The 52,698-nt window shown below is 70.1% G+C and carries 66 protein-coding genes, 2 tRNA genes and 2 pseudogenes (2 of these 70 only partly in view); 21 read left to right on the forward strand and 49 right to left on the reverse strand.

What is annotated here, in order from left to right:
• The 6 genes from rsmG to rpmH all read right to left on the reverse strand — a co-directional run.
• Positions 1 to 241: the 5' end (the start) of a 16S rRNA (guanine(527)-N(7))-methyltransferase RsmG gene (gene rsmG / locus ABTZ58_RS03470; protein WP_094054798.1), read on the reverse strand. It extends 476 nt beyond the left edge of the window; the window shows 241 of its 717 coding nt (coding positions 1-241); the start codon lies at positions 239 to 241; its stop codon lies off the left edge, out of view.
• Between the two features lie 124 nt (positions 242 to 365).
• Positions 366 to 878 carry a Jag family protein gene (locus ABTZ58_RS03475; protein ID WP_351349928.1) on the reverse strand — a complete coding sequence of 171 codons (513 nt, stop codon included), beginning with the start codon at positions 876 to 878 and terminating at the stop codon, positions 366 to 368.
• Between the two features lie 15 nt (positions 879 to 893).
• The gene (gene yidC, locus ABTZ58_RS03480; protein ID WP_351349930.1) at positions 894 to 2,180 is read right to left on the reverse strand and encodes a membrane protein insertase YidC; all 1,287 of its coding nucleotides are present in this window, start codon (positions 2,178 to 2,180) and stop codon (positions 894 to 896) included.
• Positions 2,181 to 2,183: 3 nt separating this feature from the next.
• On the reverse strand, positions 2,184 to 2,558 hold the full coding sequence (gene yidD, locus ABTZ58_RS03485) for a membrane protein insertion efficiency factor YidD (RefSeq protein WP_351349932.1): 375 nt from the start codon (positions 2,556 to 2,558) through the stop codon (positions 2,184 to 2,186).
• Positions 2,555 to 2,926 carry a ribonuclease P protein component gene (gene rnpA / locus ABTZ58_RS03490; protein ID WP_351349934.1) on the reverse strand — a complete coding sequence of 124 codons (372 nt, stop codon included), beginning with the start codon at positions 2,924 to 2,926 and terminating at the stop codon, positions 2,555 to 2,557. Before rnpA ends, yidD begins: the two co-directional genes overlap by 4 nt.
• A 21-nt stretch (positions 2,927 to 2,947) precedes the next feature.
• Positions 2,948 to 3,085 carry a 50S ribosomal protein L34 gene (rpmH, locus tag ABTZ58_RS03495; protein ID WP_003956500.1) on the reverse strand — a complete coding sequence of 46 codons (138 nt, stop codon included), beginning with the start codon at positions 3,083 to 3,085 and terminating at the stop codon, positions 2,948 to 2,950.
• Positions 3,086 to 3,459: 374 nt separating this feature from the next.
• On the opposite strand from rpmH, the gene dnaA reads away from it, so the two are divergent.
• The 9 genes from dnaA to ABTZ58_RS03540 all read left to right on the forward strand — a co-directional run bounded on the left by dnaA (position 3,460) and on the right by ABTZ58_RS03540 (position 16,383).
• Positions 3,460 to 5,535: a chromosomal replication initiator protein DnaA gene (gene dnaA / locus ABTZ58_RS03500; protein WP_351349936.1), complete on the forward strand. Its 2,076-nt coding sequence runs from the start codon at positions 3,460 to 3,462 to the stop codon at positions 5,533 to 5,535.
• Between the two features lie 880 nt (positions 5,536 to 6,415).
• Positions 6,416 to 7,546, forward strand: a complete 1,131-nt coding sequence (dnaN, locus tag ABTZ58_RS03505) for a DNA polymerase III subunit beta (RefSeq protein WP_351349938.1) — start codon at positions 6,416 to 6,418, stop codon at positions 7,544 to 7,546.
• 164 nt (positions 7,547 to 7,710) lie between these two features.
• A complete protein-coding gene (gnd, locus tag ABTZ58_RS03510) occupies positions 7,711 to 8,586 on the forward strand; it encodes a phosphogluconate dehydrogenase (NAD(+)-dependent, decarboxylating) (RefSeq protein WP_351349940.1) in 876 nt (291 codons plus the stop codon).
• Between the two features lie 45 nt (positions 8,587 to 8,631).
• Positions 8,632 to 9,753: a DNA replication/repair protein RecF gene (gene recF / locus ABTZ58_RS03515; RefSeq protein WP_351349942.1), complete on the forward strand. Its 1,122-nt coding sequence runs from the start codon at positions 8,632 to 8,634 to the stop codon at positions 9,751 to 9,753.
• Entirely contained in the window at positions 9,750 to 10,280 is a 531-nt protein-coding gene (locus ABTZ58_RS03520) for a DciA family protein (RefSeq protein WP_351349944.1), read from the forward strand. The genes recF and ABTZ58_RS03520 overlap by 4 nt, the downstream gene beginning before the upstream one ends.
• Before the next feature lie 379 nt (positions 10,281 to 10,659).
• Positions 10,660 to 12,732 (forward strand): DNA topoisomerase (ATP-hydrolyzing) subunit B, encoded by a 2,073-nt coding sequence (gene gyrB / locus ABTZ58_RS03525; protein WP_351349946.1) that lies wholly within the window; start codon positions 10,660 to 10,662, stop codon positions 12,730 to 12,732.
• Between the two features lie 42 nt (positions 12,733 to 12,774).
• The gene (gyrA, locus tag ABTZ58_RS03530) at positions 12,775 to 15,369 is read left to right on the forward strand and encodes a DNA gyrase subunit A (RefSeq protein WP_351349948.1); all 2,595 of its coding nucleotides are present in this window, start codon (positions 12,775 to 12,777) and stop codon (positions 15,367 to 15,369) included.
• An 18-nt stretch (positions 15,370 to 15,387) separates the two neighbouring features.
• Positions 15,388 to 16,206 (forward strand): DUF3566 domain-containing protein, encoded by an 819-nt coding sequence (locus ABTZ58_RS03535; RefSeq protein WP_351349950.1) that lies wholly within the window; start codon positions 15,388 to 15,390, stop codon positions 16,204 to 16,206.
• 100 nt (positions 16,207 to 16,306) lie between these two features.
• A tRNA-Ile gene (locus ABTZ58_RS03540) sits at positions 16,307 to 16,383 on the forward strand.
• Positions 16,384 to 16,439: 56 nt separating this feature from the next.
• Here the strand turns inward: ABTZ58_RS03540 and ABTZ58_RS03545 are convergent.
• Positions 16,440 to 16,652: pseudogene (locus ABTZ58_RS03545) on the reverse strand (site-specific integrase); the annotation flags it as partial.
• Between ABTZ58_RS03545 and ABTZ58_RS03550 the strand changes: the two are divergent.
• A pseudogene (locus ABTZ58_RS03550) lies at positions 16,614 to 16,936 on the forward strand (hypothetical protein); the annotation flags it as partial. The pseudogenes ABTZ58_RS03545 and ABTZ58_RS03550 overlap by 39 nt on opposite strands.
• A gap of 194 nt (positions 16,937 to 17,130) precedes the next feature.
• Positions 17,131 to 17,883: a hypothetical protein gene (locus ABTZ58_RS03555; protein WP_351349952.1), complete on the forward strand. Its 753-nt coding sequence runs from the start codon at positions 17,131 to 17,133 to the stop codon at positions 17,881 to 17,883.
• A 421-nt stretch (positions 17,884 to 18,304) separates the two neighbouring features.
• Here ABTZ58_RS03555 and ABTZ58_RS03560 read toward each other — a convergent pair whose 3' ends face one another.
• Positions 18,305 to 18,670 (reverse strand): DUF6344 domain-containing protein, encoded by a 366-nt coding sequence (locus ABTZ58_RS03560; protein WP_351349954.1) that lies wholly within the window; start codon positions 18,668 to 18,670, stop codon positions 18,305 to 18,307.
• 337 nt (positions 18,671 to 19,007) lie between these two features.
• On the opposite strand from ABTZ58_RS03560, the gene ABTZ58_RS03565 reads away from it, so the two are divergent.
• Both ABTZ58_RS03565 and ABTZ58_RS03570 read left to right on the forward strand, forming a co-directional pair.
• Positions 19,008 to 19,136: a DLW-39 family protein gene (locus ABTZ58_RS03565; RefSeq protein WP_003999697.1), complete on the forward strand. Its 129-nt coding sequence runs from the start codon at positions 19,008 to 19,010 to the stop codon at positions 19,134 to 19,136.
• A 143-nt stretch (positions 19,137 to 19,279) separates the two neighbouring features.
• Entirely contained in the window at positions 19,280 to 20,632 is a 1,353-nt protein-coding gene (locus ABTZ58_RS03570; RefSeq protein ID WP_351349956.1) for a hypothetical protein, read from the forward strand.
• 19 nt (positions 20,633 to 20,651) lie between these two features.
• On the opposite strand, the gene ABTZ58_RS03575 is transcribed toward ABTZ58_RS03570, so the two are convergent.
• Complete coding sequence (locus tag ABTZ58_RS03575) at positions 20,652 to 22,205, reverse strand: protein kinase domain-containing protein (RefSeq protein ID WP_351349958.1); 1,554 nt, start codon at positions 22,203 to 22,205, stop codon at positions 20,652 to 20,654.
• Between the two features lie 215 nt (positions 22,206 to 22,420).
• Positions 22,421 to 22,969, reverse strand: coding sequence for a helix-turn-helix domain-containing protein (locus ABTZ58_RS03580; protein WP_067018270.1), 549 nt, complete (start codon positions 22,967 to 22,969; stop codon positions 22,421 to 22,423).
• Between the two features lie 180 nt (positions 22,970 to 23,149).
• Between ABTZ58_RS03580 and ABTZ58_RS03585 the strand changes: the two genes are divergently transcribed.
• Both ABTZ58_RS03585 and ABTZ58_RS03590 read left to right on the forward strand, forming a co-directional pair.
• Positions 23,150 to 23,222, forward strand: a tRNA-Ala gene (locus ABTZ58_RS03585).
• 517 nt (positions 23,223 to 23,739) lie between these two features.
• Positions 23,740 to 23,976: a helix-turn-helix domain-containing protein gene (locus tag ABTZ58_RS03590; RefSeq protein WP_351349961.1), complete on the forward strand. Its 237-nt coding sequence runs from the start codon at positions 23,740 to 23,742 to the stop codon at positions 23,974 to 23,976.
• A gap of 253 nt (positions 23,977 to 24,229) precedes the next feature.
• Here the strand turns inward: ABTZ58_RS03590 and ABTZ58_RS03595 are convergent, their stop codons facing one another.
• Positions 24,230 to 24,766 carry a hypothetical protein gene (locus ABTZ58_RS03595; protein WP_351349963.1) on the reverse strand — a complete coding sequence of 179 codons (537 nt, stop codon included), beginning with the start codon at positions 24,764 to 24,766 and terminating at the stop codon, positions 24,230 to 24,232.
• Between the two features lie 225 nt (positions 24,767 to 24,991).
• Between ABTZ58_RS03595 and ABTZ58_RS03600 the strand changes: the two genes are divergently transcribed.
• Both ABTZ58_RS03600 and ABTZ58_RS03605 read left to right on the forward strand, forming a co-directional pair.
• A complete protein-coding gene (locus ABTZ58_RS03600; RefSeq protein WP_351349965.1) occupies positions 24,992 to 25,237 on the forward strand; it encodes a GntR family transcriptional regulator in 246 nt (81 codons plus the stop codon).
• Between the two features lie 84 nt (positions 25,238 to 25,321).
• Positions 25,322 to 25,960: a hypothetical protein gene (locus ABTZ58_RS03605; RefSeq protein ID WP_351349967.1), complete on the forward strand. Its 639-nt coding sequence runs from the start codon at positions 25,322 to 25,324 to the stop codon at positions 25,958 to 25,960.
• 106 nt (positions 25,961 to 26,066) lie between these two features.
• Here ABTZ58_RS03605 and ABTZ58_RS03610 read toward each other — a convergent pair whose 3' ends face one another.
• The 17 genes from ABTZ58_RS03610 to ABTZ58_RS03690 form a co-directional block, all read right to left on the reverse strand.
• A complete protein-coding gene (locus tag ABTZ58_RS03610) occupies positions 26,067 to 26,441 on the reverse strand; it encodes a hypothetical protein (protein WP_351349969.1) in 375 nt (124 codons plus the stop codon).
• Between the two features lie 427 nt (positions 26,442 to 26,868).
• The gene (locus ABTZ58_RS03615) at positions 26,869 to 27,225 is read right to left on the reverse strand and encodes a hypothetical protein (protein WP_351349971.1); all 357 of its coding nucleotides are present in this window, start codon (positions 27,223 to 27,225) and stop codon (positions 26,869 to 26,871) included.
• Positions 27,226 to 27,228: 3 nt separating this feature from the next.
• On the reverse strand, positions 27,229 to 28,203 hold the full coding sequence (locus ABTZ58_RS03620) for a peptidoglycan recognition protein family protein (RefSeq protein WP_351349973.1): 975 nt from the start codon (positions 28,201 to 28,203) through the stop codon (positions 27,229 to 27,231).
• 65 nt (positions 28,204 to 28,268) lie between these two features.
• Positions 28,269 to 28,514 (reverse strand): hypothetical protein, encoded by a 246-nt coding sequence (locus ABTZ58_RS03625; protein ID WP_351349975.1) that lies wholly within the window; start codon positions 28,512 to 28,514, stop codon positions 28,269 to 28,271.
• A 10-nt stretch (positions 28,515 to 28,524) separates the two neighbouring features.
• A complete protein-coding gene (locus ABTZ58_RS03630) occupies positions 28,525 to 28,926 on the reverse strand; it encodes a hypothetical protein (protein WP_351349977.1) in 402 nt (133 codons plus the stop codon).
• A gap of 10 nt (positions 28,927 to 28,936) precedes the next feature.
• A complete protein-coding gene (locus tag ABTZ58_RS03635; RefSeq protein ID WP_351349979.1) occupies positions 28,937 to 32,323 on the reverse strand; it encodes a hypothetical protein in 3,387 nt (1,128 codons plus the stop codon).
• 15 nt (positions 32,324 to 32,338) lie between these two features.
• Complete coding sequence (locus ABTZ58_RS03640) at positions 32,339 to 34,519, reverse strand: phage tail family protein (RefSeq protein WP_351349981.1); 2,181 nt, start codon at positions 34,517 to 34,519, stop codon at positions 32,339 to 32,341.
• 170 nt (positions 34,520 to 34,689) lie between these two features.
• Positions 34,690 to 35,178 (reverse strand): hypothetical protein, encoded by a 489-nt coding sequence (locus ABTZ58_RS03645; protein ID WP_351349983.1) that lies wholly within the window; start codon positions 35,176 to 35,178, stop codon positions 34,690 to 34,692.
• A complete protein-coding gene (locus ABTZ58_RS03650; protein ID WP_351349985.1) occupies positions 35,175 to 35,597 on the reverse strand; it encodes a phage tail tube protein in 423 nt (140 codons plus the stop codon). The genes ABTZ58_RS03645 and ABTZ58_RS03650 overlap by 4 nt, the downstream gene beginning before the upstream one ends.
• Positions 35,598 to 35,665: 68 nt before the next feature.
• Entirely contained in the window at positions 35,666 to 36,088 is a 423-nt protein-coding gene (locus tag ABTZ58_RS03655; RefSeq protein WP_351349986.1) for a minor capsid protein, read from the reverse strand.
• Entirely contained in the window at positions 36,081 to 36,431 is a 351-nt protein-coding gene (locus tag ABTZ58_RS03660) for a minor capsid protein (protein ID WP_351349988.1), read from the reverse strand. Before ABTZ58_RS03660 ends, ABTZ58_RS03655 begins: the two co-directional genes overlap by 8 nt.
• Before the next feature lie 10 nt (positions 36,432 to 36,441).
• Positions 36,442 to 36,759 (reverse strand): hypothetical protein, encoded by a 318-nt coding sequence (locus tag ABTZ58_RS03665; protein ID WP_351349990.1) that lies wholly within the window; start codon positions 36,757 to 36,759, stop codon positions 36,442 to 36,444.
• Positions 36,756 to 37,160, reverse strand: coding sequence for a head-tail connector protein (locus ABTZ58_RS03670; RefSeq protein ID WP_351349992.1), 405 nt, complete (start codon positions 37,158 to 37,160; stop codon positions 36,756 to 36,758). Before ABTZ58_RS03670 ends, ABTZ58_RS03665 begins: the two co-directional genes overlap by 4 nt.
• 3 nt (positions 37,161 to 37,163) lie before the next feature.
• On the reverse strand, positions 37,164 to 37,367 hold the full coding sequence (locus tag ABTZ58_RS03675) for a hypothetical protein (RefSeq protein WP_351349994.1): 204 nt from the start codon (positions 37,365 to 37,367) through the stop codon (positions 37,164 to 37,166).
• Positions 37,367 to 37,894 carry a hypothetical protein gene (locus tag ABTZ58_RS03680; protein WP_351349996.1) on the reverse strand — a complete coding sequence of 176 codons (528 nt, stop codon included), beginning with the start codon at positions 37,892 to 37,894 and terminating at the stop codon, positions 37,367 to 37,369. The genes ABTZ58_RS03675 and ABTZ58_RS03680 overlap by 1 nt, the downstream gene beginning before the upstream one ends.
• A gap of 14 nt (positions 37,895 to 37,908) precedes the next feature.
• Positions 37,909 to 38,913 carry a major capsid protein gene (locus ABTZ58_RS03685; RefSeq protein WP_351349998.1) on the reverse strand — a complete coding sequence of 335 codons (1,005 nt, stop codon included), beginning with the start codon at positions 38,911 to 38,913 and terminating at the stop codon, positions 37,909 to 37,911.
• A 16-nt stretch (positions 38,914 to 38,929) separates the two neighbouring features.
• Positions 38,930 to 39,721 carry a hypothetical protein gene (locus tag ABTZ58_RS03690; RefSeq protein ID WP_351350000.1) on the reverse strand — a complete coding sequence of 264 codons (792 nt, stop codon included), beginning with the start codon at positions 39,719 to 39,721 and terminating at the stop codon, positions 38,930 to 38,932.
• A 104-nt stretch (positions 39,722 to 39,825) separates the two neighbouring features.
• Between ABTZ58_RS03690 and ABTZ58_RS03695 the strand changes: the two genes are divergently transcribed.
• The gene (locus ABTZ58_RS03695) at positions 39,826 to 40,137 is read left to right on the forward strand and encodes a hypothetical protein (RefSeq protein WP_351350002.1); all 312 of its coding nucleotides are present in this window, start codon (positions 39,826 to 39,828) and stop codon (positions 40,135 to 40,137) included.
• Here the strand turns inward: ABTZ58_RS03695 and ABTZ58_RS03700 are convergent.
• From ABTZ58_RS03700 to ABTZ58_RS03770, 15 genes are all read right to left on the reverse strand, one after another.
• Positions 40,134 to 41,276 carry a phage minor capsid protein gene (locus ABTZ58_RS03700; RefSeq protein ID WP_351350004.1) on the reverse strand — a complete coding sequence of 381 codons (1,143 nt, stop codon included), beginning with the start codon at positions 41,274 to 41,276 and terminating at the stop codon, positions 40,134 to 40,136. The two genes, ABTZ58_RS03695 and ABTZ58_RS03700, sit on opposite strands and share 4 nt — an antisense overlap.
• Complete coding sequence (locus tag ABTZ58_RS03705; protein ID WP_351350006.1) at positions 41,209 to 42,765, reverse strand: phage portal protein; 1,557 nt, start codon at positions 42,763 to 42,765, stop codon at positions 41,209 to 41,211. The genes ABTZ58_RS03700 and ABTZ58_RS03705 overlap by 68 nt, the downstream gene beginning before the upstream one ends.
• Positions 42,752 to 42,949 carry a hypothetical protein gene (locus ABTZ58_RS03710; RefSeq protein ID WP_351350008.1) on the reverse strand — a complete coding sequence of 66 codons (198 nt, stop codon included), beginning with the start codon at positions 42,947 to 42,949 and terminating at the stop codon, positions 42,752 to 42,754. Before ABTZ58_RS03710 ends, ABTZ58_RS03705 begins: the two co-directional genes overlap by 14 nt.
• Complete coding sequence (locus ABTZ58_RS03715; RefSeq protein ID WP_351350010.1) at positions 42,949 to 44,232, reverse strand: PBSX family phage terminase large subunit; 1,284 nt, start codon at positions 44,230 to 44,232, stop codon at positions 42,949 to 42,951. The genes ABTZ58_RS03710 and ABTZ58_RS03715 overlap by 1 nt, the downstream gene beginning before the upstream one ends.
• A complete protein-coding gene (locus ABTZ58_RS03720) occupies positions 44,222 to 44,752 on the reverse strand; it encodes a helix-turn-helix domain-containing protein (protein ID WP_351350012.1) in 531 nt (176 codons plus the stop codon). Before ABTZ58_RS03720 ends, ABTZ58_RS03715 begins: the two co-directional genes overlap by 11 nt.
• 18 nt (positions 44,753 to 44,770) lie before the next feature.
• Positions 44,771 to 44,947 carry a DUF7218 family protein gene (locus ABTZ58_RS03725; protein ID WP_351350014.1) on the reverse strand — a complete coding sequence of 59 codons (177 nt, stop codon included), beginning with the start codon at positions 44,945 to 44,947 and terminating at the stop codon, positions 44,771 to 44,773.
• An 82-nt stretch (positions 44,948 to 45,029) separates the two neighbouring features.
• Entirely contained in the window at positions 45,030 to 45,455 is a 426-nt protein-coding gene (locus tag ABTZ58_RS03730; protein ID WP_351350016.1) for a PASTA domain-containing protein, read from the reverse strand.
• 260 nt (positions 45,456 to 45,715) lie between these two features.
• A complete protein-coding gene (locus ABTZ58_RS03735; RefSeq protein WP_351350018.1) occupies positions 45,716 to 46,279 on the reverse strand; it encodes a GIY-YIG nuclease family protein in 564 nt (187 codons plus the stop codon).
• Between the two features lie 220 nt (positions 46,280 to 46,499).
• Positions 46,500 to 46,763 (reverse strand): hypothetical protein, encoded by a 264-nt coding sequence (locus ABTZ58_RS03740; protein WP_351350020.1) that lies wholly within the window; start codon positions 46,761 to 46,763, stop codon positions 46,500 to 46,502.
• Positions 46,764 to 46,771: 8 nt separating this feature from the next.
• The gene (locus ABTZ58_RS03745) at positions 46,772 to 46,909 is read right to left on the reverse strand and encodes a hypothetical protein (protein ID WP_351350022.1); all 138 of its coding nucleotides are present in this window, start codon (positions 46,907 to 46,909) and stop codon (positions 46,772 to 46,774) included.
• 79 nt (positions 46,910 to 46,988) lie between these two features.
• On the reverse strand, positions 46,989 to 47,366 hold the full coding sequence (locus tag ABTZ58_RS03750; protein ID WP_351350024.1) for a hypothetical protein: 378 nt from the start codon (positions 47,364 to 47,366) through the stop codon (positions 46,989 to 46,991).
• The gene (locus ABTZ58_RS03755; RefSeq protein ID WP_351350026.1) at positions 47,366 to 47,872 is read right to left on the reverse strand and encodes a hypothetical protein; all 507 of its coding nucleotides are present in this window, start codon (positions 47,870 to 47,872) and stop codon (positions 47,366 to 47,368) included. Before ABTZ58_RS03755 ends, ABTZ58_RS03750 begins: the two co-directional genes overlap by 1 nt.
• Positions 47,873 to 48,038: 166 nt before the next feature.
• Positions 48,039 to 48,842 carry a DUF2637 domain-containing protein gene (locus ABTZ58_RS03760; RefSeq protein ID WP_351350028.1) on the reverse strand — a complete coding sequence of 268 codons (804 nt, stop codon included), beginning with the start codon at positions 48,840 to 48,842 and terminating at the stop codon, positions 48,039 to 48,041.
• Positions 48,843 to 48,912: 70 nt separating this feature from the next.
• The gene (locus ABTZ58_RS03765) at positions 48,913 to 49,041 is read right to left on the reverse strand and encodes a hypothetical protein (RefSeq protein WP_351350030.1); all 129 of its coding nucleotides are present in this window, start codon (positions 49,039 to 49,041) and stop codon (positions 48,913 to 48,915) included.
• Positions 49,038 to 49,199: a hypothetical protein gene (locus ABTZ58_RS03770; RefSeq protein WP_351350032.1), complete on the reverse strand. Its 162-nt coding sequence runs from the start codon at positions 49,197 to 49,199 to the stop codon at positions 49,038 to 49,040. Before ABTZ58_RS03770 ends, ABTZ58_RS03765 begins: the two co-directional genes overlap by 4 nt.
• Positions 49,200 to 49,365: 166 nt before the next feature.
• Here ABTZ58_RS03770 and ABTZ58_RS03775 point away from each other — a divergent pair, with 166 nt between their 5' ends.
• The 3 genes from ABTZ58_RS03775 to ABTZ58_RS03785 all read left to right on the forward strand — a co-directional run bounded on the left by ABTZ58_RS03775 (position 49,366) and on the right by ABTZ58_RS03785 (position 50,351).
• Positions 49,366 to 49,671, forward strand: coding sequence for a helix-turn-helix domain-containing protein (locus ABTZ58_RS03775; protein WP_351350034.1), 306 nt, complete (start codon positions 49,366 to 49,368; stop codon positions 49,669 to 49,671).
• A gap of 259 nt (positions 49,672 to 49,930) precedes the next feature.
• Complete coding sequence (locus tag ABTZ58_RS03780; RefSeq protein WP_351350036.1) at positions 49,931 to 50,128, forward strand: hypothetical protein; 198 nt, start codon at positions 49,931 to 49,933, stop codon at positions 50,126 to 50,128.
• Between the two features lie 13 nt (positions 50,129 to 50,141).
• Positions 50,142 to 50,351, forward strand: a complete 210-nt coding sequence (locus ABTZ58_RS03785) for a hypothetical protein (protein WP_351350038.1) — start codon at positions 50,142 to 50,144, stop codon at positions 50,349 to 50,351.
• A gap of 56 nt (positions 50,352 to 50,407) precedes the next feature.
• Here the strand turns inward: ABTZ58_RS03785 and ABTZ58_RS03790 are convergent, their stop codons facing one another.
• The 6 genes from ABTZ58_RS03790 to ABTZ58_RS03815 all read right to left on the reverse strand — a co-directional run.
• A complete protein-coding gene (locus ABTZ58_RS03790) occupies positions 50,408 to 51,124 on the reverse strand; it encodes a hypothetical protein (protein WP_351350040.1) in 717 nt (238 codons plus the stop codon).
• Positions 51,125 to 51,220: 96 nt separating this feature from the next.
• Positions 51,221 to 51,493 carry a hypothetical protein gene (locus tag ABTZ58_RS03795; protein ID WP_351350042.1) on the reverse strand — a complete coding sequence of 91 codons (273 nt, stop codon included), beginning with the start codon at positions 51,491 to 51,493 and terminating at the stop codon, positions 51,221 to 51,223.
• Between the two features lie 2 nt (positions 51,494 to 51,495).
• Positions 51,496 to 52,104: a hypothetical protein gene (locus ABTZ58_RS03800; RefSeq protein ID WP_351350044.1), complete on the reverse strand. Its 609-nt coding sequence runs from the start codon at positions 52,102 to 52,104 to the stop codon at positions 51,496 to 51,498.
• On the reverse strand, positions 52,101 to 52,328 hold the full coding sequence (locus ABTZ58_RS03805) for a hypothetical protein (RefSeq protein ID WP_351350046.1): 228 nt from the start codon (positions 52,326 to 52,328) through the stop codon (positions 52,101 to 52,103). Before ABTZ58_RS03805 ends, ABTZ58_RS03800 begins: the two co-directional genes overlap by 4 nt.
• Positions 52,328 to 52,600 carry a hypothetical protein gene (locus ABTZ58_RS03810; protein ID WP_351350048.1) on the reverse strand — a complete coding sequence of 91 codons (273 nt, stop codon included), beginning with the start codon at positions 52,598 to 52,600 and terminating at the stop codon, positions 52,328 to 52,330. The genes ABTZ58_RS03805 and ABTZ58_RS03810 overlap by 1 nt, the downstream gene beginning before the upstream one ends.
• Before the next feature lie 94 nt (positions 52,601 to 52,694).
• Positions 52,695 to 52,698, reverse strand: the 3' end of a protein-coding gene (locus tag ABTZ58_RS03815; RefSeq protein ID WP_351350050.1) for a hypothetical protein. Its footprint extends 341 nt past the window's final position; the window shows 4 of its 345 coding nt (coding positions 342-345); the start codon falls outside the window, past its right edge — the gene reads right to left on this strand; it ends in the stop codon at positions 52,695 to 52,697.

Raw genomic sequence — 52,698 nt, forward strand, 5'->3', positions numbered from 1 at the left:
GCAGGCCGGCGCCCGAGCCGACGTCGCACACCGTCACGCCCTCGGGCACGACCTCCGAGAGCACGGCGCAGTTCAGCAGGTGCCGCTCCCACAGACGGGGCACTTCGCGTGGACCGATGAGACCGCGCTGCACGCCCGCCTCGGCGAGCAGCTCGGCGTAGCGCACCGCATCCGCGAAGCGATCACCGAACACCTCTCGCGCCTGCTCGGGCGCGGGGGGAAGCTCCGCTGCCTCCGTCACGGGGGACCGTCCTTCCGTACCGCGTCGGCGCACCCGGCGCCGACATCAGAACCACAGAACTATCAGGCTGACAAAGTTCGGCCCCGTCTGCGCAACAGACGGGGCCGGGAAAAGCAGGGGCCGATCAGACGGGCAGCACGACGACGAAGCGCTGCGGCTCCTCGCCCTCGGACTCGCTGCGCAGTCCGGCGGCCTTGACCGCGTCGTGCACGACCTTGCGCTCGAACGGCGTCATCGGCTGCAGCTTCACGGCCTCGCCGCTGCTCCTGGCCTCGGCCGCGGCCTTGGCACCCAGCTCGGACAGCTCGGAGCGCTTCCGGGCGCGGTATCCCGCGATGTCGAGCATCAGACGGCTGCGGTCACCGGTCTCCCGGTGCACGGCCAGACGAGTGAGCTCCTGGAGCGCTTCCAGCACCTCGCCGTCACGGCCGACCAGCTTCTGCAGGTCGCGGCTGCCCGTGTCGCTGATGATCGATACGGAGGCACGGTCGGCCTCGACGTCCATGTCGATGTCGCCGTCGAGGTCGGCGATGTCGAGCAGACCCTCCAGGTAGTCCGCCGCGATCTCGCCTTCCTGCTCCAGGCGAGTCAGGGTGTCTGCACCCTCGGCAGCGGCGGAGGTGGTGCCTTCCGTCACGGGATGGACTCCTTCTTACTTCTTGGACGGGGACTTGGGCCGCTGGGGGCCCTTGCGCTGCCCGGACTGGGCCTTGCTGCGGGTACCGCCGGCGGGCTTCGCGCCGCCCTTCTTGGCAGCGGCGGCGGGCTTGGCGTCCTCGGGCACGTCGGACTTGGTCAGCGAGGTCTTCGGCTCCTGCTCACCGGCCGCCTTCACACCTCCGACGGCGCCGGACTGGCGCTGCGCCTTGGTCTGCCGCTTGGGCTGCTGGCGCTTCGGCGTACCGGTGGTGGTCGGCGTACCGTCCTCGGCCTGGACGGCGGCAGCGGCTTCGCTCTTGATCACGGTGCCGTCGGCCTGCGCGGCGAGTCCGGCCTTGCTCAGCCCGTTGATGAACTTGCGCTCGTACTCGTTGCGGTCCCGGCCCTTGGCGACGATGGCCTTCACGATGACCCGGTCCCGGCGCCGGGAGACCTTCTCGCGCTGCGTGACGTGCTTGTGCAGTCGCTCCAGGTACTCGGACTGGGCCTTCGAACCCGGCGTCGGGTTGTTGCGGATGACGTACATCTGCTGGCCCATGGTCCACACGTTGGTGGTCAGCCAGTAGACGAGGACACCGACGGGGAAGTTGATGCCGAAGACGGCGAACATGACCGGGAAGACGTACATCAGCATCTTCTGCTGCTGCATGAACGGCGTCTTCACCGTGGTGTCGACGTTCTTCGTCATCAGCTGGCGCTGGGTGAAGAACTGCGACGCCGACATCAGGATGATCATGACGGCGGTGACCACGCGGACGTCGGTGAGGGTCGCGCCGAGCGCCTCCACCTTCGACGCGCTGTCGGTGAACTTCACGGCGAGGGGGGCACCGACGATGTGCGCCTTCTGCGCGCTCTGCAGCAGGTTCTCGTTGATCACACCGACGGTGTCGTTCGAGGCGATGCTGTTGAGCACGTGGTACAGGGCGAAGAAGAACGGGGACTGCGCCAGGATGGGAAGGCACGAGGAGAGCGGGTTGGTGCCCGTCTCCTTGTACAGCTTCATCATCTCTTCGGACTGACGCTGCTTGTCGTTCTTGTAGCGCTCCTGGATCTTCTTCATCTCGGGCTGGAGCGTCTGCATCGCCCGGGTCGCCTTGATCTGCTTCACGAAGAGCGGGATCAGGCAGATACGGATCAGGATCACCAGGGACACGATCGACAGGCCCCAGGCCCACCCGGTGTCGGGGCCGAAGATGGCGCCGTACACCGAATGGAACTGGACGATGACCCAGGAGACGGGTGTGGTGATGAAGCTGAAGAGGCTGGCAATCGTGTCCACTAATCATGCTCCTTGGGCATGGGACGGTGTCTCTGCGGCCGGGCTCGAAGGACTCGACGGACTTGCGGGAGAAGTCTGTCCCTCGGTGGCCGGGTCGGCGGCGGAGGGCCCGCCCTTGCGTGCGCGCCACCCGTTGCGCAGCATCTCGTGCCACCGCGGACGCTTGCGCGGCGGGACATGGTCCACACCGCCCAGCGACCACGGATTGCACCGCAGGATGCGCCAGGCCGTGAGTGCCGTTCCCTTGATGGCACCGTGCCGGTCGATGGCCGTGTAGCCGTAGTGGGAGCACGACGGGTAGTACTTGCAGACCGGCCCGAGCAGTGGACTGATCGTCCACTGGTAAAGCTTGATCAGAGCCAGCAGCGGGTACTTCATCGCGCGCCCCCTCCCAGCAGCCGCTGAAGGGCGGCGTCCAGGTCTCGGGCCAGCTGTGCATGGTCGGCGTCGCCCGATCCGGGCAGCGCTCGTACGACTACCAGGCTACCGGGGGGCAGCTGGACGACTCGCTCGCGCATCAGGTGGCGAAGCCTGCGCTTGACCTTGTTGCGCACGACCGCGCCACCTACGGCCTTGCTCACGACGAAACCCGCACGCGTCGGGGGAGCGCTCTCCCCAGGCGCATGCGGGTCCGTGGCACCGCTTCGAAGGTGGACGACGAGGGTCGGACGGCCTGCCCGACGACCTCGTCGTACCGCGGTCGCGAAGTCCTCGCGCCGCCTCAGCCGGTTCTCGGTGGGCAGCACGATGTCATGACCTGATCGGGATCAGGCGGACAGGCGGGCGCGACCCTTGCTGCGGCGGGACGCGAGAATCGCGCGGCCGGCACGGGTGCGCATACGCAGCCGGAAGCCGTGGGTCTTCGCGCGACGACGGTTGTTCGGCTGGAAGGTGCGCTTGCTCACTCGGGGGCTCCAGAAAGAATCGGTGGTTGCGGGGTGCCGTCCTGGCTGTCACCGTGCGCCCACGAGTAGCTCGCAGTTACGCCCGAGTGCACCGCTGACCGATCACCCCAGTGATCTGTGCCCATCGGAGGCAGGCGGCAGCAGCCATCGACAACTCGACCTGGTTACGGTACGCGCGGCTACGCCATCCGGTCAAACCAGGAGTCGCCGGGAGACACTTGTCCACAGGCTGGGGACAACAACTTGAACCGTACCCGTCGCCCTGACTACCGTGACTGGACTCCGATTCGTTCCCTTATCCCTGCCCGACCCGATTTACATCCCGACCCGTCCCCGGATCACACCTTCGAGGGACCCGTGAGAGAGCGTGCCCTGTGGCTGACGTACCTGCCGATCTTGCCGCAGTGTGGCCACGCGTATTGGAGCAGCTCCTCGGGGAGGGCCGCGGCCAGGGGGTCGAGGCGAAGGACGAGCACTGGATCCGGCGCTGCCAGCCGCTCGCGCTGGTCGCCGACACGGCTCTGCTCGCCGTACCGAACGAATTCGCCAAGGGCGTGCTCGAGGGCCGTCTGGCGCCGGTCGTCAGCGAGACGCTGAGCCGTGAGTGCGGCCGCCCGATCCGGATCGCGATCACCGTGGACGACTCCGCGGGCGAGCCCCCGGCGCCCCCCGCCCGCCCCCAGCCGCGCTACGAGGAGCCCGAGCTCCCGTCCGCGCGCCAGGACCGCGACACGTACGAGGCCCGCCAGGACCGCGACGGCTACGACGGGCGCAAGGACCGCGACGGCTACGACGCGCGTCAGGAACGTGACGCGTACGACAACCGTCAGGAACGTGACGCGTACGACAACCGCCCCGACCCCCGCGAGGGCTATGACGGCCGCCAGGACCGTGACGGCGGTTACGAGGGGTACGGCCGGCACCGCGCCGAGCCGCTGCCGGGAACGTCCGGCGACCAGCGTCCGCCTACGCGCGCAGACCAGCTGCCGACGGCCCGCCCGGCCTACCCTTCGGAATACCAGCGCCCCGAGCCCGGCTCCTGGCCGCGGCCGACGCAGGACGACTACGGCTGGCAGCAGCAGCGCCTCGGCTTCCCCGACCGTGACCCGTACGCGTCACCGTCCCAGGACTCCTACGGCGGTCAGGACTCCTACGGCTCCCCCAAGGAACCCTACGGATCGCAGGACTACCGTCCGCAGTCCATGGAGCGCCCCTCCTACGAGCCGCCGCGCTCCGACTACGAGGCCTCACGCCCCGACTACGACCAGCGCGACCCGGTCCGCCGCGAGCTGCCGGAGCCGCCGGCCGGCTCGGGGCACGTGCACCGGGGCGGCCCGGTCGGCCCGAACCTGCCGACGACCGGCGCGCCCGGCCCGCTGGCCGCGCAGCCCGCTCCGGCGACCGGCCCGGGCGAGCCCACCGCCCGCCTGAACCCGAAGTACCTCTTCGACACGTTCGTCATCGGCGCCTCCAACCGCTTCGCGCACGCGGCCGCGGTCGCCGTCGCGGAGGCGCCGGCCAAGGCGTACAACCCCTTGTTCATCTACGGGGAGTCCGGTCTCGGCAAGACCCACCTGCTGCACGCCATCGGGCACTACGCGCGCAGCCTGTACCCCGGCACGCGGGTGCGGTACGTGAGCTCGGAGGAGTTCACGAACGAGTTCATCAACTCCATCCGGGACGGCAAGGGCGACAGCTTCCGCAAGCGGTACCGGGAGATGGACATCCTGCTCGTCGACGACATCCAGTTCCTCGCGGACAAGGAGTCGACGCAGGAGGAGTTCTTCCACACCTTCAACACGCTCCACAACGCCAACAAGCAGATCGTGCTCTCCAGCGACCGGCCGCCCAAGCAGCTGGTGACGCTGGAGGACCGGCTGCGCAACCGTTTCGAGTGGGGACTGATCACGGACGTCCAGCCGCCCGAGCTGGAGACGCGGATCGCGATCCTGCGCAAGAAGGCGGTGCAGGAGCAGCTGAACGCGCCGCCGGAGGTGCTGGAGTTCATCGCGTCCCGGATCTCGCGGAACATCCGAGAGCTGGAGGGCGCGCTGATCCGGGTCACGGCGTTCGCCTCGCTCAACCGGCAGCCCGTGGACCTGGGGCTGACGGAGATCGTCCTCAAGGACCTCATCCCCGGCGGGGACGACTCGGCACCCGAGATCACCTCCACGGCGATCATGGGCGCCACGGCCGACTACTTCGGGCTGACCGTCGAGGATCTCTGCGGCACGTCCCGCGGCCGGGCTCTCGTCACCGCCCGGCAGATCGCCATGTACCTGTGCCGGGAGCTGACGGATTTGTCGCTGCCGAAGATCGGCGCGCTGTTCGGCGGCCGCGACCACACCACGGTCATGCACGCGGACCGCAAGATCCGCAATCTGATGGCCGAGCGCCGCTCCATCTACAACCAGGTCACGGAGCTCACCAACCGCATCAAGAACGGCTGAGCGCCGCTTCCCGGACCGCTGAGGGCGCCCCCGGAGTCTCCCGGGGGCGCCCTCGCGCGTGTTCCCGGGCGTCCGCGTCGGCCCCCGTGCACATCCCGCTGTTCGAATAGTCGCGGGGTTACGGCCTCCCTCCACAGATTCGGGGACTTTCTGCCGTCCACATCCTGGGGACCGGGGAGTTGTCCAGATCGTATCCACAGGCAGCGCTGTTGAAAGACCATCAGACCAGTTCAGGTGCTTGTGGATTGGTGGACGAACGATCTCCACAGCCTGTGGACGAAGCGGAGATCCACAGGCTGTGCACCGAGTTGTCCACGGGCCGCCCACAGGCTGGGGGCGGTTGTCCCCAGCGATCGGCGGCTTCTCCACATGGCTGTCCACTGTTCGGCAACCCGACGCGCCTCCTCACCGGGTCGAGTGAAAGGCGTCACACAAAGGTGCCGGGTTGGGCTGTGGGAAAGCTGGGTAAAACTGGGGACGGCACTGGGGAGAACTCGCCCTTCCCTGTGCACGGGGTGTGCAGAACTTTCCGTTCTCCACAGAGACCCCGGGTTGTCCACCGGCGTCACCCACAGGCCCCGTGGACAAAATTTCCGCTCTGAGCTGGGCAAACGGGGTTATCCACGGTATCCACAGGCCCTACTACTACTCCCGACTAGAGAGAGAGCGGAATCCGTTTCGAAGCGGGTCCTGTGCACAACTCGCTCTCCGGTGCCCGACCGCCCCTCGTCACGACTTGACCCCGAGAGGCACCTACTGTCAGTGGGGTGCGTCAGACTGGTCCCCGGTGTCCTCCCCCTCACAGGGACCGTCGGCACCGAGACAGACGACGAGGGCCAGGCAGAGCGAGAAGCGCCGGCAACAGCAGGAGGCGGCAACAGTGAAGATCCGGGTGGAACGCGACGTACTCGCGGAGGCAGTGGCCTGGGCGGCTCGCAGCCTCCCGGCCCGTCCGCCGGCGCCTGTCCTCGCCGGCCTGCTCCTCAAGGCCGAGGACGGCCAGCTGAGCCTGTCCGGCTTCGACTACGAGGTCTCCGCCCGGGTGGGCGTCGAGGCCGAGGTCGAGGAGGAGGGCACGGTCCTGGTCTCCGGCCGCCTGCTGGCGGACATCTGCCGCGCGCTCCCCAACCGCCCGGTGGAGATCTCCACAGACGGTGTACGGGCGACGGTGGTCTGCGGCTCCTCGCGGTTCACCCTCCACACCCTGCCTGTGGAGGAGTACCCGGCCCTGCCGCAGATGCCGAACGCGACGGGCACGGTCCCCGGCGAGGTCTTCGCCTCCGCGGCCGCCCAGGTCGCCATCGCCGCCGGCCGTGACGACACGCTGCCCGTCCTCACCGGCGTCCGCATCGAGATCGAGGGCGACACGGTCACGCTGGCCTCCACCGACCGCTACCGCTTCGCGGTCCGCGAGTTCCTGTGGAAGCCGGAGAACCCGGACGCCTCCGCGGTCGCCCTGGTCCCCGCCAAGACGCTCCTGGACACCGCCAAGGCCCTGACCAGCGGCGACCAGGTGACCCTGGCGCTGTCCGGCTCGGGCGCGGGTGAGGGCCTGATCGGCTTCGAGGGCGCCGGCCGCCGGACCACGACCCGCCTGCTGGAGGGCGACCTCCCGAAGTACCGCACGCTGTTCCCGACGGAGTTCAACAGCGTCGCCGTGATCGAGACCGCCCCCTTCGTGGAGGCCGTCAAGCGTGTGGCCCTGGTCGCCGAGCGGAACACCCCGGTGCGGCTCAGCTTCGAGCAGGGCGTGCTCATCCTGGAGGCCGGCTCCAGCGACGACGCACAGGCTGTGGAGAGGGTCGACGCCCGGCTGGAGGGCGACGACATCTCGATCGCCTTCAACCCCACGTTCCTGCTGGACGGCCTGAGCGCGATCGACTCCCCGGTCGCCCAGCTGTCGTTCACGACGTCCACCAAGCCCGCGCTGCTCAGCGGCAAGCCGGCGCTGGACGCCGAGGCGGACGAGGCCTACAAGTACCTGATCATGCCGGTGCGCCTCAGCGGCTGAGCCCCGCCGGCTGTCCACAGGCTGGGGGTAAAGCCGCAGGTGAGGGCGTGCGAGTGAGCGCGTATGCCCACAGATGTGCGCGAGCGTCCGGGATTAGGCTCGGACGCGGCACACACGTGCCGCAGCGCCACGTCGGACACCTGCGAACCTAAGGAAAACAACTGATGGAGCTCGGTCTCGTCGGCCTCGGCAAGATGGGCGGCAACATGCGCGAGCGGATCCGCCGCGCGGGCCACACCGTCTACGGATACGACCGCAACCCGGACCTCGCCGATGTCCACAGCCTGGAAGAGCTTGTGGGCAAGCTCAGCGGACCGCGCGTGGTCTGGGTGATGGTCCCGGCGGGCGAGGCCACCCAGTCCACCATCGACCGGCTCGCCGAGCTGCTTCAGCCGGGTGACGTCGTCGTCGACGGCGGCAACTCCCGCTGGACGGACGACGAGAAGCACGCCGAGGAGCTGGCGGCCAAGGGCATCGGCTTCGTCGACTGCGGCGTCTCCGGCGGCGTCTGGGGCCTGGAGAACGGCTACGCGCTGATGTACGGCGGCGACGCCGAGAACGTCGCGAAGGTGCAGCCGGTCTTCGACGCCCTCAAGCCGGAGGGCGACTTCGGCTCGGTGCACGCCGGCAAGGTCGGCGCGGGCCACTTCGCGAAGATGGTCCACAACGGCATCGAGTACGCGATGATGCAGGCTTATGCCGAGGGCTGGGAGCTGCTGGAGAAGGTCGACTCCGTGACCGACGTCCGGGAGGTCTTCCGCTCCTGGCAGGAGGGCACGGTCATCCGCTCCTGGCTGCTCGACCTCGCGGTGAACGCGCTCGACGAGGACGAGCACCTGGACGGGCTGCGGGGTTATGCACAGGACTCCGGCGAGGGACGCTGGACTGTGGAAGCCGCGATCGACAACGCGGTGCCGCTGCCGGCGATCACCGCGTCGCTGTTCGCGCGGTTCGCCTCCCGGCAGGAGGACTCGCCCCAGATGAAGATGATCGCCGCGCTGCGGAACCAGTTCGGCGGCCACGCGGTCGAGAAGAAGTAGCCGAGAAGAAGCAACCGAGCACCGAGGGAGGCCGGCGAGAACACCATGCACGTCACGCATCTGTCGCTGGCCGACTTCCGCTCCTATCCCCGGGTCGAGGTCCCGCTCGACCCGGGGGTGACGGCCTTCGTCGGGCCGAACGGGCAGGGCAAGACCAACCTCGTCGAGGCCGTCGGCTATCTCGCCACCCTCGGCAGCCACCGGGTCTCCTCCGACGCCCCGCTGGTCCGCATGGGCGCCGAGCGGGCGATCATCCGGGCCCAGGTCAGGCAGGGCGAGCGGCAGCAGCTCGTCGAGCTGGAGCTCAGCCCTGGGCGTGCCAACCGTGCCCGTATCAACAGGTCCTCGCAGGTCAGACCGCGTGACGTGCTGGGGATCGTCCGGACGGTCCTGTTCGCGCCGGAGGATCTCGCGCTGGTCAAGGGCGACCCCGGGGAGCGGCGCCGCTTCCTCGACGAGCTGATCACCGCCCGCTCGCCGCGCATGGCCGGGGTCCGCTCCGACTACGACCGGGTCCTCAAGCAGCGCAACACCCTGCTGAAGTCGGCCGCGCTGGCCCGGCGGCACGGCGGCCGTTCCATGGACATGTCCACCCTGGACGTCTGGGACCAGCACCTCGCGCGCGCGGGCGCCGAGCTGCTCGCCCAGCGTCTTGATCTGATCGCCACGCTCCAGCCGCTGGCCGACAAGGCGTACGAACAGCTCGCCCCCGGCGGCGGCCCGGTCGCCCTGGAGTACAAGCCGTCCGCGCCGGGCGAGGCGCACACACGCGAGGACCTCTTCGAGCAGCTGACGGCCGCCCTCGCCGAGGCCCGCAAGCAGGAGATCGAGCGGGGCGTCACGCTCGTCGGACCGCACCGGGACGACCTGTTGCTCAAGCTCGGCCAGCTGCCCGCCAAGGGCTACGCCTCCCATGGCGAGTCCTGGTCGTACGCGCTGGCGCTGCGCCTGGCCTCCTACGACCTGCTGCGGGCGGAGGGCAACGAGCCGGTGCTGGTGCTCGACGACGTCTTCGCCGAACTCGACACCCGCCGGCGCGAGCGGCTCGCCGAACTGGTCGCGCCCGGGGAGCAGGTCCTGGTGACCGCGGCGGTGGACGACGACGTCCCGCACGTGCTGTCCGGGGTGCGGTTCGCCGTGTCCGAGGGGACGGTGGAGCGGGTATGAGCACACAGGAGCCGAAGAAGGACCCCGATCCCTCTGGTGTCGACCTCGCGCGCGTGGCGTTGCGCGCCGCGAAGGAGGCCGCCCGCGCGCGGGGGGACGCGGCGCAGCAGAAGAAGCAGGCGCGCAGGGGCGGCGGGCTGCGCTCCGGCGCGCGCGCCGACGGCCGCGATCCCATGGCGCTCGGGCCCGCGATCAACCGGCTGATCACCGAGCGCGGCTGGGAGGCCCCGGCCGCGGTGGGCGGGGTGATGGGCCGCTGGCCGCAGATCGTCGGCGAGAAGCTCGCCGACCACTGCACCCCGCAGCGGTACGACGAGGACGAGCGCGTCCTGGTCGTGCAGTGCGAGTCGCCGGTCTGGGCGACCGAGGTGCGCCGCCTCGCGCCCGTGCTCGTCGCGCGGCTCAACGAGGACCTGGGGCACGGCACGGTGCGGCACATCAAGGTCGTCGGTCCCAGCGCTCCCGCGCGCCGCTACGGCCCTCTGCGCGCCCCCGGCAGCAGGGGACCTGGCGATACCTACAGGTGACTTACGTCACGTCTCCTCGCCCCGGATCGGCCTGTGCGGCCGTCCCGTCGCGGCACCGCACACGGTTGCGAATCGGGACCTGACTCCGAAGTAGCCAAGGGTTGACGGCCGGAAGCGCTGAGTGGCTCCGTGAGCCTCTTGGAGCCCCCATCCGTATATCGGGAGTCGGACAAGACCCATCGAGGGCGGCACATGCGGACCCAGGTACCGGCAAACCCCCATCAGTGTCAGTGCTACCGGTAGACTGGAAGCAATCCCGCCCCACTCGTGGGGACCGTCCGGGAAAAGCTGAGCAACGCTGATCAGGGCTTACCAACGCAACATGCCGCAGCCGCTCCGGCGACCCTCCCCCGGAGGGGGGACCCCCAGAGCCTGGCTCGTGCTGTGCCAGAAAGGGCGCTTCGTGGCCGATTCCGGCAACCCCAACGAGAACATCCCGTCCACCGAGGCCCCGGCCGGAGTCGCCGAGGCCTCCGTAACGGCGTCGTACGACGCCAGTGCCATCACCGTCCTCGAGGGTCTGGACGCGGTCCGCAAGCGACCCGGTATGTACATCGGTTCCACCGGTGAGCGCGGACTGCACCACCTCGTGTACGAGGTCGTCGACAACTCCGTCGACGAGGCGCTGGCCGGGCACGCGGACACGATCGAGGTGACGATCCTCGCCGACGGCGGCGTCCGGGTCGTCGACAACGGCCGTGGCATCCCGGTGGGCATCGTGCCGTCGGAGGGCAAGCCGGCCGTCGAGGTCGTGCTGACCGTGCTGCACGCGGGCGGCAAGTTCGGCGGCGGCGGCTACGCGGTCTCCGGTGGTCTGCACGGCGTCGGCGTCTCGGTCGTGAACGCCCTGTCCAGCAAGGTCTCCGTCGAGGTGAAGACCGACGGCCACCGCTGGACGCAGGACTACAAGATGGGCGTCCCGACGGCCCCCCTCGCCAAGCACGAGGCCACGGACGAGACGGGCACCTCGGTCACCTTCTGGGCCGACGGCGACATCTTCGAGACCACCGAGTACTCCTTCGAGACGCTGTCGCGGCGTTTCCAGGAGATGGCGTTCCTCAACAAGGGCCTGACCATCAAGCTCACCGACGAGCGCGAGTCGGCGAAGGCCACCTCCGGCGCGGACGAGGCCGGCGCGGACGAGACCGCCGAGGTCAAGACGGTCACGTACCACTACGAGGGCGGCATCGTCGACTTCGTGAAGTACCTCAACTCCCGCAAGGGAGAGGCGGTGCACCCGTCGGTGATCGACCTGGAGGCCGAGGACAAGGACAAGTCACTCTCCCTCGAAGTCGCCATGCAGTGGAACAGCGGCTACAGCGAGGGCGTGTACTCGTTCGCCAACATCATCCACACGCACGAGGGCGGCACCCACGAGGAGGGCTTCCGCGCGGCGCTGACGAACCTGATCAACAAGTACGCGCGGGACAAGAAGCTGCTCCGCGAGAAGGACGACAACCTCACGGGCGACGACATCCGCGAGGGTCTCACCGCGATCATTTCGGTGAAGCTGAGCGAGCCGCAGTTCGAGGGCCAGACCAAGACCAAGCTGGGCAACACGGAGGCGAAGACCTTCGTCCAGAAGGCCGTCTACGAGCACCTCAACGACTGGCTGGACCGCAACCCGAACGAGGCCGCGGACATCGTCCGCAAGGGCATCCAGGCCGCCACCGCGCGCGTGGCCGCCCGCAAGGCCCGGGACCTGACCCGCCGCAAGGGCCTGCTGGAGACCGCGTCCCTGCCGGGCAAGCTCTCGGACTGCCAGTCGAACGACCCCACCAAGTGCGAGATCTTCATCGTCGAGGGCGACTCCGCCGGCGGTTCGGCCAAGTCCGGCCGCAACCCGCAGTACCAGGCGATCCTCCCGATCCGCGGCAAGATCCTCAACGTCGAGAAGGCCCGGATCGACAAGATCCTGCAGAACCAGGAGATCCAGGCGCTGATCTCGGCCTTCGGTACGGGTGTGCACGAGGACTTCGACATCGAGAAGCTCCGCTACCACAAGATCATCCTGATGGCGGACGCCGACGTCGACGGACAGCACATCAGCACGTTGCTGCTGACCTTCCTGTTCCGCTTCATGCGGCCGCTGGTCGAGGCCGGGCACGTGTACCTGTCCCGTCCGCCGCTGTACAAGATCAAGTGGGGCCGGGACGACGTCGAGTACGCCTACTCGGACCGCGAGCGCGACGCGCTGATCGAGATGGGCCGCCAGCGCGGCAAGCGCGTCCGGGAGGACTCGATCCAGCGCTTCAAGGGTCTCGGCGAGATGAACGCCGAGGAGCTGCGCGTGACCACGATGGACCAGGAGCACCGGGTCCTCGGCCAGGTCACCCTGGACGACGCCGCGCAGGCCGACGACCTGTTCTCGGTCCTGATGGGCGAGGACGTCGAGGCCCGCCGCCAGTTCATCCAGCGCAACGCCAAGGACGTCCGCTTCCTCGACATCTGAGTCGGTCTCAGCTGACCGCACCAGGAAGGATCCCCACCAGCAATGACCGACGAGAACACTCCCGTCACCCCTGTAGAGGGCGGCGAACTCGCGATGCGTGTCGAGCCCGTCGGGCTCGAGACCGAGATGCAGCGCTCGTACCTCGACTACGCGATGTCCGTCATCGTCTCGCGCGCGCTGCCCGACGTGCGCGACGGCCTCAAGCCCGTGCACCGCCGCGTCCTGTACGCCATGTACGACGGCGGCTACCGCCCCGAGCGCGGCTTCTACAAGTGCGCCCGCGTCGTCGGCGACGTCATGGGCAACTACCACCCGCACGGCGACTCCTCCATCTACGACGCGCTCGTGCGCCTCGCCCAGCCCTGGTCGATGCGCATGCCGCTCGTCGACTCCAACGGCAACTTCGGCTCCCCGGGCAACGACCCGGCCGCGGCCATGCGGTACACCGAGTGCAAGATGGCGCCGCTGTCGATGGAGATGGTCCGTGACATCGACGAGGAGACCGTCGACTTCACGGACAACTACGACGGCCGTTCCCAGGAGCCGACCGTCCTGCCGGCCCGCTTCCCGAACCTGCTGATCAACGGCTCGGCCGGCATCGCGGTCGGCATGGCGACCAACATCCCGCCGCACAACCTGCGCGAGGTCGCGGCCGGTGCCCAGTGGTACCTGGAGAACCCCGAGGTCTCGCACGAGGAGCTGCTGGACGCCCTCCTGGAGCGCATCAAGGGTCCCGACTTCCCGACCGGCGCGCTCGTCGTCGGCCGCAAGGGCATCGAGGAGGCGTACCGCACCGGCCGCGGCTCCATCACCATGCGCGCGGTGGTCGAGGTCGAGGAGATCCAGGGCCGCCAGTGCCTGGTCGTCACCGAGCTGCCGTACCAGACGAACCCGGACAACCTGGCCCAGAAGATCGCCGACCTCGTCAAGGACGGCAAGATCGGCGGCATCGCGGACGTCCGCGACGAGACGTCCTCCCGCACGGGCCAGCGGCTCGTGATCGTGCTCAAGCGGGACGCGGTCGCCAAGGTCGTCCTGAACAACCTCTACAAGCACACGGACCTGCAGACGAACTTCGGCGCCAACATGCTGGCGCTGGTCGACGGCGTACCGCGCACGCTCTCGCTCGACGCGTTCATCCGCCACTGGGTGACCCACCAGATCGAGGTCATCGTCCGCCGTACGCGCTTCCGGCTGCGCAAGGCCGAGGAGCGGGCGCACATCCTGCGCGGTCTGCTGAAGGCCCTGGACGCCATCGACGAGGTCATCGCGCTGATCCGGCGCAGCGACACCGTCGACATCGCCCGCGGCGGCCTGATGGACCTGCTGAGGATCGACGAGATCCAGGCCAACGCCATCCTGGAGATGCAGCTGCGCCGGCTGGCCGCCCTGGAGCGCCAGAAGATCGTCCAGGAGCACGACGAGCTCCAGGCGAAGATCAACGAGTACAACGAGATCCTGGCCTCCCCGGTCCGCCAGCGGGGCATCGTCAGCGCGGAGCTGGCCGCGATCGTCGAGAAGTACGGCGACGACCGCAAGACCAAGCTCATCCCGTACGAGGGCGACATGTCCATCGAGGACCTGATCGCCGAGGAGGACATCGTCGTCACGGTCACCCGGGGCGGCTACATCAAGCGCACGAAGACCGACGACTACCGCGCCCAGAAGCGCGGCGGCAAGGGCGTGCGCGGCGCGAAGCTCAAGGAAGACGACATCGTCGACCACTTCTTCGTGTCCACCACGCACCACTGGCTGCTGTTCTTCACGAACAAGGGCCGGGTCTACCGCGTGAAGGGCTACGAGCTGCCGGACGCCGGCCGGGACGCGCGCGGCCAGCACGTGGCGAACCTGCTCGCCTTCCAGCCGGACGAGGCGATCGCCGAGATCCTGGCGATCCGCGACTACGAGGCCGTCCCCTACCTGGTGCTCGCCACCAAGGCCGGACTTGTGAAGAAGACGCCTCTGAAGGATTACGATTCGCCCCGCTCCGGCGGTGTGATCGCGATCAACCTCCGGTCGATGGAGGACGGTTCGGACGATGAACTGATCGGTGCCGAACTCGTCTCGGCCGATGACGATCTGCTCCTGATCAGCAAGAAGGCGCAGTCGATCAGATTCACCGCATCGGACGACACCCTCCGCCCCATGGGCCGTGCCACCTCGGGCGTCAAGGGCATGAGCTTCCGCGAGGGCGACGAGCTGCTCTCGATGAATGTTGTTCGACCCGGTACGTTCGTGTTCACTGCCACAGACGGCGGGTACGCGAAGCGGACCAACGTCGACGAGTACCGCGTCCAGGGTCGCGGCGGCCTGGGCATCAAGGCCGCCAAGATCGTCGAGGACCGCGGTTCCCTCGTCGGCGCGCTGGTGGTCGAGGAGACCGACGAGATCCTCGCCATCACGCTGTCGGGCGGTGTGATTCGTACGCGAGTCAACGAGATCAGGGAAACCGGCCGTGACACCATGGGCGTCCAACTGATCAATCTGGGCAAGCGCGATGCCGTCGTGGGCATCGCTCGCAACGCCGAGGCGGGACGCGAGGCGGAGGAGGTCGACGGCGACGTGGTCGTCGACGAGTCCGCCGAGGGGGCCGGGACCACCGGCACGGACGAGGGTGAGGCGCCCTCGGCCGAGTAGCACGAGGAGTGAGTCAGCGTGAGCGGAGCCACGGGCGCCGGACCGACCGGTACCTCCAAGGGTACGGAGACGGACGGCGGCGGCCGTGGCTCCGCCGCGCGTGCGGTGGATCCGCACACGACCAACCTGAAGGCGATCAAGCCCTCGACCACGGACGCGCCCTCGCCGGACACGTATGGATCACAGGGGGGAACTGTGACGGACACCCGAGGTCCGCAGACCCAGCAGAAGCCTGGAGCGGGCCCGGCCGCCACCGGCGCACCGGCGCAGCCGCAGCCGGCCGCCCAGGACCCGGGCGCCCCCGGGCAGCCGGCCTCCCCGCTGCCCGGGGAACGGCAGACGCAGCAGCCGGCCGGGCCGTACCACCCGCCGCAGGCCTATCCGGCGCAGCAGGGGGCCGCCGCCGGTGCCGACGCGGGGGCAGCCGCGGTGCGGCGGCCGCGCACGGGGGCGCGCACCACCCCCCGCGTCCGCAAGGCGCGCCTGCGAGTGGCGAAGGCCGACCCGTGGTCGGTGATGAAGGTCAGCTTCCTGCTCTCCATCGCGCTGGGCATCTGCACGATCGTCGCGGCCGCCGTGCTGTGGATGGTCATGGACGCGATGGGCGTCTTCTCGACGGTCGGCGGCACGATCTCCGAGGCCACCGGCTCCAACGAGTCCAACGGCTTCGACCTGCAGGCCTTCCTGTCGCTGCCCAACGTGCTGCTGTTCACGTCGATCATCGCGGTCATCGACGTCGTCCTCGCGACGGCCCTCGCGACGCTCGGCGCGTTCATCTACAACCTCTCCGCCGGCTTCGTGGGCGGTGTGGAGCTGACGCTCGCCGAGGACGAGTGACGCCCCCTGGTGGTCGTCCCGACAACCGATTTTGGGACTGCCCATGTCGTGCGCTAATCTTCAGGAGTCAGCGCGCGGGACACACACCGCAGAGCGCGGCGGGGCTATAGCTCAGTTGGTTAGAGCGCATCCCTGATAAGGATGAGGCCACAGGTTCAAATCCTGTTAGCCCCACCAGCTTAAAGACCCCCAGTCGATATCGGCTGGGGGTTCTTTGACATCCATGGCTGACATCAGCCGATGAGCGGATCTTCCAGAAGTTCGGCTAGCATGCCCACCGCTTCGCGCTCACTGTCGCCGACCACGTGCGTGTACACGTCCATGGTCATGCTGATCTGGCTGTGTCGGAGGATCGCCTGAGCCACCTTGGGGTGCACTTTCAGGAAGGCGAGCAGGGTCCCGCAGGTGTGCCAAGCGAGGCGGACAGTGATCCGGCGGACACCAGCACATCGCGGGGCCACGGCACGGTCGTGCGCCAGCAAGTCCCCCTCAGGCGCTTGGGCATCGCCCGGTACGACCAGGCCAAGTGGCGGGACGGCGACGAGGCCGCCTTCATCACGGACCGCGTGGCTTCGGGGCGGGGGTACCGCCGGAACGAGCAGACCAGACGGTCAGTCGCGTCGTGGCGCCACCGGAGGCGGCAGCCGCACACGGGCTACCGGAAGGCGCCGAGGCCTACGCCCGCGCGCGACTGGTCAAGGAAGGGGACCAGCCGACCCACACGCAGACGCGGCTCATGGCGTCCAGGTCGTTCGTACAGTGGCGCGCTCCACCTGGACGCGATGAACCACGCCTGCTCCACGGCGTACGGGATGGGAGCTGGGAGGGTGGTGGGTCGAGGAAAGGCGGCGTGCTTCAGGTTGTGCCCATGACAGACTCAGCGGCCTGTCAGCCACACTGAGGGGGTTCCCTGTCATGCGCCACTTGGCGACCGTGGCGGCCGGTATCGCGGCCGTCGTTTTGATCACCGGGTGTGGTGCCGGGGAGGTCGAGAAAGCATCCGCACCGACGTCGAAGAGCGAAGCATCGGCAGCATCGGCCACGCCGGGGTCCGATGATTCGTTCGATGTTGAGGTGGCGCTCAAGAACGCCGATACAGCGCCTTACTCGGCTGAGATCAGGACGGAGACCTATACGGGCTCCACGCTGACGGTCGTCATGGCCGGTCGGATGAACTTCAACGGATCAGGCCCTACGGGCAAACTGACCTTGACGACCTCCGACAGTGTCCCGGAGGACCAAGCGTTCAGTACGGAGACGATCCTGCTAGAGGACGCCACCTACACGCGGACACTTGATGACGACGGAGCAGCTGGGGAGTGGCAGCGTACGGGACTGGACTCCTCAAGCGCGGGCATAGCTGACTACGGTGCTTACGCACAGCTGCTCTTGGATCTTGGGCCGAAGGCCCGGAAGGGTCAAGAGGAGACAGGCGGCGTCCTGGCGTACCGGCTTTCCGGGAGCCTCACTCAGGACCAGCTCCGGACGGTGGACCGTCGGCTGTACGACAGGATGCGTGCCACGGGTACCAAGGAGTTCGCCTGCGACGTGTGGGTCAACGAACTCGGACGAGTCGTGCGCTTCGAGCAGTGGCTGGAGATGTCCGGCAACTCGGCGCGCAACGTCGTGACGTTCGGGAACTTCAGGGACCCGGTGGCTGTGAGCGCACCCGAGTAGCTCCGTCCCGGCCGTCACGCGCTGTCAAGACGGCATAGGTCGGCTGACATCAGTGGCTGACACCAACAATGGCCAACAGCGACGGTCGGCGCCGGACCGCAGGGGAGGATTGACCAAAGCACATAGCCGGTTGGTCGACGTCGTAGGCCGGGCATGAGGCGTTTCGGACGGTGCTGAGGGGCGTGGCGGCGGTGCTCGTCGTGGCCGTGGGCAATCGGTGCCGGGTGGTTCGTCCACCGGGCCGTGTGGCCGAGGCGCGGCGTGCGGGGTGCGGTGGCCGGTCCGGGTCGGTCGTGGTCGCCGTGCTGTCGCAGTGAACGGGACATGCGAAGACCCCGGCCGACAGCGGCCGGGGTCTTCCGGGTCTCTGGTGGGTCGTGGGGGTACGCAAGATCGCCAGGACGTACCAGGGACCGTGCGGTCAGCGCTTGAGGGGTGTGAGGCGGGAGGCGGCGGAGTCGCCCTCGTCGTCCGGGTCGTCGTCCGGGCAGTCGGGCGTGGTCGTCGCCGTCGAGTCCGTGAGGGAGCGGTGGCGGCAGCGCGGGGACTTGCCGTGGGCCTCGGCGCGGATGCGCTGTTTCATCGTGGGGGGCAGGGCCCTCGCCTGGGACCAGGGCGCGGCCGCCGGTGCCGTCCGCTGGTGCGGGACGCGCTCGCTGTTGCGCTTCTGCTCGGTCTGCGGTACCGCCGCCGCGGCGGTCGTGGTGATGAATCCGAGCGCCGTGCACAGGGCGAGGAAGGCGGTGACGATCGCGGTCCACAGCTTCATGACCTTGTTCCGGGCCATGGCCCCTCACTTTCGGGTTGGGCGATTTGCGTACTTTCCTCATGATGTGTATGAGGGCCGGGAAGTGGTGGACCTCCGCCCGTGGCGCGGCGATGTTCAGATGAACACCACCCGGATGGGCGCAAGAGGGTCGAAAACGTGTGGAGAGAGGAGGAGAGGGGGCGAAGTAACCGTCCGTCGGCGTGTGATCACCCTCCGATCGGATCGGTGAACTCCGCTTCTATCCCGGTGTCCGAGACGGGAGTTGACGGCCGACGCAGGTCACCGATCGGTATCGGTCGGTGTGTATAGTCGGGCGCCAGAGGTCCCCTACGTCAAGGAAAGACGAGGTCGCGCGGTGAAGAAGCTTCTCCTGGTCGCACTGGCCGCCATCGGCGGGCTCCTCGTGTACCGCCAGATCCAGGCGGATCGCGCCGAGCAGGATCTGTGGACGGAGGCGACTGACTCCGTGCCCACGGGTTCGTGAGTCACGACAACCCCTTTCGAGCACACCCCGGCCGCCTCGCGGTCGGGGTTTTGTGTGCCGAGGGCCGGTCGTGAACCCGCGCGGCGAGGCAGGATGGGCCACGGTTCACGGTTTCGCGGTCCGCGGACGGGGAGGGGTGGCGCGTGAGGGGGCGGTGGTGCACGGCGCGCGAGCGGCGTGCGGGGGCGTGGCGCGGCCGGTCGTCGACGGCCGTGCGCCTGGGCGCCGTGGCCGTGGTGCTGGGCACGACGGCCGCCGTGGGACCGGCTCCGGCCGCCCGGGCCGCCGGTGACTCCGCCACGGCAGTCACACCGAGCCCGTACGCCTTCGCCGAGGGCGCCAGCACCGTCGAGGGAGCGCGCAGCACCGCCGACGCCGTACGCCTGACGCCCGGCACGGTGTACCGGAGCTCCCTGCCGAGCCGCAGCAAGGTCAACTACCGCCTCGTGCTCGACGCCACGTCCAGCGCGTACGTCTCCGTCACCGCCGCTCCCTCCCCCGGCAGCACCGTCTCCGTCGTCGACGGGCTCAAGGTGTCCGTGCAGGACGCCGAGGGCAACTCCTGCTCCTCCGACACCGCGAACTTCGGCGCCGCTCGCAGCCCCCATCCGATCGCCGCCTGGGGCATGCGCGAGATCTCCCCCACCAGGTCGCTGTGCCAGAAGGCCGGCGCGTACTACGTGTCCGTCGAGCGCGCCGACCCCGAGGGCTCATCGCCGGGCGCCTGGGACCTGGAACTCTTCGCCACGACCGAGCCGCCCACGGCGAAGACCGGCGCGACCAGCGCGCCCCGGGTGTGGAACTCGGCCACCCCCCAGCCGCTCCAGGGCGAACCCGAGCGGCGCCACGGCGGGGCGGGATTCGCCCGGGCGACCCCCCTCGACCAAGGGGTCTGGCGCGACGACATCCGGCCCGGCCAGACACTCTTCTACGAGGTGCCGGTCGACTGGGGCCAGCAGCTCGCGGTGACGGCCGATCTGGGCAGCTCCGACTCCGGCGGCACCGGGTACGCGTCCGGCGCCCTCGACCTGGCCCTCTACAACCCCGCGCGGGGCCGCGCCGCCGTCGTGAGCGTCGGCTACGACGGCGACCAGAACTCCGGCAGCCTGCCGCCGCTGCCGCCGGTCGACCACGCCAACCGCTACGGCGCCCTCGCCCAGGTCAACGCGATGCGCTTCGCCGGCTCCTACTACCTCGTCGCCCACCTCGCGCGGGACGTCGCCGGCACCTTCGGGGACGGGCCGTTCCGGATGACCCTGCGCGTGCGGGTCGAGGGAGATCCCCGGAGCGGGCCCGGGTACACGGGGGAGTCCCGGCCGGAGGGTGTCTTCGACGTCTCGGAGCAGGACCGGGAGGCGGCGGCGGAGGGCGTGCCCGCGTCGGGGGACGACACCGCGATGCGGGTGATCGCCGTGGGTGGCATCGGCACCGGGAGCGCGTTGCTCGTGGGGCTCGGGGTGTGGACCCTGGTGGCCCGGCGCAGGAGCGTCGCGTAGCCGTGCCCGGACCGGGCGCTCAGATGCGGGTCAGCGCCCAGAAGCCCACGGCGTAGCAGGCCAGGGCCAGGAGGAGCAGAGGGACGGCCACCTTGGCGGAGGGACCGGGGCGGGACGGCCGTGGTGCGCGGTGCCGGGACGCGGGCTGGCCGCCCATGACCGGCGGAGCTTGCGGGGAGCGGGCGGTGTACGAGGCGGTGACGGTGTCGGGGCGGGGCGGCTCGGCCGGGGGCGGCTGCGGGCCCGGGTACGCCGGGGGGAGCGGCTGGGCGGCGGGCCGGGGGTGGGTGAGGTCGTGGGGGGAGAACCGGGGCTGCTGGTAAGGGTGTTGAGTCTGAGTCTGATGTGCCTGGTGGGGTGTGCCCGGTGAGGGGGAGGAGGTGGCCGTAGGCTGCGGAGGCGGCAGGTGGAAGCTGCCCGTGTCCGACATGGAGGGCTGCTGAGCTGGGGCGGGCGTCGGGTCGGGTGCCTGCCGTGCGGGCGCCGCGGCCGGGGCCGGCCGGCCGTTCGCTGCGCCGGGGGCGTCGGCACGCTGCCGGGCTCCCGTGGACGCCGTTCCTGTCGGAGTGTGGGCTCCCTGCCCCGGGCCCGCCGGCGCCTTCTCCGCTTGCGAGCCCGACGGACTCCCGTTCGTCTCCGGCTCGGAGCCCCTCCCGTCCTCTCTCGGCCCCGGCCCCAGCCCGCGCGCTCTCTCCAGCGGCCCCTCGGGGGCGAACCCCTTCGGCAGGGGGCCGAGTTGGTCGAAGATCTCGATCAGCTCGTCGTCCGGGCCCGGCTCGGGGAGGAGCTCCGCCGCGGCCGCGAGCGCCTTGCGCGCCCCTGTCGCCGTACGGAAGCGTGCCTCCGGGACGGGTTGCAGCAGGGTGGCGACCACCTGCCACAGCGGCTCGGGGATGCCCTTGGGCGCACCCGGCGTCCCGTGCTCGGTGAAGTACTGGATCAGCGCCTTGCTGTCCGGCTTCGCGCCCTCCAGCAGGTACAGCGCGACCAGACCCACGGCGAACAGGTCGGCGGGGAAGTCCGGCTCGGCGCCCATCAGCTGCTCGGGCGCGAGGTAGCCGGGTGTCCCGACGACCAGGTTGGTCTCGGTCAGCCGCGGCTCGCCCAGCCGCATCGCGATGCCGAAGTCGGACAGCCGCAGCCGCGGGCGGCCGGTGCCGGTGGCCTCCAGCAGCACGTTGGCGGGCTTCACGTCCCGGTGCACCACACCCTCCGCGTGCACCGCGGCCAGCCCCGCCAGCAACTGGTCGAGCAGGGTGCAGACGAACGTCGGCGGCAGGGGGCCGTAGTCCCCGACGAGATGGACCAGGGAACCCCCGGCGACCAGGTCCATCGTGAACAGGACCTTGTCGTCGTCGGCGGCCCAGCTGGTGGGGGCGAGCACATGGGGGTGGTCGATCCGCAGGGCCTGCTCGCGGACGAAACGCAGCAGCGAGTGCGCGTCGCTCTGCAGCAAAACCTTGGCGGCCACATAGCGACGGCGACGGTGGTCCCAGGCGCGCCAGACCGCGCCCACGCCTCCGCGTCCGATCGGGTCGACCAGTTCGTACCGGCCGGCGAACACCTCACCCATGGCTGTACGTCGCTCCTCCCCCTGTGGTCTCCCCCCTTGCTTCCCCCTCGGCGAGCGCTACGACTCCCCGACGGGCGAAAGACTCCCCCGGCCCCTCCCACAGTCCCGGCCCCGGTACGGGACACGCCCCCACGTGCCCGCCCGTACCATGCGCACCCCCGTCACTTCACCCCCACGCCCGCTGCCGAACCCCCTTCGGCGGCCGGGCGGCGGGATCAGCTCTGGTGGGACTGGTAGTGCGCGACCGCGTCCGAGGTGCGGCCGGCGCCGTAGACCCGGAGGAACTCCGCCAGCTCCGGGTGGGTCGGGGCGAGGGTGTCCGCGGCGTCGATGATGTCGCCCGCCGCCGCCACCGAGCGCAGCAGCGACTGGATCTCCCGGACGACCCGCTTGACCGTGGGCGCTCCCGAACTGCTCGTCGTCTGCGTGGTGTTGCTGAGCACCGAGCCCCCCTGAGACTTCTTGATCTCCTCCATGCGCTCGGTGGCCTCGGCCGCGCTGACGCTGCCGTCCGCGACCTGCCCCGCCAGGTCCTGCAGCAGCTGCACCCGCTGCACCACGGCCGGGTTGCCGATCTTCGCCCGCTGACCGCTCATCAGCTGCGACAGCATCGGCGCCGACAGTCCCAGCACCCCCGCGAGACGAGCCTGGTTGAGACCAAGATCGTCGATGAGCTTACGGAAGAGCGCCCCCAGTGGCTCCCCGTACCAGTTCCGCTGCAGTTCCCGCGCTCTTGCGGTGGCTTCCTGCTGTGCGGCGTCCATTGCGTCTCCCCATCGCTTCCCCGAGTACGGCGGTTCGCGGTAGCGAACCACGCCGAGCATCTTACGGAGCGTGGTCGACGACGGGGACCCCCAATCTTTTTGCGGAACCACGGGGGTGACCCGGTACTCTGGTCTCCGACGCCCGCCCGGACGCGGTTTCTCCGGTCGGACGTCTTCTTCGGGGCCTTAGCTCAGTTGGTAGAGCGCTGTCTTTGCATGGCAGATGTCAGGGGTTCGACTCCCCTAGGCTCCACCGCAGTTCAGACGCCCTCCGGGACATGCTCCCGGGGGGCCTTTTCATGATCAGAGTCCGCATAGCGTCCACAACGCCAAACGATCTTGGGTGATAGATCACCCGTTCGAGGGACTGGACTGTGTGCAGCACGCACGTAGAGTGGACCCCGCGAGAGCGGAAGGCGCGGCTCCCCCACACGCGCCTGGAACACCGCTTCCGCATGCCTGCACGGGCTCGCGGGGAGGCGGCCCAGCAGGAGCGAGGCCCCCGCCGGAACAATCGGCGGGGGCCTCGTGCCGTACAACGTAGACGCCCCGGAGGGATTTTGCCTCCGGGGCGAGGTGCTTTGACTCAGTCTTGGCATGCAGCGGCCGAATTGTGGAGGCATGCCCTCCCTCCGACCGCCCTTTCCCATCCCACCGATACGCCATCATCGCAGGTCAGACGACATTTAGCGCGGCCCGGAGCGCAAGATCAAATAAAGCCTGGCGTGGGCAGGCTGACACCGGAATGCGCGCCACACAGCGTGTGACGGGTGCCAGCAGACCCGACCGAGGACGAGTGGCTCGACCAGGAAGGCCAGCGCATCGGCCAGCGAATCCGGGAGATCCGCGAGCGCAGCAACCTCACGCAAGAGGGGGTCTTCCTGACGGTTCCGATGAACCGTGCGCACTACCAGGACATCGAGGCCGGCCGTGCGAACCCAACCTTGCGCACGCTGCTGCGGATCGCCCGAGCCCTCGGCGTACCCCTGCGGGACCTGATGGGATGAGCGGCCCGCCCCCGACGGGGGGGGCGGAGACGGGCCGCTCGGTCCCGCTACCGGCCCGGCCGGCGAACTGCGGGCCCGGGGCGGGAGTTGCGGTGGCAGGTGCAGCCGCAACGCGGCTGAAGCAGGATGCCGCTGCTGTGCGGAAGCGGGATGTCATCCGTCTGCCGGCAGTCGCTGTGCAGGTCCCGGTATCGAGGCTGAGTGGCCAGCTGGCATTCGGCCGACAGCGAGCCGGACGGAGGCGCGGACGCAGTCATGACTGCGCGTTGTCGGTTGAGGGTGTGTGCATTCGGACGGCGACAGATACGAGGTGCGCGACCGCGATCGGTTCGCACAGCTCGTCGGGTCGGGTCATAGGGACGGCCCAGTAGGAGGAGCCCGAGGTCCGCATCCGGTTGTCGAGGGCGGGGCGCGGCACGCCGAGCTGCAAGTCACGGTCCAGGATCTCCACGCCGAGCCGGTTCCAGCCGGACGCTTCCTTGTGCCACACCAGGGCGGTGTCCGGTGGCACGAGCGCGTAGTAGCGCCGGCCATGCTGGTCGCTGATGACGGGCCCGTCCCACAGCATCTGGGCGAGGAACTTGTTCAGGGTGCCGTCGTGCGCCTCTTCGAGGCGGATGGCGCTCAGCACGACTTCGCGGGGAATGCGGATGGCGGAGAACTGTGTGCCGAGCGGCAGGAGGGCTACATCGCCGCGGTCCCATTCCTGTCGCGCCGTGCTCGGGTTGGGGTGCGCGGAGAGCAGCCAGGCTTCGATCGCTGCCTGCTGGGCCGCGGCGCCGCGCGGCATCGGTGCCGTGTCCGGCGCGGTGTGATGGTCCTCTGCCGCTGTCGTGGGCTGGGGGGTAGCTTGTTCCACGTCGACTCCAGTCCAGTCGGCCACGCCCCCGGCCGGTCCCACGGCGCGGGGGTCTTCTCATGTGCTCGGGACCATACCCGTTACATCCCCTGCATGCACTACATACAGCGCATTGACCGCTCGCGGAGAGTGATCACCCTGCCTAGCGTGATGCGCATGATCGACCCCACCTCGGAGGTACCGCGCTGGCGGCAGGCTCACGCAATCCTCGTGGACCGCATCCGCCGCGGCGAGTACCCGCCCGGCGAGCGCGTGCCCTCCGTCGTCGCGCTCGCCGAGGAGCTGGGGATCAGCACGCCCACCGCGCAGAAAGCGCTGCGGCAGCTCCGCGAGGACGGCCTCACCTACACCGTGCCGGGCTTCGGTTCCTACGTCGCCGGGAAGTCCCAGAGTCAAAATTAGGACCCCCCTTGCTTTCTTCTTAGGTACCCCCTAATGTTGGGGGTGTCGGGAGGGAAGCCCTCCCACCAGCCCACAGGGGGAACCATGGACCGCACCGACATCGCCCACCAGGTCAGCCTCACCCTCGGCGACCACATCGAGTCCTTCGACATGGACGCGATCCTCGATGACCTCGCCGAGGCCGGGGTGGCCGCCAGCGTGGACGACATTGACGACGAGACCTACTGGGAGATCGTCAACCGGCACGACACCGGTGCCCAGGCGGAGGAGAAGGCGGAGAAGGCGCACGCCGCCTACCTCCAGGCCGAGGCCGCCTACAAGCAGGCCACCGTCGCGCGACAGGTCGCCTTCGCTCAGGCCATCGACGCCATGGGCCGGGGCGGAAACGCGATCCTGTCCCACAAGATCGGTCTGTCCGCGCCCACCGTAAAGAGCATCGCTGACCGGGGTCGAAAGATCCTCGCCGCCGAGTTCACGGCCTGGCTGACCACCCAGGCCAGTCTCACCCTCAACGGCGAGCACTGCGAGATCAGCGTCGTCGAGGACACCGCCGGGGGCACGGAGCCCTTGCCTGCTACCCCGCTCCCGGTGGCCATCGGCAGTGACGACGATGACGCCCAGGACGCTGCTGAGGCGGCCCTGCTCGGCGCGGGCTGGACGATGGCCGGGGACTGGGAGCAGACCGACCACGGATACAGCGTCAAGGTCAGCCGCACCGGCTGACTCCGGGCATGACGAAATGCCCCCGTCCTCCCCATGCGCGGGGAGAACGGGGGCATACGACGGTGAGACTCCCGGGCCGGCATCCTAGGCCGATGCCGGTCCGGGCCTACACACCGGTCCGGTTGTACTCCTCCACCCGCGGCGGCGGAGGCGGCGGGTCGATCCGATGCCGACGCATCACCCCTGTCAACTCGTCCACGTACAGGGCCAGGGCCCGCACCAGCGACCGAAGCGACCGCACCTCTTCTCTCGCGCTCGTCAGCTCCTGCCGCAGTTCCGTCTTGATCGCCTCGAACGCGGCCCGGTCCTCGGCCCGCTGCTGCGGCTCGGCCTGCACCGCCGCCGTCGCGCGCTGCGCCTCCGACGTCAGCCGGGCCGCCGCCCGGGTCGCACGCGACGTGAACACCGCCGCCGCCACCATCGCGGCAGCAGCGACCAACGACCCGACGACCCCGGCAACTACCCCCCACGCTCCGCTCACGGTCTCTCCCGACGTGCCAGGTGGGGAACGGAGTACTCCGGTACGCCAGACGCCCACATGATCATTCCGATGTGGCTGGTCGCGTACCAACCGAACGTTGGCAACCCCCGCATGAACTCCCCCGTGACCGCCCCCCACAGGAACGCGGCACCCCAGACGAACGGCGGGATCATGGCCGCGATGAACCCCCACCCATCACGGCCAACCCGGAGCCAGGCACTGCCGAACGTCACCGCCCCGCACGCCACCCAGATCGACGCCCAGCAGCGAATGTCCGCCCAACGGGTAAGAGCATCCAAGCCGGGTGGCTGCGGGTCCGAGGTGAGAAGGAATCCTGCGCCGTAGCAGACCTTCCCCGTGCCGAGCAGGACCAGCGCGATACCGCGGCGGCCCAGGTGCTCGCTGAGCCGCCGGACCGCCGCACGCATCAGACCCCTACCGGAGCGCCCGGGGCAGGCGCCTTGGACGGCGTGACCTGGGCGCGGGTCAGGAGCGTCAGCACCGCCAGGACGACGCCGTTGATCGCACCCACGGTCCCCTGCGACACCTCGTACCCGAACGTCGCCACCAGGACGGCCCCGGCCGCAACGATGGTGGTGAACGCCTGCGGGGCGATCGGCCGGGTGCGGGCCGCCGCGATGCCGCCGAGCAGCGCGGTGACGAACGCGACGATCGCGCCGGACATCTCCGCCGTCAGCGGCGTGACGCCGAGGCTGACCACGAGGCCGAGCACGGCCGACAGGGTGTTGAGTACCGCGACCGGTTCTCTTCCGAAGATGCGCATGGGTCAGTTCTCCTTCAGTGCGTCGCCGAGCCGGTCGAGGGCGGCCTGCGCGCCGGCCTCTGCTGCGGCCTTGATCTCGGCGGCGGTGAGCCCGCCGCCGGAGCCGATGGCGTCCACGAGCTTGTCGATGGTCGCCTGCTGCGCGCCGAGCTGCGCGAGGATGGTCACGGTGTTCTCGGCGGCCTTCCGCGAGTGCGCGTAGCCCGAGCCGAGCGCCACGTCCACGGGGATCTGCCGGTCCTGGAGCCCCTTGTCGTTGGGCCACTGCTTGGCGATCCACTCGCCGAGCCGGACCTGATCGGACAGCTTCATCTCGTCGTCCTCCTCGGGGGTGTCCGCGTCGCCGGGGTTCCAGCTCGCGGGGTGCGCCAGTCGCTCGGCGACGTCGGCGCGGAAGTCGGTCATGGCGAAGCCGCGCGGGTCGACCTTCCAGTCGCTCCATTCCAGGTGGCCGATCGCGCTCTTCGCGCTCCAGCCGTGTGCGCGGCAGATGGCGGCCGTGGCTCGGACGATCGCGTCGTACTGCCGGGCAGGCCACGGGTCGCGGCCGTCGCCCTCGTTCTCGCACTCCCAGCCGTAGAACCGGGCGTTGCCGTCGACCGCGCCGGCCGAGCCGTCGTGCTTCTGCGTGGCCGGGGGGCGGTCGCCGTAGGACTCGTCGATGACGGCCTGGAGCACGCGGCCGTCGCCGCCGCCGGCGTGGTTGGCGCGGCCGTTGCCGGTCAAGTGGACGACGCCGTCCTTGGTGATGCACCCGGTGGCGAGCGGGCCCGGCAGGGTGCTGTGCCCGCGGAGGATGAGCCCGACGACGTCGACGCCCGGGCCGGTCACAGTGTGATGGACCTGCACCCCGTGCACCGGTCCCCAGGGCCCCCGGTGGTTGCGGTTGTTGGTGCGCCATCCGGGCACCTCGTGGACGGTGCAGCCCTCGGCGCGCAGCGCGGCGACGAGCCGGTCTGCGGTGAGCGGTGTGGCCATGGGGCCTCCAGGCATAAAGAAAGGCCCCGGCCGGGCGGCGCGGGGCGTACGAGGTGGGGCGGTGCTCAGGTGGTCGGCGTCATGGGCTCCGAGTAGGAGTACGACCGGGTCGCGGACAGGATCCGGAAGTCCGGAGACGACGCGATCAGGTCCACGAACTGCTGGAAGATGCCCTCCAGCTCCGGGGCGTCGGGGTTGTCGGTGGTCGCCGTGACGTTGAACGTCACCGGGTAGCCGCTGATGTGGGCGGTGCTGCTGAACATCGCCGCCCACCGGCTCTGGCTCGGGCCCTCCGGGGTGCCGAGAGGCATCAGAGATCTCCTAGTTGTCGATGATGAAGTCCACGTGCAGCCGCAGGTTGCGGTTGAGGGTGATGTCGCCGGACGCCGTGCGCAGGGTGCAGATGCCGTCGGTGCCGATGACGAACCCGCCCTCGGAGCTGCCGTCGTCCCAGTCGCCGTTGATGGTGCCGTTGGTGGGCCGCCACCCGGCCGGAACCGTGCAGATCTGCGTGTCGTTGATGTTGCCGGTCGTCGCAGTGATGGTGCCGCCCGTCCTGTTGAGGTACATGTCCAGGACGATGTTCCGGCCGTTGCGGTAGCCGCGGAAGTCGTTCACCGCGAACCCTGACGCGGCGGTCAGCCCGGAGTCGGTGGTGATGGTCGGGGGGCCGTCGTTGAGCCGCGTATCGGTGATGACCATGCCGGGCTGGAACAGCGTCACCGTGACCTCCTCACAGGGCCACGACCGCGGGCTTGGCCAGGCTGACCAGCGTGCCCGCGGAGTGGGCTTTGACGATCTGGTTGATGCTGCGCTGGACGGTCCACTTCTGCGGGGTGCGCAGGTGGAAGTTGTCGAAGCGCAGCTGGGGCGACACGTTGGTGTTGCCGGTGTTGGAGAACCCCCGGATACCGATCTGGTTCGCCGCCGTCAGCGACGTGTCGGTGACCTGAAGATGCCAGTTCCCCGGCTCGTCGGCTGTGACTGGCCACAGCTTCGCCTTCAGCGCCGAGCCGGACAGCTGCATCCGCACCCGGTAGAACGTGCCCGCCACAGCCGTGAACGGGGCCGTGAAGGCGCCCAGCTGCGTCTCTGTGCCGGTCACACGCTTGCGCAGCGACATGACGACGGCGGCGGCCGTCGTGACCTCGATGCGGCACTGGTACAGGTTGTTGTTGTCCAGCGCGCGGGCGATGGGCCCGGTGAACAGTGACGCGCCCGTCGGCAAGACGGACACGGCAACGTCGACGATCAAGTCCACGTCGGCGCTGGGCGCCGGCAGCAGACCGAGGTGGGCGATGCCCGTGGTCGGCAGGGTCGCCGAGGCATAGCCGCTGCCCACCGCGTAGTCGGCCGCCGCGCCGAGCACGGTCCAGGCCTGCCCGGAGTTGGCCGTCCCCCACGCGTTCGCGACCGTGCGGCCGAACGTGTCCCACACTGCCGGTTCGATCCCGGTGGCCCGCACGACCTCGCCGCCCAGAGCCACGTCGAACGGGAACTCACCGGGCAGGTTCGGGTAGTCGGTGTTCGGGCCGTCGGAGTAGATCCACGGCTGACGCTCCACGATCAGCCCGTTGGGCGGGACGTGCGTGATCAGCGTCGTCGCCGAGTCCGTCACCGCCGACGCCAGCACGGTGCGGTCGCTGTCGACACGGCCCAACTCCTCGTCGCCCACCACCGCCACGGTCCACGGCTCGGCCGGGGTGCAGTTGAACACGATTTCCCACTGAAACTCCGAGGCCCACGTCTCCTCGTAGCCCTGCACGAGCAGCTCGATATCCCCCGGGGCGAGCCAGCGCGGCGGATTCTGGATGACGATCTTGTTGCCGACATCGGTAGCAAGGATCTGCTCCGCCAGCTCAGGCGCCCGGTGCACCATCACGTGCACCTGCGGATAGCGGCGCCCCTCGTACGTGCCCAGATGCAGCCGCCAATACGCCTGCGGCTCCGTCTGCTCGTCCGAGTGCAGGTTCAACGTGACCGATGTGTCGTACGGGCCCACACCGTCCGGCGGCGCCTGCACCGACAACGCCCCCTCCTCCAGGACCGCACGCGCCGACGAGCCACCCACCCGGGACACCGTCACATCGTTCGCCGTGGCGTCGTCGTCTCCGGTTGGCTCCAGAGGCGGCGCCAACCCGGGCGCGGTGTAGTCCAACACCAGCGACGGCGTCTGGTTGTACATGCCGGCCCGGTCCCGGTAGCGCAGCGCGGGCCGCTCCCGGTCCTCGTACAGGATTCCCCCGTCAGCGTCGGCCGCCTCCTGAAGCAGCGTCAGCAGCGCGTCCGGGCGTTGCGGGCCCACCCTCTCCTGCTCAGCCACCACGCCGCACACGGTCAACGGCAAGCTCTCCTCGGTGGCCAGACGACGCATGCGCTCGCCCGCCGTCTCACCCGTCCACGCCTCGATGGCGCCCTCGTAGGCGGTGAAGCCGCTGCCGCCAACCCACGGCGCCCATGCGGAGATATGGCCCAGCGCCAGGCCGTCAAGGTTCGAGGAGTAGCCGTCAGGCGGGGACGCCACCGCCGTCGGGCGGCCGACGGTCCCGGCGAACGTGCCGCTGGCTGCGCCCGCGTCTCCGCCCACGTCGGTGAAGATGATCTGCCAGTCGACGTTGCCGCCGTCCTGATTCACCTCGAACCGGACCTGGATCCACTGACCGAACAGGTCCGGGCCGGTGGAGAACTCGTTACTGAAAACGTTCGCGCCGTCGTCGTCCTTGCCGATGATGCGGATCTGGACGTCACGCTGCTGGATGTACCACTCGCGCACCGTGCCGGTCGACAGGATCCGCATGTAGGTGTTCAGCGTGGTGTTGGCCTGGTCCAGGCGGTAGATCCACTGCACCTGCCACGACGTCTGCGCCGTGGCAGGGGCCGGGATCCGGCCGTACATCATCGCCAGCTCGCCCCCACCGGACGCGAGCACAGGCAGCGGGTTCGACGAGGGCAGACTGTCCGCGCTGGCCCAGTCCACGCGGGACAGGGACAGCGGCCGGACACCAGCGATCGGCGACGCCGCCCGGGTGGCGGTCTGCCCGTCCTCCATCGGCCAGTACGCCAGCGGCCCATATGAGGGGATACGGCGGCGTAGCGTCGAGTCCAGGGCCTTGGTGCCGCGGCCGAGGCGGCGCAGGATGCCCGCGGTCTGCGCTTCCACCCACACGTGGGCCCCGGAGGGGTGCCAGCGGGTGGGGTAGGCGGCCAGCTCGTGCACCAGCCTGGTGTGCCGGTTGGTGATCGAGGCGCCGCCGTTCACCGTCCACGTACGGCCCGCCGAGTCCACGAACGAGGTGACGCCGGGGGCCTGCGCGGTGAAGTCGGGTGCGGCCACCAGCGGGCCGTTGATGCCGTTGCGGACCTCGGCCTTGTGGACGCGCCCCAGAGCCTCGGTGTACACGAAGTCCGTGGCGTCGCCGACCTTCAGCGGAGCGGTCGTGTTCGCGATCGAGGTGGTGCCGGCCTGCACGACCGGAGAGCCGAGCTGCGTCCACGGCCCGGCCATCGTCGGAGCGGTGTAGAACGTGATCGTGCGACCGCCCGCGCCGTTGTCGACGTCCAGCGTCGCGCGCAGCGCCAGGCGCCCGCTGGCCGGGATCGGCAGGGGAACGGACTGGGCGTTCAGGATGTTCGTGCCGTCCTGCGACCAGCGGAACAGGACGGTGTCGTTCAGGGTGCCCAGCAGCCAGGACCGACCCGAGCCGGAGTACTTGGCGAACAGGTCGAAGATCCCGGTGGTGCCCGGGAGGGGCTGCAACCAGTTCAGCAGGGTGAGGTCCACACGGACGTCGATGTCACCCGTGATGTCGAGGGCGGCCACGTCCGGGGTGGACGCATCGCCGCCGCCCTCGGGGATCTCCAGAAACGTTGGGCCCGACCGCAGCGACAGCCGGAAGGGCGTGTTCCTGCCGAACTGGCCGTAGTACGGGCCCATGGGGTTGTCCGGCGAGAACCTGCCGTCGGTGTTGTTGAGCAGCGGTCGGCAGGTGGACGGGTCCACGCGGGCGCCCTGGTCCTGCCGGCCACGCTCGTGCACGAGCGCCTGCCGCTGGAGGATCTGGCCCGTGGCGTCCACCCACTGGCCGCCGATGAACAGCTCTCCGCGCAGGTCCAGTTCCACGCCCGCTCCCTATCGTCATTGCCCGAAGGCCTTCTGCACGGAGCCACCACCCCTGATGGCGACGGTCTCCCGGATGATGTGCGTCAGCAGCGCCTCAACCCGGCCGCCCGCACCCTCACGGACCTCCAGCACGATCGGCTCACGCCGCCCGGTACCGCTCGGCGCGTAGCCGCCCGGCACCGCCCCGAGCCCGGGCGCGGACAGGTCCGGCACCGTCGGCGCCGGCAGGTTGTCCATGACCGAGCGCAGATACGGCAGCTGGTCCGTGATGCCCCGGCCGAAGTCCTGCGCCAGGGCCCGCCCGGAGTGCAAGGTGTAGCCCTTGCCGCTGAAGGGTCCTTCTTTGGCTGGGCTGAACGGGAAGAAGTTCCTCGCGGCCGAGACCACGCCGCTCGCCGCGTTCTTCACGCTGCCGAGCATCGACTTGATGCCGTTGATGAACCCCTGAATCAGCGCCCGTCCAGCGGCAACCAGCATCCCGTTCAGGTTGCCCAGCGCGGACCGGGCCCGCCCGGGCAGGCCCCGCACCAGCGACACGAACGCGACCGCTTTCTCGGCCGCGGCCTGCCGGAAGCGCGTGAAAGCGTTCACGGCAGCCGAGCGCAGGGTGCCTGCCAGGCCCGCGATCGCCGAGCCCACACGGCGCGGCAACCCGGTCAGCCAGGCGACCAGCTCCAAGTTCTTGCGGATCGCCCAGTCCTTGGCCTGGCCGAACCACGCCGCGACCTTCCCGGGGATCTTCGACAGCCAGTTGATCGCCGCCATGATCCCGTCGACCGCCGCCAGGATCGCGGCCTTCACCGCCGCCCACACGGCCTGCACGACCGCCCGGAAAGTCTCCGACTTCTGGTAGGCGACCACGACAATGGCGACCAGAGCCACAATCGCCGCGATCACCAGCCCGACGGGGTTCATCATCATCACGGCGTTGAGGAGGCCCTGCGCGATAGCCCAGCCGCGCGTGACGGCTGCGGCGATCCGCGTGTACAGCGTGTACGCCTTGACCGCGAGACCGATTGCTACGAAGCCGGTGGCGATGCCGGTCAGCACGTCCGGCGGAATCGCGTTGATCAGCCGCGCGAGCCCGACCGCGATCATGGCGGTGATGCCGATCATCGGGGACAGCGCGGAGATCACCTGAAGCGCTGCCGACGCGAGCGTGCCGAGCGTCTGGCCGCCCTCACGGGCGAGGTCCATGAAGGTCGCGAAGCCCTGGCTGTCCCCCAGGGACGATCCCCAGTTGGCGAAGGCCTCCGTCAGCTTCACCAGGCCGCCGGTCATGCCGTCCGACACCGGAAGGAACGCCCCGAGCAGGCCCCCGAACCCGACCGCCAAATTCTTGATCACCTGGAGGAAGTTCGACAGCGCGGGCCCGGCGGCCTCCGCCATGTCCGCGGCCCACTCCTTGAATCCGGCCGACTTGACGCCCTTGCCCACGTCGTCGAGGAACCCGGAGAACGCGGACGCCGCCGCCTTCACGAACGGCGTCAGCGTCGGCAGCAGGTCCCGGAGGATCTGGATGCCCTTCGTGAAGACGGGCATCGTCGTGCTGGAGAGGCTGTTCGACCAGTCCTCGTGGTCCTTCTTCAGCCCTTGCAGGGCGACCGCGTAGTCCCGCGTCGCGGGCGGCAGGCCTTCCAACTCCGCCTTGTACGCGGCGTCGGCCTCCTTGGCGGCCTTCGTCGCCGACTCCGCCTCCCGCAGCGCAGCCTTGTACTCGTCGCCGCCCTTCGCCGCGAGCTTCTGCGCCGCCGCCTTCTTCAGCGTGGCCTTCTCGTGCGCCGCCTCCGCCTTCTCGGCTGCGGCCGTCGACTCCGCCACCGCGTCCAGCTGAGGCTTGGCCGCCAACTGGAACGCCTTCACCGCGAGGCCGGCCGCCGCCGCGCCGGCCGCGATCCCGCCGAGCGCGGCACCGGCCGCTGCCGCTGCGGGCACTCCCACGCCGAGCGCGGCCAGAGCCGCACCCACCCGGCGGACCGCGGGCGCGGCCGCCTCCGCGTGCGCCCGGATGCCGTCCGCCAGACCCCGGCCGGCCGCCTCACCCTCGGAGACGAACCGGCCCCGGATGTCCCGGAGACGGCCCTCGGCGTCCTGCTGGAGGCCCCGCAGCCGCAACCGAGCCGAGTCCATGCCCCGCGCGAACCCGCTGTCGTCGGCCCGGATGAACCCGACCAACTCGCCGATGGACAGGGCCACAGTGCACCCCCCAACGGCGCGCAAGGCGCCCTGTTCAGTTGTGGATCAGCTGTGCAGGGCGGAACGCACCTGCTGCGGGTCGTCGATGACGGAGATGAAGTCCTGGGCGACCTGCCGGAACACCGACTCAGACGACAACCCGGCCATCAGGTCCCAGAACTCGCGGCGGCCTATGCGCGCGAGGTCTTGCGACGTGATGCCGTATTCGCGGCGGAAGTCTGCGCGGATCGCCCACCACCAGCGGCGGACCGCTTCGCGGGTGCGCCAGTCGCCCTTCTGGCCGCCCTGTTCGGCCCCTTCGGGCCCGGGAGTTTTCCCGCCTCTCCCGACCGGACGAGCTCCAGCGCCTCGCCGAACGTGATGTCGCGGCCGCCGGCCTGCGCCATGGCCCACGCCATGACGGTCTGAAGCTCCAGCATCCCCATGCCAGCGTCCATCCACTGGTCAAGGACGTCCTGGCCGAACAGCATCGCGAGCAGCTCAGCCAGGTCCTCCTTGCTCTCGGAGTCCTGCAATTCCTCGATGCGCTGCTCCATCGCGAGCGGCACGTCGGTGGGGACGGGGACCTCCACGCCGCGGATGACCGTGGTCCGGCCGCCGGACGCCTCGGCCCAGAACGCATCCCACGACTCGTGCCCCGTCTTACGCGCAGGGCTCATACGATCGCCGCCGTGGTGGACGCCCCGGAGCGGGTGAACGTCGCGCTCCAGGACACCTTGTCGTTGTTGCCGCCGCCCTGGTCGCCGAGGTTGACGTGCGCCGTCCACACCTCCCACGTGGTGTCACCCGGGGCGTGGAAACGGATCTTGATGAGGGAGGCGGTGCCGAGGAGTTCGGAGGCCTCCTCAACGCGCTGCTGCCCAACGTCGGCCGGGTCCCGCAGGCCCTCCAACTCCAAGGTCTTGCCGATCTGCATCTTCTGAGACTCGGCCTGACCTCCGCTCGCGAACACCGTGGTGTCCGCGGTCTCCTCCTCGTGCCCCTTCGAGAACGTGTTGATCTGGCCGATCTCCAGCCACGTCGCGGGGGTCTCGGACTCGATCTCGAACACGCAGTCACGCGCGTTGTATTGCGCCATCGTGGGCCCTCCTTCGGGCATGGGTGAGAGCCCGCACGCGCACGGCGCCGGGCGAACTGAGCGGGGTGTTACACGCGGTGGGTGGTCACGTTGCGCACGTCGAGACGGAAGTTGCACACGTGCTCGTGACGGCCGCTGGAGTCCTGGCCCATGTAGGCGGGCGCGGCCTGGATCGCGATGGCCAGCTGAAGATGCGTGCCGTCCGGCAGGGTGACCGGGCCGAGGCCGTGCAGCTCGTCCCGGATCGCCGTGCACTTCTCCCGGGACGGCCGGGGGTCGGTGCCGCCGCGGGTGCGTACCTGGAGGGATGGTTCGTCCCACCCGAGTTTGCTGTCCGACTCCGGGCCGCCGTACAGGGTCAGGGTGACCGCGTTGTCCGGGCGGCTTGGGGTGGTCTCGATGAACGTGTCCCCGGTGACGCCGTCGGGGTCGTAGGAGAGCAGGCCGCGCGCTTCGAGGTGGCGGGCGATGCCGTCGAGGAGATCAGCCACGCAGCCACCTCCTCAGCGACACGGCCATGAGCCGGAGCACGACGTCCCGCTCCGAGTTCATCGGCGTCTCCAAGTACTTCGCCTGGCGTCCCGGCAAGTGCTTCCAGGTGAGTTCCTCGTGCTGCCGGACGGCGTAGACGGTGTCGAACGTGACCGCGCCGTTCATGCCGTCCCGCACCACCCGGCCGGACCGCTCCAAGGTGCCCTCTTCCAGCGGCACGATCTTGCGGGCCTCTCCGAGGACGTGCTCCAGGCCCCGCTGGAGGCCCTCCTCGGCCAGGCGCCGGCCGCGCGAGGTCCACTGTCGGCGGCCGTCGAACCGGAAACGGGTGTACTGCGCCACGGCCGCCTCCTCACGCCAGCTGCACTTCCAGGTGGTCTGGGGTGGGCAGGCCGCCGCCGTCGTGCGGCACCACCGCGATGACCGTGGTGGTGGTGTCGTCGGGCAGGGTGACCCGGGCCTCGGCCTCGATCCCGGCGTCCAGCCGCGTGCGGAACGTGCCCGACGAGGTGGTCTCCTCGCCGTTCTGGCCCCGCACGGTGCGGATGCTGCGCTCCAGCAGGCCCCGCACGACCGTAGGGGCGCCGTAGCGGGGCCCGTAGGCAGACTCCCCGAGGTACGCCTCCACCGTGACGTCGTGGCGCAGCAGGAAGGCCGGGAAACCACTCACGTCCACACCACCTGCTCCAGGGCGAGTTCCGCGAGGATCTCGGCCGCTTCCGGAGTCAGTGCGGTGTCCTCCGCGGTCGCCACGGGAGCGGACTGCCGCGAGAAGCTGAGCCCGCCCGCGCTGATGGACGTCCACGGCGATGCCGCCGGGTCGGAGGCATCCCCCGACGCTGCGGCGTCCCGCTTCGCCCACACCTCCACCTGCGCGCACGTCGCGTCCCGGAACGCCTCCAGGACATCCGGGTCGGACGGGTAGCCGGACGCGTCCGTGTCGTACAGGGCCGCCTTCGTGGCCGCCGACACCAGACGGGAGGCCCGCGCCAGCAGCCGGCTAGCGTTCGCCGGGGCCGAGGTCCCGGTGTACGCCTCGTACTGCTCCACCGTGGCGAAGACGCGGGCCATCGACTACGCCTCCTTCGCGGGCGGTTTCGAGACCCTCGCCCGCGCAGGCTGCGCCTCCGCCGCCGGTGCAGCGGCCGGCGGCTCGCCCTCGTCCACGCGCTTCCACGCCTTCGAGGCGGCCAGCCGCTTGTCGTTCGGCGAGTCCGCCACCGCCACCACCCGCTCGACCACCTCGTGATCGTCGCCGTACCGCTCGTACGTAGGCATCAGGCGTTGTCCTCCTTCCGGCTGTACGCCTCGGCCAGCTGGTCACGCGTGCTGGCCTCGGCGTCCTCGCGGGGCATGCCCTGCGCGACCGCGTAGTCCACCCACGTGGCTTTGGACGCCGACTTGGCGGGCGGCTCCTGCCGGACCTCCGTTGCGGGCACCAGCCCGTCGCCCTTCGGGTCCTCCACCACCGGCGGCGCGCCGATCCCGGGAGCGACGACGAGGGGCCCGTGCGGGTTGGCCAGGCCGGCGTTCGAGGGCGGAACATCCCCGGGCTGCGGGTCGACCGCCGCGTCTCGCAGCGGCGCCGTGTCCGTGACGTCCTGGACGAACCGGGGGTCCGGCACGTCCACGGTGCGCGCGGCGGGCGGGGTGTCGGTGTATGTCTCGCCGTCCACGGTGTAGCCGGCGCCCTGGCAGTACGAGATGACTGCCGGGTTGTCGGTCTCGGCGACGCCGTCCTCGAAGTGGACGCCGCCCGGGCCGGTGCCGGTGAAGGAGCGGTTGGGGCTTTCGATGCGTGCCATGGTCAGGCCTCCTGTCAGGCGCTCTTGATGTTCCGGAACACGCCCGCGGCCTTCGTCGCCTTCAGGGCGACGGCGATCGGGCCCATCTCGACCTCTCCGGTCTTCACGGCGCCGGCGCGGGTGAAGTCCGGGAGCCACGTCTGGACGAGGTCGCCGACGACGGACACGCCGTGGAACGCGTCGAGGCCGTAGCGGACGGCGTACAGGTCACCGAGGCCGGTGATGTTGCCGCCCGCGCCTCCCGCGTCGGGGTCGCGGGTGACCAGCGGGATGACGTCGGTGTTGGAGCCGGCCTTGGTCTTGAGGTCGACCAGTTCGACGCCGTTGTAGCGCATGATCTCGCGGCCGAAGGCGTCCTGGTTCTTGTCGTACTGGTCGGTCCACATCGCCAGCGCCTTGAACAGGCTGAGGGTCTTGCGGTTGCCGTAGATGACGTCCGGGGTCTCGTCGAGGGACGCGAGCCAGTCGTCGATGTGGCGCAGGGCGGCCATCGCGTCGGCCTTGCTGGCGATGGTCGTCCAGTCGACGTAGCCGCTCGCCTCTCCGTTGGAGAGGGGCAGGTACTCGGTGGACGTTCCGGTGAGGATCTTGGAGAGGCCGTCGAAGCCGTTGCTGTCGACGGCGGTGTCCCCGTTGATGACGGCGTCCGCGAACTTCGCACGCGCGGCCTTGATCTTCTGGGACATGTTCAGCGCGACCGCGCCCGACGCCGCAGCGCCGATCCGCGCGACGACACGGTCCACCTGGAACGACCCGCCGAGCGGCTTGAGGTCCACGGTGTAGCGCTGGGTCGTGACCTCGGTCGGTGTGTACTCGGAGTTGATCGCACGGAAGTCCGCGGACACCTGCGTGATCAGGCGCCGGTATCCGTACGTCAGGGTGTCGCCGCCGGTCGGCGAGACGACGTCGTCGAACGTCATCCGGTTCAGGATGTCCGACGACTTGGCGAACTCGTCGATGACCTGCACATCGACGTCGTCCTGTGCGTTGAGCTTCGCCTCCGCAAGGGTGACGGGCATGTGGTGCTCCTAGGGGTCAGCCGCCCAACTTGGCGGCGATGGCGTCATGCAGAGAGGTGGGGCGGCGCTGGGTACCGGGCCCGCCGGCGAAGTCGCCCCCGCCCCGCCGCGGCACCTGGCCCGTGCGGAGCTGTGCGTTGTTGTCGACGGCCGTCTTGATGGCGTCGTCGAGCTTGGTGGTGAAGTCGCTCGCCGAGGGGTCCAGCCCCTTGACGGACTCCAGGAAGGTTCGGGAGTCGAGCAGTGCGGCCGGGTTGGCGCCGTGCTTGTCGGCGGCCTTGTACGCGGCCAGCTCGATGGAGAGCGTGCGGTTGGTGCTCTCCAGCTCGCCAATCCGGGTGGTCTGGGTGGTGATGGTGCGGGTCAGCTCGGCGGGGTCGGCGGGCTTGTCGTCCTTGACCAGGCCGAGGGCCTTGCCGATCTCCTGGGCGAGTTCCTGCCGGGCTTGGTTGGCCGCGTTCTCCTTCGCGGTGGTGCGGGACTTGCCCGCCTCCTCCCGCGCGTCGCGGATGACCTTGGCGACCGGCTCGGGCAGGGACTCGACCTTGCCGTCCCACTGGAAGCCGTCCCAGGGGTTCGATCCGCCCTGTCCGGACTGCTGTCCGCCCTGGCCGGGGCCCTGGCCGCCGGATCCGTCGCCGCCCTGTCCGGACGATCCGGAGCCGCCGTCACCTCCGCCGCCGCTGGATCCGGAGCCGTCGCCGCCCCCTCCGTCGGCATAGAAGACCGGGGAGAAAGGGTGGGTGCCGTACGGGCGGGTCCAGCCCGCGCCGTCGTGGTGGTGGCGTGCGAGTGTGCGCTTACGCATGTGCCCTCCTGGGGCGCATCGGGCCCGCGCCTGGCGGGCTATGGGAGTCGGTGCGGCTTCGATTTGCCGTCACGGGCCGAGCTGTGCGGGGGCAGAATGAGGACATGCCCGAGTTCACGTTCAGCCTCAGCCGCTACGACGGCCCCGCCACGGTCAACGGCGTCCAGTTCGCCGAGGTCCACCTCTACGAGCACGCCAACTCCGACGGTGACGGCATCCTGAAGGGCTGGGAGGGCACCGCCGAGGTGGCCCGCAGCGAAGCACCCGACGTCACCCCTGATTGGGCCCTGACGTCCGCCGAGGTGCGGCTACCGGAGGGCGGCGCGGGCACGGCATACATCTACGGCATGACGCTCACGGACGGCCGGTTCTGGAAGCTGGAGCTGTCCGGCAAGGGGCCGTCCCCCATGGCCTAGCGGGCGGCGCCGATCTGCTCGCGCTGCGGCTTCCTCCGAAGGTGCTCGTGCGCGGCCACGTGCTCGCGCATGGCGGCCTGCCAGGCGCGAATCTTCGCCCCGGCGATCCGGCGCGTGGCGTCGTCCATCGCGGCGGCCTGGCGGCGCTTCCAGCGGCGGATGTGCCGCTCGATCTCCCGTTGCCGCTGCGTGTCCTCGTACGTGGTGCCCGGGGTGGGGTGGTCGGGCGGCCGGGTCGTCACACCGGGCAGGTACGCCGACAGGGAATGTCGACAATTGGGATGGAAGAGCCCCGCGGCCCGCGCCTCCACCAGCGACCCGGCGACGTGCACGGGGATGATCCGCGGCCGGCGGCGCAGCCTGCCCACAGTCTCCGTGGCGTGCTCGGCCTGGATCGTCTGCGGCCCGGACTGCCCGGACAGGGTGAGCGTCTCGCCCTCCCACGGCCGGCAGATCTCGCACTCCAGCGGTGCGTTCGACACGATCACCAGGCCCACGCCGATCTCGCCGAGCGCGTCCACGTGCCCCTCGATTGCGGCCCGGGCAGTGACGGACCGGACGGCCATCTCCGCGTAGGTCGCCATGTCCCACGAGCGGCCCGCGGCGTCCACGAACCCGGAGATCCCGCGGTTCGCGAACTGGTCCAGGGCCCGCTGTGACGCCTGCCGGCGGGTGAGCGCGCCCAGCAGCGTCGACGAGGAAGCGCGGGACGTGATCGACCGGTAGACGTCCAGCACCACGCGCGTGATCCGGGCGTACACCGGCCGGGTGTCCTCCGCGAGGGAGGCGGCCAACCGGTCCACGGCCGGTGCGTTCGGCAGGGCGTCCCGGGCGGCCAGCTCCCGGCCGATGTCCAGCGCGCCCAGCTCCGCCACGGCCGCCTGGCGGCCCCGGTTGTACGCGGTCACCAGGGCCTGCCGCACCGCCCCGTCCGTGTCCGTCTGGAGCGCCTCCGCGACGGTCTCCACGGCCGTGCGCAGGTTCCCGATCGCGGCCAGCTTCAGCTCAGCCCAGCGCGGGCTGTCGATGTCGGCGGCGAGCGCCGCGGCGAGCTTCTCCAACAGGGCCGCTTCAGCGTCCTGGTAGAGCCTGGCTACCTCGCTCGCGAGATCCTCCGCCATCGCTGGGGATACCGGCATTCGGCACCCCCTCGCCCTCGGCTCCGGTCTCGGCGGGATCGTTCAAGAGCTGGCCCGTCTCCCGCAGGATCCGTTCCGTCTCCTCGCGGACCGCCGTGTCGTCGAGGTCCGGGGAGCGCATCCGCACCTTCGCCTCGGTGCTGATGGCCTGCGCCTGCGTGAGCAGCGCGAGCGTCTCCGCGACGCTCTTGGGGTCCTCGCTGACGGAGTCCCCGAACTCGACCTTCGGCCGCTCCGGAACCACCTTCGAAAAGCCCAGCCGGACATCCATCATCAGCTGCACTTCGAGCATGTCGGCGAGCACCGGCCCCCAGTAACGGGCCTTCTTGTCACGCGTGATCATGCTCTTACGCTCGCGGGCCACCACCTCCGTGGCGGTGACCGCGGCGTCGCCGTCCATGCCGAACGACTGCGCCGAGTACCCGGCGTCGCGTACCGCCTGGCGCACGATCGCCTCGGCCGTGCGCTGGTGGTCGTCCGTACGGATGTTGAACTGGTTCTCCGTGATGGACTCGCCCGACGTCGGGGACGCGTTGATCGCCGCGACCACCTCTTGGTCGAGGTCGAACGTTGCGCCCAGCCCGGGCCCGGCACTGTTCAGGTAGCCCTGCGGGATGATCAGCCGGGCCTTCGCGAGCCGGATGTCCCGCAGCCACGACGTCCACACCTCGTCGAGGGCGTGGAACAGGTGGTGGACCCCCTGGTAGTCGGAGCGGCCGAGCGGGCTCCTGCGGTCCTGCCGGTCCGGGCCCATGTTCCGCACGTAGCCGGCCGTCAGGCGCGGGATGCCGGTGGTGATGCTCTGCCCGTCGCCGTCCGGGTCGAGGGAACCGACGAGGTCCGCGGTCGCCGGGTCCTCGGTGAGGGGCACCGCGCGGCCCAGGTTGGTCGGGGTGCCCTCGTACAGGCCGTGCAGGATCCGGCCCGGCTCGTGCCGCTCCAGATGCCGTAGCACCCGCACCCCGTCCGCCGCGACCTCCCGCCAGAACGTCACCGCGGTGAGGATGCCGCTGGACCACTCGGGCACGGCCGTGTCGGCGTGGTGCACAGTGAGCAGCGCCCGCTGCGCCAGGTCGGCGTTCCACGTGACGCGCAGGTACGCGCCCCGCAGCGCGGCGGCCACCTCGGCAGCCTCCAGCAGGGTGTTGGCGAGCCCGCCGGCCTCGGCCAGCTCCTCCAGCCGGTCCTGCGTCGCCGGGGTGTCCACGGTGAGCGTGGGCGGCTCGGAGAACAGCAGGTCTGCGGAGGTGGTAGCGATGTCGCCGGGGAGCGGCACGTGAAGCGAGTGGTCCGGGGTGTCGAGTCGCTTCGGTCGCTCCCAAAAGCGCAGGAAGCGGCCCGTCTCGGTGACCTCGGCGCTCTTGGGCCGGTACGCCGCGCGGATGCGGTCGCGGTCTCCGGAGTACCAGGCGTCGTCCACGGCCATGGTCGCGAGCGCGGGCGCCATCTCCGGGGGCGGCCACGGGACTCCGTTCTCAGGCAGGGGCATCGGCCGCGTCCTCCTGCCTTGCTCGTTCCACAGCGTCCGCGGCCTCTCGGAGGCCGGCCGCGATGTCCGACACGGTGAGGGTGGCTTTGCCGTCGGAGTCAACGGCCACGAGAGCCTCGCCGATCTGTACCTCAGTGCCGGTCCCCACGCGCAGGTACAGCGGGATGGACAGCGTCGCAGCCATCAGGCGGCCTCCTGGTACTCGATCAGGCCGCGCCACTCGTGCGCGGTGGAGTGAAGTGCGTAGCGCAGGGCGTCCGCGGAGTGGTCGTTCACCTTCAGCGGCTTGTCCTCGCCCCGTTCGGCGGCCTTCTCGTCCCAGGCGTAGCCGGGCAGTTCGCCGAGGAGACCCGTGCACGAGCGGTGGATGCGCAGCAGCCCGGAGCCGAGCGCGACACCCACGCTGCGGATGCCGTCAAGCACGTCGTTGACGGCGGGGGCGATGTTCGGCACCCGCTCGGTCCACAGCTGGTTCATGAACGACGCCGCGGACGGGTCCACGAAGATCCATTCGGGGCGGACTCCGCGCGCCTGCCCGTGCTCTCCCGGCCGGCGGATGCCCGCGAGCCACTCGCGGACGTTGCGGCTGTACTCGGCGTCGGTGAGCTGGCGCAGCGCGGTCGCGGACTCGTGCCGGTACTCCGACACGGCATAGAGCCTGTCGTCCTCGCCTTGCCCGATGAGCACCGCGGAGAACGGGTTGACGGTGCCGTAGTCGATGCCGACCGCCGTCCAGCGGCGCATGTACGGCAGCAGATCCACGACGTGGCGGGCCTCGTCAAACATGTCGTAGACCGCGCCCTGGGCGAGACACCACTCGCCGAGGATGAACCGCCGGTACCACAGGCCGGTGTACTGGGCTTTCAGCCGCGCCACGAACCCCGGGTCCAAGGAGGGGTTGTCGTCGAGGGTGAAGTGCCAGTTCGTCAGCCCGACCTCGGCGCCGCGAAGGATGAACTCCCGCCTCAACCAGTGGAACGGGCCGTCCGGGTTCGTCGTGGCCAGCAGGCGGGACTGTGAGCCGACGCGAAGCCGGGACAGCAGCATCATCCAGAACGCGTGCGGCAGCAGCGTCGCCTCGTCGACGTAGGCGAGCGCGATGGTAGCTCCGCGGATCCGGCCCTCCGCGCGGGCGTCGGACGCGCCCACGAGGTGCACGGTCCGGCCCAGGATGGTCGCGGTGGTCGCCCCGGTGGTGTGGTGGACATGCGCAGCGAGCGGCCCGAACAGGTGCTTCGACTGCAACGGGTCGATCAGGTTCCGCTCGATCGTGTTCAGGCTGCGCCCGACGACAACGATCAGCCCGTGATCGGGCGCCGCAACGAGCGCGATCAGGAAGGCCAGCAGGCTCGCGATGGTCTTACCGGAGGACACGGCCCCGGACCACAAAGCGATCGGCGCCTGCTGCGCCTCCACAACGCTGGCGATCTGCTTCCGCGACAGGGGCAGCGGGACGTCACGGAGCATCACCCGCCCCCTCGTTCATGGCGTTGTACGCCGCGGTGAGGCCGGCGGCTAGCTGGCCGAGCATGCTCTTGGCGTCGTCCACGCCGTTGCTGCTGTCGAGGGCCTCCAGCTTGAGGGCCTGGTTCGCGGCCACGGTGGACGCCTGGATGAGGTTGCGGACGTCCTGCGTGGGGAGGTCGTCGGCGCGGTAGCGGACGACCTTGCCGATGCTGACCTCTGTGATGTGGTGGACGTCGCGGTCGAGCCGGTCGAGGTGCTTGTGTGCCTGCTCGTAGTACCGCTCCATGAGGGCGGCGCGCCGCGCCTTGGCGTCGATGACGCGGGCCTTGGTGGCGACGGCGGTCATGGTCCGGTCGAACGTGACGGGCGGGTCCAGTTTCTCGGCGATCGTGCTGATGGTCCGCGGAGAGCGCTTCAGCTCCCGGGCGATCTCGTTTCGGCCCTTGCCCTCGGCGGCCAGGCGTCGCACGGCTTCGCGGTCCTCGTCGGTGACCGGTCGCTTGTCCTTGTTGACGGACACGGGGTCACCTCCCGGGGTCTACTTGCCGCGCCGGGCGCGGGTGCGCGCGGCCTTCTTCGCCATGGCCGACCGGCCGGCCTTCGTCTTGCCCGCGTTGGCGATCTTCGCGGCCTTCTTCTTGCTCATGCCCTGCGCTCTGAGGGCCTCGTACGCGTCGACTCGTCCGGACGTGATGCCGCGCTTCTTGCTCGCCACGGGGCCTCCCGGAGTGGTGCGGGCATGCGAAGGCCCGGCCGCACAGGGGTGGACGGCCGGGCCGGATCAGGGGTGGGTCAGGTCAGCAGGACTCGTCCTGCTTGACGGAGTAGATGGCGACGCGGATGACGTCGGTGGCTCCGGGAGCCGGGTCCTGGCGGCAGACCTTCCAGTTGCTGTTGTCGAGGATCCATCGGCCCTCGGGGGAGGCGTCTTCCTCGTTGACCATGAAGCCCTCGCTGCGCAGCAGGCTCTGCGCCTCGCCGTGGTTCATGCCGACGACGTCGGGCACCTCGCTGGTCTCCGGCTTGGTCTCGTCGGCGCTGGGCTCGGTGGCGGGGGCGTCCGTGTTGGTCTCGGGGGTGCTGGTGTCCTGCTTCGTCTTGCCGCTGGTTTCCTCGGCGGTGGTGTCCGGCTTGCTGGAGCTGGTGTCGGCGGTGCCTTCGCAGGCGGTGAGCGTGAGGAGTGCTGCGGCGGTGAGTGCGCCGATGGTGTGGCGGATGCGCATGGTGTGTCCCCCCAGGGTTTCGGTTGCTGAGGGGTCATCATGCGGCGGGTGGGGGTGGCGTGTACGGCCTGTAGCTGTTCTGTGACGGAAGTGGTCCGCGCAGGGCGCGTCAGCAACCGCCCGAGCCGTGTCGTGGGATTGCGCCCTGCGCGGGGTCTGGGGACGCGGACGGCCCCCGCTCGGGTGGAGACGGGGGCCGTTAGTGAAGCGGTCAGGCGTCGGGCCTGGCACATGTGCGGGCACGCGTGACGCGGGGCCTACTAAAACAGAGACTCGGGCATCTGCGCAACCGTCTCTTCGACGGCCTTACTGCTCGCACGCCTTCGGTTGTACTTCGCCTGGATCTGCCTGATGTGCTCTCGCAGCGCAGGTCCGGGGTAGAAGTACTCACCGTTCGCTCGGTACCGGGCGAACTGGCGGTGCCTCTGAAGCTCCAGGTCGTACGTTCCTGGCTCTACCGCCAGAATCTCGTCGGGTTTCAGGTCCTTGGCTCGCTCATAGAGCCGGATAGTGGTCCCGATCTTGATCAGGTTGCCGAACCGCATGTAGTAGACGACTGCGGATTCACGGGCGTCCAGGGTCTGCCTGGGAGCGGGGATGGCGCCTACGGCGTGGTAATGGCGCCCCAGCTTGACCGCAGCGCGAACGACGCTGTCAACGAGCTGGACCCCAGCGGTCCGCATGTCGAGCAGGACGCGGGCTATGGACTCGAACGCTGGGTCTTCCGGATCCACGAGTTCCGCCTCTTGGGGGAGGCTCATGTTCTCGTGGTCGTGGTGGATGTGGGTGCACCAGCCGAGCTGGGCGCAGTTATCCTCGTACACGTCGGCACTCCTCTGAAGTGTCGGCCATGCCCCGGGGGTGTTACCGCACCCGCCGGGGTCTATCTGTTGTTGTGCCTCAAGTCTCCCACGCAGCACTGACATCCGGACGTGGCCGGGCCCTCGCCCCTGGGGTTTTAGGCGAGGGCCCGGAGTGCGTCACAGCCAGAGACGCGGATATGTGTCTGCGACTGTACGGCGAGGGTCTGACAACAGCGGCCGGTCAGGAAGCGGCGGCGCGCTCCTTGAGCATCTTCCTGAGCTGTGAGGTGAGGGACGTCTCGCGCTGGACGGTGACGGCGGCGGCAGCAGCCCACTGGCGCATGGCCTCACCGAAGGGACGCATCTGGCGCTCGGCGTGCTCCAGCACCGTGCGAGCCGACGTCGCCATCTGGCGCTGCAACTCGGTCAGCGGCACGGCGGGGCGCCGGTGGCGGTCGAGCTGGCGGCGGGCCCGCTCAGGGTCGGGATAGGGGCGGTAGCTCATAGCCCCCATCATCCCTTCTTCGGCGTGCCGGGGACGGGCTTCTTCGGCTCCGGGTAGTGCCCGCCGCGCGAGGCCTGGTAGGTCGTGCCGTGCCCCTCCAAGCGGGGGTCGTTCTTCTTGATCGGCTTAGGGAATCCGAGTGCCATGATGGCGGTCTCCTGTCCTTCGGGATGGGTGGGACCGGGGCGGCCGGACGACTTGGCGGAAGGACGGCCGCCCCGGGGTCTATGCGTCGGCAGTGTGCTCGACGTGAACGTGGGTGTGATTGGGCCGGGCCGGGTCGGCAACCGTGTAGATCAACATCCCCTTCTCGGGTTCGGAAGGGGCTCCGCCGACAAGCTCTTGACCTGCGCATTCGCGGCAGGAGGGGCGCCCCTTCCCCGGCGGGGGAGTGGCGGACGAATCGGACATACGGCGGCGGGCCGACCACCACACCGCCACCACCGCAGCCACCCAGACGACGAGCACACCGGCCTCCACCGACAGGGCCCACACGACCGCGAGCGGCACCCCGCCGAGCACGACCAGCACGCAGCCGCCGGCCACTCCGCTGCGCAGCTCGGGCTCCTCGACCGGGGCGCTCTGCCCCTCGCGGGCGGGCATCACAGCGCCCCGTACACGGAGTCACCGAGCCAGTTCACGGCGACCGCGAGGGGCGCCGCAGCAAACCCGGCCACGCCCGCGCTGGTGCCGAGGCAGATCCCGCACCAGGCGCCCCACTTGATGTCCGCGCCGTACCGGGACTTCTTCGCCAGCGCGATCATCACGGCGGTGAGGATCAGGACGAGCGCCCCGCCGGCCTGCGTCAGCGGCAGGTAGACGGTGCCCCCGGAGCGCTGCCCGCTCTGGCCGCCGACACCCCAGACGAGGGCGACGTCACCAAGCCAATTCGCGATCCACCGGGCGGTGCGGGCGGTCCAGCCGATGAACCCGCCGATGCCGAGGACGGCGAGGACGCCGTACGACCAGGCGAAGAGGAACGGCAGCAGGGCGGCAGCGTGGTGGGCGGGGCTGGACTGGAGGGACTTGAAGCCGGGCCACCAGTCGGTCAGGTGCCAGGCGAGGATGATGAGTCCGACGGTGACACCGCCGTAGGTCACGTACGTCATTCCGTTGTCCTTCAGCGAACGAGGGCCGCGCCGAGCGCGGCAAGAGTGCAGATGAATGCGGCGGTGCCAGCTACGGGCGCGAAGTAGAGGCTGCGGCTGCGCTGGGGCGCAATGGCGCACAGCCCGGCGGCTGCGAGGGCAGCCGCTATGGGCCACAGCAGATGCATCACGCGCTCCGGGGCAGCTGCGCCTGGATGCGCTGGGCGCGGCGCTGGCCGATGCGCAGCCCGTCTTGCAGCCGCCGCAGGGATGCGGGCCGGCCGGTCTCGGCGAGTGCAGCCGCATTCAGCTTCCGGGCGGCTTCGAGCAGTTCCGCATCCGCATCCGGGGTGGTGATCTGGTGGACGACGGGGGCGGCTGCGGTGGGCTCCGGGCGCGGCTGCGGGGCGGCTGCATCCGGGGCGTGGCCTGCGGGGGATGCGGCTGCGCACACCTCGGGATGCGGCTGCGGGTGCGGGTGGAAGTCGAGGATCAGGCCGCCGGGTGCAGCCGTCTCGGTGACCTCTACGGCCTGCTCGGCTGCGCGCTCGAAGTCGTCGGCTGCTGGCGGCTGCGTGGGCGTGGCTGCGGTCTGGATGCGGTGCAGCGCCTCGTGCACCTGCCGCATGAGTGCGCCGAATGCGATGAGTGCGGCCGACGGGGGGACGGCTGCGACGACGTACTCCATGGGCTGCGCGCCGTGTCCGACTCCGAAGACGTTGAGTGCGATGGAGCCGCCGGATCCGACTGCGGCGAGTGCGTAGGCCCACCAGTCGACTGCGCCGCGGAGGGATGCGCGGAGGACGAGGAGTTCTCCGGCGATGATGAACAGGTCGACGGTTGCGGGCCATGCCCAGGCGCGGGCTCCGGTGAGGCCGTTGGTGCTGGCGATGTCGTGCAGGTGCTCGTAGGACAGCCAGAACGCGGCGCCGGTGAGGGCGATGGTGACGAGTGCGGCGCCCGCTGCGAGTGCGGCGGTCGGGTTCTTCACGGCTCCTCCGGGAGCGGTCAGGGTGGCCGCCCCGCCCTGGGGGTTGTAGGCGGGGCGGCCGGTCTGGGGGTCAGCGGGTGCCGGTGCCGTGGCAGTCGTCGCAGCGGCGCCAGCTCTGCCGGGTGACGCCGTCCGCCGAGGTGTCCTCGGTACGGCCGCCGGCGCCGCTGCACGATCCGCAGGGCTGCTGCTCGCTCATCGGCCGGCCCCCGTCTGCTGCACAGGCAGGGGGTGCTCGGCGAGGTGCTTGGCGAGCGCGCGGCCCTGGGCGGCGAGCGCGGGGTGGCGGTAGGTGCTGCAGAGGTTGCAGGCGCGGGGGTCGTGCTCGGGGGTGTGGTGGTCGGTACGCTCAGGCACGGACCTGCTCCTTCGTCGTGGTTGTGGGTGGGTCCGCCCCCGGCCCATATGGCGTGTGCAGCGCCGGGCCGGGGGCTTTGTGCATCAGCAGCGGACTGCTTGCTGAGGACTGTAGGGGTCCCCTACAGTTCAGCGCAAGCGGCCCACCGAAACGAAGGGCCAGTGAGTGAGCGACGAGGAGGTGCGCCGCGTGTCGGAAGCCCTTGACGCGGTCGAGCGGATCGCCGACCGAGTGGAGCGGGTGCGGGCTCAGAGCCGGGTGATGGCCGAGCAGGTCCAGCGCAATCGGGCATGGTCGGCGGAGCGCAGCGACCTGATCCGGGAGTTGTGGGCTGGCGGCGAGGGGATGTCGTACCGGCAGATCGCGGACCACCTCGGGATCAAGCTGTCCACGGTGCAGGACGTGTTCCGCGGCTACAAGGGCTCCGGTACGGCCCGGCCGAAAGCTGGTGAGGCGCAGGCCAGCGAGTAGCCGCGCGCACGACGAGGGCCCCTGCCGTGGGAGTCGGCAGGGGCCTCGTGCTGTCCAGGGTCAGCGGTCACGTTCGCGCCATACGCGGTACACGTATGACTCCGTCGTGTCGCGTTGCCGGGCGACAGCGCGCGCTTCCGCCACGGCGGGCCGGACGTCTGGACGTACTGATGGGTTCCCCTTGCCGACTATGCATCACGTGATGCATAGTTGAGTCACGGCCAAGGGAACAGCCCGAAGCTCAACGAAGGGGGAAATCATGGACTTCGCACCCGGATACGGCCAAGGCGTCGACTCCACGGTCCACCGCACCGACCCTGAATATGACGCGCTTTGCGGAGAGGAGACCACCACCGTGGGCGACGCCGAAAGCGCCGAAGACCTCATCCGCAATCACGGCTATCAGTCCTGCTTCCGCTGCGACAGCATCGTGGACCGAGCAGAGTTGGCCAAGTGAGGGTACAGGCGCGATGACCCTCTGGACGATAGCCGAGGTGGCCGCCCACCTCGGCGTCAAGCCCGGCAGCGCGCGAGGCACCCTCTCCCGCTGGGGAGTCCGCGCCGTCGATCACCGCGTCGACGACCACGGCCGGGCGCATTCCTTGTACGACCCCGACGAGGTAAGGGCGGCTCAAGCGGGACGGCCGGGGCGGGGGACCAGGACCGACCTCCGGGACTAATGAGTCGCTAGGCCCGCCGCACCCCACGGGGACGGCGGGCCTCGTGCTGTCCGGGGTCAGGCTACGGCGGCGGCGTCCTGCTCGGTCCAGGTCCGGCCGCAGCCGGTGCAGTGCGCGGTGGGGGATGCGCCGGCCCCGCCGTACACGTCGATCCGGCCCCCGCACTCGTGCCGTTCGGCCAGGGCCCGCTTCTGCCCCACGATGTCCAGCGCCCGTTCGACCCGCCCGCACGCGGTCCGGGCGACGGAGGCGACGTGGTCCAGCTCCCGGGCGTGCAGCGGCCGGAACGGGCCGGGCGCCCCCTGCACCCTGGCGAGCAGCCACAGCGCCGTGTACGCGGCGTCGGGCCGTATCCCAGCCCAGCGCCAGCGGCGGGGGTCGCGCCGGTCCTGCATGATCAGGATCTCGCGGCGGGCCCGGTCGACGTCCGGGTAGCCCTTCGGCAGGGGGCTCATCACGGGGCGCTGCACGGCGGCCGCGGTCTGGTCGGCGCACTCCAGCAGGTCCGCGCGGACGGTCTGCATGATCTCCAGGACGTGCAGGCGGATGGGGGCGCGCATCTCGCCGATCTGCTCGGGGCTCCGTTCGAGGGAGCGGAGGGCGGCCGCGCGGTGCTGCTCGGCTTCGGCCTCGTCGTCGCTGCGGTGGATGCTGGCGAGGTAGTCGGCCATGCGGCCGGCGGGGGGCCATGTGGCGGTGCCGGTGGTGGCGAGTGCGGTGGTGAGGTCCCGCCAGTGGTGGGCGATGGTCCAGAGGTGTGTGGCGGTGGTCATCGTGCGCTCCGTGTGCGTGGTGGGGCGGTACGTTTGATCCACCGGTGGGGCGTGCCGTGGAGCTGGGGAGTTCGTGGGCACGCCCCTTCGTCGTGCTCAGCGGCGGCGGGTGGGCGGGCCGTAGGGGGTCTGCCAGGCGGGTCGGTCCGGGCGCGCCGTGGGCTTGCCGTCGGCGTCGAGGAGGCCAGCGCGCTGGAGTTGCGCGCTGATCTGGGCGAAGGCGCGGGCTGCGGCCTGTACCTGCGGGATCACGGCCTGGACGAACGCGTTGATGGCGGCGTGGACCTCGGCGACGTTGCGGAGAAGTTGTTCCCGCTGCTCGTCGGTCAGTTCGGGCACGCGTAGGGGTTCGGTGGGGCGCTCGTGCATGGTCAGGCCTCCGTGGTGGGCTGCTCGGTGCCGTCGAGGGCGGCGGCGATGTCGCGCCACATGACGAACGGCTGCTTGAGGGCACGCACGCGCTCGACGGCGGCCTGCGCCTGCTCCAGCTCGGCGGTGAGCCGGTCTATCTCGGGCACGATCGTCTGCACGTGCCGCAGGTTCGAGCGGGCCACGGCGCGGGCGGTGTCGTGCTCCCGGGTCTCGGCGTCGAAGTGCTGCCGCAGGAGGGCGCAGTCTGCGGGGCTGAGGAGGCCGCCGCGGTCGAGGCGGGCGAGGAGGTTGTGTGCGCTGTTGCGGCGTGCGGTGCGCTGCGCGTCCTCGTCGGCGGCCGGGGCCGGGCGCATGTCGGCGGGGTAGACGGTGCAGCCGCCGCAGTGGCCGCCGATGACGGGGGCGTGCGGGTGGTGCGCGCAGGGCGCGTCGTCGGCCGTCGTCGGGGCGTCGTCGACAGCGTCGGGCGTCAGCGCGAAGTCGGACTGCCGGGCGTCGGCCGCGCGTTTGACCTGCGTCGCAAGGCCAGTAAGGGCGTCGGTGAGGCGCGTCGTCAGGGCGTCGATGGCGCGGGCGATGGCCCGCGCGTCGTGGCTGGTCTGGCTCACCGCTGCACCTCCGGGTCGATCAGGTCGGCGGCGGCGTCGAGTCCGTCGTCCAGCCCTCGGACGTAGTCGGCGGACTTGCCCTGTGGCCGGGGGATGAAGTGCTTGCGCTGCTGCTCGGCGAGCTGGTGGGCGTGGTCCCGCAGCACGGTGCGCGCCGCGTGCTCGGCCTGCTCGGGCGTGTGCGTGGTCGACAGCAGGCCGATCAGCACGGCCTCAATGTTCATCACGTGGTCTGGTCCTTCCGGGTGCAGGTGGTGGGCTCGTGCTCGGTGCCGGCGGAGGTCCACCAGCGCTCGCAGCAGGCGCCGGCGAGGGCGACGGCTACGACGCCGTCTTCCAGGCCGGGGCGCTGGTGGGGTGGTCTGGCGGCGCGTTCGGCGCGCAGGGCTTCGCGGTGGTCCTCGTACCGGCCGCGGGCCCGCCAGGTGAGGGAGAAGGTCAGGGCGATGACGAGGACGAAGGCGAGGGTGGTGTACGCGGCGGCTTCGGTGCTCACGGTTTCCTCCAGGGCGGGTAGGCCCAGTGGGCGAGGGGGAGTCCGGTGGTGACGATGACGAGGGCGACGAACGCGAGCACCGGGAGGTAGGCGGTCAC

Origin of the sequence: Streptomyces sp. NPDC094143, from assembly GCF_040303825.1 — a bacterium.
Lineage (GTDB): Bacteria > Actinomycetota > Actinomycetes > Streptomycetales > Streptomycetaceae > Streptomyces.

Bases quoted from the DNA above. Each gene is read 5' to 3' on its own strand.
- ABTZ58_RS03595 (WP_351349963.1), bottom strand. From the start codon at position 24,766: ATGCCGCGCGGCGCCGCGGCCCAGCAGGCAGCGATCGAAGCCTGGCTG.
- ABTZ58_RS03795 (WP_351350042.1), bottom strand. From the start codon at position 51,493: ATGCACGAGCGCCCCACCGAACCCCTACGCGTGCCCGAACTGACCGAC.
- ABTZ58_RS03715 (WP_351350010.1), bottom strand. From the start codon at position 44,232: ATGCTCCGTGACGTCCCGCTGCCCCTGTCGCGGAAGCAGATCGCCAGC.
- ABTZ58_RS03745 (WP_351350022.1), bottom strand. From the start codon at position 46,909: ATGGCACTCGGATTCCCTAAGCCGATCAAGAAGAACGACCCCCGCTTG.
- ABTZ58_RS03805 (WP_351350046.1), bottom strand. From the start codon at position 52,328: ATGAACATTGAGGCCGTGCTGATCGGCCTGCTGTCGACCACGCACACG.
- recF (WP_351349942.1), top strand. From the start codon at position 8,632: ATGCACGTCACGCATCTGTCGCTGGCCGACTTCCGCTCCTATCCCCGG.
- ABTZ58_RS03730 (WP_351350016.1), bottom strand. From the start codon at position 45,455: ATGCGCATCCGCCACACCATCGGCGCACTCACCGCCGCAGCACTCCTC.
- ABTZ58_RS03740 (WP_351350020.1), bottom strand. From the start codon at position 46,763: ATGAGCTACCGCCCCTATCCCGACCCTGAGCGGGCCCGCCGCCAGCTC.
- ABTZ58_RS03645 (WP_351349983.1), bottom strand. From the start codon at position 35,178: ATGAGCCCTGCGCGTAAGACGGGGCACGAGTCGTGGGATGCGTTCTGG.
- ABTZ58_RS03650 (WP_351349985.1), bottom strand. From the start codon at position 35,597: ATGGCGCAATACAACGCGCGTGACTGCGTGTTCGAGATCGAGTCCGAG.
- ABTZ58_RS03615 (WP_351349971.1), bottom strand. From the start codon at position 27,225: ATGCGCATCTTCGGAAGAGAACCGGTCGCGGTACTCAACACCCTGTCG.
- ABTZ58_RS03705 (WP_351350006.1), bottom strand. From the start codon at position 42,765: ATGCCCCTGCCTGAGAACGGAGTCCCGTGGCCGCCCCCGGAGATGGCG.
- ABTZ58_RS03690 (WP_351350000.1), bottom strand. From the start codon at position 39,721: ATGCGTAAGCGCACACTCGCACGCCACCACCACGACGGCGCGGGCTGG.
- ABTZ58_RS03605 (WP_351349967.1), top strand. From the start codon at position 25,322: ATGGACCGCACCGACATCGCCCACCAGGTCAGCCTCACCCTCGGCGAC.
- ABTZ58_RS03765 (WP_351350030.1), bottom strand. From the start codon at position 49,041: ATGAGCGAGCAGCAGCCCTGCGGATCGTGCAGCGGCGCCGGCGGCCGT.
- ABTZ58_RS03780 (WP_351350036.1), top strand. From the start codon at position 49,931: ATGGACTTCGCACCCGGATACGGCCAAGGCGTCGACTCCACGGTCCAC.
- ABTZ58_RS03755 (WP_351350026.1), bottom strand. From the start codon at position 47,872: ATGACGTACGTGACCTACGGCGGTGTCACCGTCGGACTCATCATCCTC.
- ABTZ58_RS03520 (WP_351349944.1), top strand. From the start codon at position 9,750: ATGAGCACACAGGAGCCGAAGAAGGACCCCGATCCCTCTGGTGTCGAC.
- ABTZ58_RS03625 (WP_351349975.1), bottom strand. From the start codon at position 28,514: ATGCCTCTCGGCACCCCGGAGGGCCCGAGCCAGAGCCGGTGGGCGGCG.
- ABTZ58_RS03560 (WP_351349954.1), bottom strand. From the start codon at position 18,670: ATGGCCCGGAACAAGGTCATGAAGCTGTGGACCGCGATCGTCACCGCC.
- ABTZ58_RS03710 (WP_351350008.1), bottom strand. From the start codon at position 42,949: ATGGCTGCGACGCTGTCCATCCCGCTGTACCTGCGCGTGGGGACCGGC.
- ABTZ58_RS03675 (WP_351349994.1), bottom strand. From the start codon at position 37,367: ATGCCTACGTACGAGCGGTACGGCGACGATCACGAGGTGGTCGAGCGG.
- gnd (WP_351349940.1), top strand. From the start codon at position 7,711: ATGGAGCTCGGTCTCGTCGGCCTCGGCAAGATGGGCGGCAACATGCGC.
- ABTZ58_RS03695 (WP_351350002.1), top strand. From the start codon at position 39,826: ATGCCCGAGTTCACGTTCAGCCTCAGCCGCTACGACGGCCCCGCCACG.
- ABTZ58_RS03700 (WP_351350004.1), bottom strand. From the start codon at position 41,276: ATGCCGGTATCCCCAGCGATGGCGGAGGATCTCGCGAGCGAGGTAGCC.
- yidD (WP_351349932.1), bottom strand. From the start codon at position 2,558: ATGAAGTACCCGCTGCTGGCTCTGATCAAGCTTTACCAGTGGACGATC.
- ABTZ58_RS03790 (WP_351350040.1), bottom strand. From the start codon at position 51,124: ATGACCACCGCCACACACCTCTGGACCATCGCCCACCACTGGCGGGAC.
- ABTZ58_RS03685 (WP_351349998.1), bottom strand. From the start codon at position 38,913: ATGCCCGTCACCCTTGCGGAGGCGAAGCTCAACGCACAGGACGACGTC.
- ABTZ58_RS03680 (WP_351349996.1), bottom strand. From the start codon at position 37,894: ATGGCACGCATCGAAAGCCCCAACCGCTCCTTCACCGGCACCGGCCCG.
- ABTZ58_RS03670 (WP_351349992.1), bottom strand. From the start codon at position 37,160: ATGGCCCGCGTCTTCGCCACGGTGGAGCAGTACGAGGCGTACACCGGG.
- ABTZ58_RS03620 (WP_351349973.1), bottom strand. From the start codon at position 28,203: ATGGCCACACCGCTCACCGCAGACCGGCTCGTCGCCGCGCTGCGCGCC.
- ABTZ58_RS03575 (WP_351349958.1), bottom strand. From the start codon at position 22,205: ATGGGTGAGGTGTTCGCCGGCCGGTACGAACTGGTCGACCCGATCGGA.
- ABTZ58_RS03580 (WP_067018270.1), bottom strand. From the start codon at position 22,969: ATGGACGCCGCACAGCAGGAAGCCACCGCAAGAGCGCGGGAACTGCAG.
- ABTZ58_RS03785 (WP_351350038.1), top strand. From the start codon at position 50,142: ATGACCCTCTGGACGATAGCCGAGGTGGCCGCCCACCTCGGCGTCAAG.
- ABTZ58_RS03750 (WP_351350024.1), bottom strand. From the start codon at position 47,366: ATGCCCGCCCGCGAGGGGCAGAGCGCCCCGGTCGAGGAGCCCGAGCTG.
- gyrA (WP_351349948.1), top strand. From the start codon at position 12,775: ATGACCGACGAGAACACTCCCGTCACCCCTGTAGAGGGCGGCGAACTC.
- ABTZ58_RS03600 (WP_351349965.1), top strand. From the start codon at position 24,992: ATGATCGACCCCACCTCGGAGGTACCGCGCTGGCGGCAGGCTCACGCA.